Source organism: Pelomonas sp. CA6, assembly GCF_022549225.1.
In the GTDB taxonomy this organism is placed as follows: domain Bacteria; phylum Pseudomonadota; class Gammaproteobacteria; order Burkholderiales; family Burkholderiaceae_C; genus Roseateles.
The window spans coordinates 1-55,273 of record NZ_JAKZFD010000005.1; the positions used below are offsets into that span (position 1 = coordinate 1).

General features: G+C 71.0%; 49 protein-coding genes (1 of these 49 cut by a window edge). 27 read left to right on the forward strand and 22 right to left on the reverse strand.

Going from position 1 to position 55,273, the window contains the following annotated elements; all coding sequences use genetic code 11:
- Nucleotides 1–81: 81 nt before the first annotated feature.
- The gene (locus LZ017_RS09770) at nt 82–441 is read right to left on the reverse strand and encodes a hypothetical protein (RefSeq protein WP_241396631.1); all 360 of its coding nucleotides are present in this window, start codon (nt 439–441) and stop codon (nt 82–84) included.
- A gap of 127 nt (nt 442–568) precedes the next feature.
- Here LZ017_RS09770 and LZ017_RS09775 point away from each other — a divergent pair, with 127 nt between their 5' ends.
- Nucleotides 569–1,585: an IS110 family transposase gene (locus LZ017_RS09775; protein WP_241396632.1), complete on the forward strand. Its 1,017-nt coding sequence runs from the start codon at nt 569–571 to the stop codon at nt 1,583–1,585.
- 416 nt (nt 1,586–2,001) lie between these two features.
- Here LZ017_RS09775 and LZ017_RS09780 read toward each other — a convergent pair whose 3' ends face one another.
- A complete protein-coding gene (locus LZ017_RS09780) occupies nt 2,002–2,283 on the reverse strand; it encodes a hypothetical protein (protein ID WP_241396633.1) in 282 nt (93 codons plus the stop codon).
- A 234-nt stretch (nt 2,284–2,517) separates the two neighbouring features.
- Between LZ017_RS09780 and LZ017_RS09785 the strand changes: the two genes are divergently transcribed.
- Together LZ017_RS09785 and LZ017_RS09790 are read left to right on the forward strand one after the other, a co-directional pair.
- Complete coding sequence (locus LZ017_RS09785) at nt 2,518–3,588, forward strand: integron integrase (protein ID WP_374109906.1); 1,071 nt, start codon at nt 2,518–2,520, stop codon at nt 3,586–3,588.
- A 323-nt stretch (nt 3,589–3,911) separates the two neighbouring features.
- Complete coding sequence (locus LZ017_RS09790; protein ID WP_241396635.1) at nt 3,912–4,280, forward strand: DUF1428 domain-containing protein; 369 nt, start codon at nt 3,912–3,914, stop codon at nt 4,278–4,280.
- Nucleotides 4,281–4,354: 74 nt separating this feature from the next.
- Here the strand turns inward: LZ017_RS09790 and LZ017_RS09795 are convergent, their stop codons facing one another.
- The 8 genes from LZ017_RS09795 to hemP all read right to left on the reverse strand — a co-directional run bounded on the left by LZ017_RS09795 (nt 4,355) and on the right by hemP (nt 13,011).
- Entirely contained in the window at nt 4,355–5,722 is a 1,368-nt protein-coding gene (locus LZ017_RS09795; protein WP_241396636.1) for a DUF2325 domain-containing protein, read from the reverse strand.
- Between the two features lie 12 nt (nt 5,723–5,734).
- A complete protein-coding gene (locus tag LZ017_RS09800; protein WP_241396637.1) occupies nt 5,735–6,442 on the reverse strand; it encodes an energy transducer TonB in 708 nt (235 codons plus the stop codon).
- The gene (locus LZ017_RS09805) at nt 6,439–7,311 is read right to left on the reverse strand and encodes an ATP-binding cassette domain-containing protein (protein WP_241396638.1); all 873 of its coding nucleotides are present in this window, start codon (nt 7,309–7,311) and stop codon (nt 6,439–6,441) included. The genes LZ017_RS09800 and LZ017_RS09805 overlap by 4 nt, the downstream gene beginning before the upstream one ends.
- Nucleotides 7,311–8,429, reverse strand: coding sequence for an iron ABC transporter permease (locus LZ017_RS09810; RefSeq protein ID WP_241396639.1), 1,119 nt, complete (start codon nt 8,427–8,429; stop codon nt 7,311–7,313). The genes LZ017_RS09805 and LZ017_RS09810 overlap by 1 nt, the downstream gene beginning before the upstream one ends.
- The gene (locus LZ017_RS09815) at nt 8,422–9,294 is read right to left on the reverse strand and encodes a hemin ABC transporter substrate-binding protein (protein ID WP_241396640.1); all 873 of its coding nucleotides are present in this window, start codon (nt 9,292–9,294) and stop codon (nt 8,422–8,424) included. The genes LZ017_RS09810 and LZ017_RS09815 overlap by 8 nt, the downstream gene beginning before the upstream one ends.
- A complete protein-coding gene (locus LZ017_RS09820; protein ID WP_241396641.1) occupies nt 9,288–10,391 on the reverse strand; it encodes a hemin-degrading factor in 1,104 nt (367 codons plus the stop codon). The genes LZ017_RS09815 and LZ017_RS09820 overlap by 7 nt, the downstream gene beginning before the upstream one ends.
- Nucleotides 10,392–10,410: 19 nt before the next feature.
- Entirely contained in the window at nt 10,411–12,627 is a 2,217-nt protein-coding gene (locus LZ017_RS09825) for a TonB-dependent hemoglobin/transferrin/lactoferrin family receptor (protein ID WP_241396642.1), read from the reverse strand.
- 159 nt (nt 12,628–12,786) lie between these two features.
- Nucleotides 12,787–13,011 (reverse strand): hemin uptake protein HemP, encoded by a 225-nt coding sequence (gene hemP / locus LZ017_RS09830; RefSeq protein WP_241396643.1) that lies wholly within the window; start codon nt 13,009–13,011, stop codon nt 12,787–12,789.
- 213 nt (nt 13,012–13,224) lie between these two features.
- Between hemP and bfr the strand changes: the two genes are divergently transcribed.
- Entirely contained in the window at nt 13,225–13,701 is a 477-nt protein-coding gene (bfr, locus tag LZ017_RS09835) for a bacterioferritin (RefSeq protein ID WP_241396644.1), read from the forward strand.
- Nucleotides 13,702–13,900: 199 nt separating this feature from the next.
- Nucleotides 13,901–14,116 (forward strand): bacterioferritin-associated ferredoxin, encoded by a 216-nt coding sequence (locus LZ017_RS09840; RefSeq protein ID WP_241396645.1) that lies wholly within the window; start codon nt 13,901–13,903, stop codon nt 14,114–14,116.
- 186 nt (nt 14,117–14,302) lie between these two features.
- Here the strand turns inward: LZ017_RS09840 and LZ017_RS09845 are convergent, their stop codons facing one another.
- Nucleotides 14,303–14,653, reverse strand: coding sequence for a hypothetical protein (locus LZ017_RS09845; RefSeq protein ID WP_241396646.1), 351 nt, complete (start codon nt 14,651–14,653; stop codon nt 14,303–14,305).
- Between the two features lie 231 nt (nt 14,654–14,884).
- On the opposite strand from LZ017_RS09845, the gene LZ017_RS09850 reads away from it, so the two are divergent.
- The 3 genes from LZ017_RS09850 to LZ017_RS09860 all read left to right on the forward strand — a co-directional run bounded on the left by LZ017_RS09850 (nt 14,885) and on the right by LZ017_RS09860 (nt 18,856).
- Nucleotides 14,885–16,552 (forward strand): gamma-glutamyltransferase family protein, encoded by a 1,668-nt coding sequence (locus tag LZ017_RS09850; protein ID WP_277604632.1) that lies wholly within the window; start codon nt 14,885–14,887, stop codon nt 16,550–16,552.
- Nucleotides 16,553–16,878: 326 nt separating this feature from the next.
- A complete protein-coding gene (locus LZ017_RS09855; protein WP_241396647.1) occupies nt 16,879–18,246 on the forward strand; it encodes an MFS transporter in 1,368 nt (455 codons plus the stop codon).
- A gap of 22 nt (nt 18,247–18,268) precedes the next feature.
- The gene (locus LZ017_RS09860; protein ID WP_241396648.1) at nt 18,269–18,856 is read left to right on the forward strand and encodes a GNAT family N-acetyltransferase; all 588 of its coding nucleotides are present in this window, start codon (nt 18,269–18,271) and stop codon (nt 18,854–18,856) included.
- Here the strand turns inward: LZ017_RS09860 and ugpQ are convergent.
- The 5 genes from ugpQ to ugpB are packed head-to-tail and all read right to left on the reverse strand — an operon-like array spanning nt 18,835 to nt 23,806.
- Nucleotides 18,835–19,593, reverse strand: a complete 759-nt coding sequence (ugpQ, locus tag LZ017_RS09865) for a glycerophosphodiester phosphodiesterase (RefSeq protein ID WP_241396649.1) — start codon at nt 19,591–19,593, stop codon at nt 18,835–18,837. The two genes, LZ017_RS09860 and ugpQ, sit on opposite strands and share 22 nt — an antisense overlap.
- A gap of 17 nt (nt 19,594–19,610) precedes the next feature.
- Entirely contained in the window at nt 19,611–20,705 is a 1,095-nt protein-coding gene (locus LZ017_RS09870; protein ID WP_241396650.1) for a sn-glycerol-3-phosphate import ATP-binding protein UgpC, read from the reverse strand.
- Nucleotides 20,706–20,712: 7 nt separating this feature from the next.
- Nucleotides 20,713–21,564, reverse strand: coding sequence for a sn-glycerol-3-phosphate ABC transporter permease UgpE (gene ugpE / locus LZ017_RS09875; protein WP_241396651.1), 852 nt, complete (start codon nt 21,562–21,564; stop codon nt 20,713–20,715).
- A gap of 1 nt (nt 21,565) precedes the next feature.
- Complete coding sequence (gene ugpA / locus LZ017_RS09880; RefSeq protein ID WP_241396653.1) at nt 21,566–22,453, reverse strand: sn-glycerol-3-phosphate ABC transporter permease UgpA; 888 nt, start codon at nt 22,451–22,453, stop codon at nt 21,566–21,568.
- A gap of 48 nt (nt 22,454–22,501) precedes the next feature.
- Nucleotides 22,502–23,806 (reverse strand): sn-glycerol-3-phosphate ABC transporter substrate-binding protein UgpB, encoded by a 1,305-nt coding sequence (ugpB, locus tag LZ017_RS09885; protein ID WP_241396655.1) that lies wholly within the window; start codon nt 23,804–23,806, stop codon nt 22,502–22,504.
- Nucleotides 23,807–24,229: 423 nt separating this feature from the next.
- Here ugpB and LZ017_RS09890 point away from each other — a divergent pair, with 423 nt between their 5' ends.
- Together LZ017_RS09890 and LZ017_RS09895 are read left to right on the forward strand one after the other, a co-directional pair.
- Nucleotides 24,230–28,123 (forward strand): FAD/FMN-binding oxidoreductase, encoded by a 3,894-nt coding sequence (locus LZ017_RS09890; protein ID WP_241396656.1) that lies wholly within the window; start codon nt 24,230–24,232, stop codon nt 28,121–28,123.
- Nucleotides 28,124–28,580: 457 nt separating this feature from the next.
- On the forward strand, nt 28,581–30,395 hold the full coding sequence (locus LZ017_RS09895; RefSeq protein ID WP_241396657.1) for a S8 family peptidase: 1,815 nt from the start codon (nt 28,581–28,583) through the stop codon (nt 30,393–30,395).
- A gap of 56 nt (nt 30,396–30,451) precedes the next feature.
- On the opposite strand, the gene LZ017_RS09900 is transcribed toward LZ017_RS09895, so the two are convergent.
- Complete coding sequence (locus tag LZ017_RS09900) at nt 30,452–31,423, reverse strand: tripartite tricarboxylate transporter substrate binding protein (RefSeq protein ID WP_241396658.1); 972 nt, start codon at nt 31,421–31,423, stop codon at nt 30,452–30,454.
- 51 nt (nt 31,424–31,474) lie between these two features.
- Between LZ017_RS09900 and LZ017_RS09905 the strand changes: the two genes are divergently transcribed.
- The gene (locus LZ017_RS09905; protein WP_241396659.1) at nt 31,475–31,963 is read left to right on the forward strand and encodes an HIT family protein; all 489 of its coding nucleotides are present in this window, start codon (nt 31,475–31,477) and stop codon (nt 31,961–31,963) included.
- On the opposite strand, the gene LZ017_RS09910 is transcribed toward LZ017_RS09905, so the two are convergent.
- On the reverse strand, nt 31,956–32,369 hold the full coding sequence (locus LZ017_RS09910) for a hypothetical protein (protein WP_241396660.1): 414 nt from the start codon (nt 32,367–32,369) through the stop codon (nt 31,956–31,958). The genes LZ017_RS09905 and LZ017_RS09910 overlap by 8 nt on opposite strands.
- A gap of 180 nt (nt 32,370–32,549) precedes the next feature.
- Here LZ017_RS09910 and LZ017_RS09915 point away from each other — a divergent pair, with 180 nt between their 5' ends.
- The 16 genes from LZ017_RS09915 to asnB all read left to right on the forward strand — a co-directional run bounded on the left by LZ017_RS09915 (nt 32,550) and on the right by asnB (nt 50,818).
- Nucleotides 32,550–32,978, forward strand: coding sequence for a gamma-butyrobetaine hydroxylase-like domain-containing protein (locus tag LZ017_RS09915; protein ID WP_241396661.1), 429 nt, complete (start codon nt 32,550–32,552; stop codon nt 32,976–32,978).
- Nucleotides 32,979–32,995: 17 nt separating this feature from the next.
- Complete coding sequence (gene ubiE / locus LZ017_RS09920; protein WP_241396662.1) at nt 32,996–33,727, forward strand: bifunctional demethylmenaquinone methyltransferase/2-methoxy-6-polyprenyl-1,4-benzoquinol methylase UbiE; 732 nt, start codon at nt 32,996–32,998, stop codon at nt 33,725–33,727.
- Nucleotides 33,728–33,992: 265 nt separating this feature from the next.
- Nucleotides 33,993–34,979 carry an EpsD family peptidyl-prolyl cis-trans isomerase gene (locus LZ017_RS09925; protein WP_241396663.1) on the forward strand — a complete coding sequence of 329 codons (987 nt, stop codon included), beginning with the start codon at nt 33,993–33,995 and terminating at the stop codon, nt 34,977–34,979.
- Entirely contained in the window at nt 34,976–35,845 is an 870-nt protein-coding gene (epsE, locus tag LZ017_RS09930; protein WP_241396664.1) for a polysaccharide export protein EpsE, read from the forward strand. The genes LZ017_RS09925 and epsE overlap by 4 nt, the downstream gene beginning before the upstream one ends.
- A 13-nt stretch (nt 35,846–35,858) precedes the next feature.
- Nucleotides 35,859–37,289, forward strand: a complete 1,431-nt coding sequence (gene epsF, locus LZ017_RS09935; RefSeq protein WP_241396665.1) for a chain length determinant protein EpsF — start codon at nt 35,859–35,861, stop codon at nt 37,287–37,289.
- Nucleotides 37,290–37,294: 5 nt separating this feature from the next.
- On the forward strand, nt 37,295–38,179 hold the full coding sequence (locus LZ017_RS09940; protein ID WP_241396666.1) for a tyrosine protein kinase: 885 nt from the start codon (nt 37,295–37,297) through the stop codon (nt 38,177–38,179).
- Between the two features lie 15 nt (nt 38,180–38,194).
- On the forward strand, nt 38,195–39,142 hold the full coding sequence (gene xrtB / locus LZ017_RS09945; RefSeq protein WP_241396667.1) for an exosortase B: 948 nt from the start codon (nt 38,195–38,197) through the stop codon (nt 39,140–39,142).
- A complete protein-coding gene (epsI, locus tag LZ017_RS09950; RefSeq protein WP_241396668.1) occupies nt 39,139–39,840 on the forward strand; it encodes an exosortase-associated protein EpsI, B-type in 702 nt (233 codons plus the stop codon). The genes xrtB and epsI overlap by 4 nt, the downstream gene beginning before the upstream one ends.
- Complete coding sequence (locus LZ017_RS09955) at nt 39,837–41,408, forward strand: hypothetical protein (RefSeq protein WP_241396669.1); 1,572 nt, start codon at nt 39,837–39,839, stop codon at nt 41,406–41,408. Before epsI ends, LZ017_RS09955 begins: the two co-directional genes overlap by 4 nt.
- Complete coding sequence (locus tag LZ017_RS09960; RefSeq protein WP_241396670.1) at nt 41,405–42,073, forward strand: glycosyltransferase family 32 protein; 669 nt, start codon at nt 41,405–41,407, stop codon at nt 42,071–42,073. Before LZ017_RS09955 ends, LZ017_RS09960 begins: the two co-directional genes overlap by 4 nt.
- On the forward strand, nt 42,070–43,137 hold the full coding sequence (locus LZ017_RS09965) for a glycosyltransferase family A protein (RefSeq protein ID WP_241396671.1): 1,068 nt from the start codon (nt 42,070–42,072) through the stop codon (nt 43,135–43,137). The genes LZ017_RS09960 and LZ017_RS09965 overlap by 4 nt, the downstream gene beginning before the upstream one ends.
- Nucleotides 43,134–44,474, forward strand: coding sequence for a flippase (locus LZ017_RS09970; protein ID WP_241396672.1), 1,341 nt, complete (start codon nt 43,134–43,136; stop codon nt 44,472–44,474). Before LZ017_RS09965 ends, LZ017_RS09970 begins: the two co-directional genes overlap by 4 nt.
- The gene (locus tag LZ017_RS09975; RefSeq protein WP_241396673.1) at nt 44,471–45,706 is read left to right on the forward strand and encodes a glycosyltransferase; all 1,236 of its coding nucleotides are present in this window, start codon (nt 44,471–44,473) and stop codon (nt 45,704–45,706) included. The genes LZ017_RS09970 and LZ017_RS09975 overlap by 4 nt, the downstream gene beginning before the upstream one ends.
- Nucleotides 45,699–47,825, forward strand: coding sequence for an alginate lyase family protein (locus LZ017_RS09980; protein WP_241396674.1), 2,127 nt, complete (start codon nt 45,699–45,701; stop codon nt 47,823–47,825). Before LZ017_RS09975 ends, LZ017_RS09980 begins: the two co-directional genes overlap by 8 nt.
- Entirely contained in the window at nt 47,822–48,928 is a 1,107-nt protein-coding gene (locus tag LZ017_RS09985) for a glycosyltransferase family 4 protein (RefSeq protein ID WP_241396675.1), read from the forward strand. Before LZ017_RS09980 ends, LZ017_RS09985 begins: the two co-directional genes overlap by 4 nt.
- 3 nt (nt 48,929–48,931) lie before the next feature.
- Nucleotides 48,932–50,818, forward strand: a complete 1,887-nt coding sequence (asnB, locus tag LZ017_RS09990; protein ID WP_241396676.1) for an asparagine synthase (glutamine-hydrolyzing) — start codon at nt 48,932–48,934, stop codon at nt 50,816–50,818.
- A gap of 40 nt (nt 50,819–50,858) precedes the next feature.
- Here the strand turns inward: asnB and LZ017_RS09995 are convergent, their stop codons facing one another.
- The 4 genes from LZ017_RS09995 to wecB all read right to left on the reverse strand — a co-directional run.
- Nucleotides 50,859–51,242: a hypothetical protein gene (locus tag LZ017_RS09995; RefSeq protein WP_241396677.1), complete on the reverse strand. Its 384-nt coding sequence runs from the start codon at nt 51,240–51,242 to the stop codon at nt 50,859–50,861.
- Between the two features lie 92 nt (nt 51,243–51,334).
- A complete protein-coding gene (locus tag LZ017_RS10000; RefSeq protein WP_241396678.1) occupies nt 51,335–53,821 on the reverse strand; it encodes a heparinase II/III family protein in 2,487 nt (828 codons plus the stop codon).
- Between the two features lie 108 nt (nt 53,822–53,929).
- The gene (locus tag LZ017_RS10005) at nt 53,930–54,688 is read right to left on the reverse strand and encodes a WecB/TagA/CpsF family glycosyltransferase (protein ID WP_241396679.1); all 759 of its coding nucleotides are present in this window, start codon (nt 54,686–54,688) and stop codon (nt 53,930–53,932) included.
- Nucleotides 54,685–55,273, reverse strand: partial view of a non-hydrolyzing UDP-N-acetylglucosamine 2-epimerase gene (gene wecB / locus LZ017_RS10010; RefSeq protein ID WP_241396680.1) — the 3' portion only. 527 nt of this gene lie beyond the right edge of the window; only the last 589 of its 1,116 coding nucleotides appear in the window; its start codon lies off the right edge, out of view — the gene reads right to left on this strand; its stop codon occupies nt 54,685–54,687. The genes LZ017_RS10005 and wecB overlap by 4 nt, the downstream gene beginning before the upstream one ends.

Sequence of the window (55,273 nt, forward strand, 5' to 3'; positions counted from 1 at the left end):
CAATCCGGATCAATCGGGGTCAGGTCTTGCGGGGGACTTCAATGAGACGGTGTTGACGCGGTGGGAAGTCCCTGTAAAGGGTTAGGCGGCGGCATTTGCGGCGACGGCGTTAGCGAAGGCATTTGCCGACGCAATTTCATAGCTGATTTCATTTGAGTCGGTTGGATGGAAGGTGCCGCCAACGACACGCACTAGCAGACTGCCTGGAGTGAACTCAGCAAGCTTTCCATCGGGCTCAAACAGTCGACACACGCCTCTGGCTACTGAGGCCTGAAACATTGCGGGGATAGATGACTCTGGTACTTGCCAGGAGAACTCAATTTTCGGGCTTGCTACCTGCTCGACAACGAGGACGACATGACCGAAGCGACCAATGGGGCCGCTTTGCTTGATAAAGCGACCCTCGGCCTTGACTGGTATCGGAAAGCGCAGTGTGGGCATGACTTTGTGGACGCCTAACGAATGAAAGGGACTTCCCTGTCCCGAACCAGCCGCGTTGCGGCAAACGGCAACCAGGTGTCACGATGGGAAGTGCGGTTTCTCATCTACTCATTCGGAAGGGGAAGTTATGGCCATTCTCTACGCAGGTATCGACCTCGCCAAGAACGTATTTGCCCTGCATGGGGTGAATGAGGCCGGCAAGGCCGAATTGATTCGGCCGGCTGTGCCGCGCGAGAAGCTCCATGCGCTGCTTGCCAGCCTACCGCCTTGCGTGATTGGCATGGAGGCCTGCTCCGGGGCTCACCACTGGGCGCGGCTGTTCCAGTCCTCGGGTCACACCGTTCGGCTGATTGCCCCGAAGTTCGTCACGCCGTATCGCATGACGGGCAGGCGCGGCAAGAACGATGCGGCTGACGCACAGGCCATCTGCGAGGCCATTCAGCGCCCGCACATGCGTTTCGTGCCGATCAAGAACCAGGATCAGCAGTCGCGCCTGATGGTGCACCGCGCTCGCCAGGGATTTGTCGAGCAGCGCACCGCCACGCTCAATCGCATTCGCGGTCTGCTCAGCGAGTTCGGCGTCGTGCTGCCGCTCAAGGCGGCCACCGTGCGCCGCCGCGCTTGCGAGTGCCTGGAGGATCTCCCCGGCTACGCCAACACCGTGATTGGCGACCTGCTCAGCGAAGTCACACGGCTGGACGAACGTGTGGCGCAGTACGACGCCCACATCCAGACCATGGCCAAGGATGACGAGCGTGCCCAGCGGCTGATGCAGTTGGGCGGCGTGGGCCCCACCACCGCCACTTGCCTGCTGGCCATGATCGGCAATGGACACGAGTTCGATTGCGGCCGGCAGTTCGCGGCCTGGCTGGGCCTCACACCGGGCCAATACAGCTCGGGCGGCAAGACGCGGCTGGGGCGCATCACCAAGGCGGGCGACGCCTATCTGCGCAGCCTGCTCGTGCTGGGCGCCAAGGCGTTGCTGGCAGCTGCCAAGAACAAGACGGACGCCACCAGTCGATGGGCGCTGGCCCTGGTCGAGCGGCGTGGCTACTGGCGGGCCGTGGTGGCGATTGCGGCCAAGAACGCACGCATGGCTTGGGCGGTGCTCAGACGCGGTGAGGCATTCACGCTGCCAGCGTGAAGGTGCCGAGTCCGCCAGTTCGCCGAACAGCTACAGGAGTACAGAACCCACCGCCGTGTGACGGCAAGCGTTGATGACAACAGGTTTGGACCTGCGCGGGGCGTAACCGATTAACTCAAGGGCGGCGCAAGACTTGCCGGCTAACGAATGGGTCCCTCGCGTGCGTCCTTCATCAGGGTCCGTGGCATTGAGCGCCACACCAATGACCGTTTGTAGTTTGGCCAGTCCGCACCTTGTTGTTCCCGCCACTACGCGCCGACATCACGGCTGAAGGTCTTGAAGGGAATGCAGATGAACAAATGGCCCGCAAGGCGGGCCATTAGGGATTCGTTTGGCTTGACGGACGGGGAAGCCCTTGTAGTTCGCGGTAAGCGGACAAGCCAGCATAGCTGGCGCAGGTCCGCTTGACCAAAAGGTTATGCATCTGGTGCTGCTCCCTTGAGGATTTCAAAAACCACATCGCCCTCTGGTGCAAAACAGATGAGCTCTCCTTGGTGGTCATCAATGAACAGCCTTGCGCATGCATGACACTGGTACATGACCCGCTTTACCTTGCGAAGCGCGTTCCAAGGGGACTCGCCAGATTCAATTTTCTCCAGCGCTGATTCGTAGGTCTCATCTGGAATCAGATAGGCCTTGTGGCTTTGGTAGTCGGTGTTGTCGTGAATCACTTCACCACAGTGGCAACTGAATTTCATCGGTTGATCTCGGGAGATGCATAACTAGTTATATACCGACAGAAAGTGTCGGATAACACCGGAGGCCGTGCGGTAACGGCTGCGCCATGGCGTGCGTAAGCCGCTGTCCCATCTGTTCTTTCTCCCTGTTGACTGTACTTTCATACAGCACTATTTTTAACGGCAAATGCCGCGCCTGTTACATGTGTCCTGAAGGGTTCGCGCGGCGCCCCCTCAGGAGGAAGGCTGGCCGCAATGTTGCCATCTCTTTCGGGTCCAACCGTCCCCCGGGGAACCCTACGTCCTGCGCCGGTCGTAGACCTTCCACCGCTTCGTTCGGTACGTCTGCTCGATCAGATGCGTGAGCGTTGCCGGCTCGTGCACTACAGCCTGCGCACGGAGCGGGCCTATGTTCACTGGGCTCGTGCGTTCATCCGCTTTCATCAGCTCAAGCATCCCGCCGAGATGGGTGGGCCCGAGGTCGAAGCGTTCTTGACCCACCTGGCGTCTGAGCGCCAGCTGTCGCCGTCCAGTCACCGCCAGGCGCTGTCGGCCCTGCTCTTCCTGTACGGCAAGGTGCTGGGTCATCAGCTGCCTTGGATGAAGGACATTGGTCGGCCGGTGCCGAAGCCGCGCCTGCCGGTGGTGCTGAGCCGTGATGAGGTCCAGGCAATCTTGGCGGCGATGTCTGGCGTCCATCGGCTATTGGTCGAGTTGCTGTATGGCACGGGCATGCGCATCTCGGAAGCGCTGGGTCTGCGAGTGAAGGACGTGGATTTCGGCCACCGGGCCATCTATGTCCGCAAGGGTAAGGGCGGCAAGGACCGGGTGGTGATGTTGCCGCAGTCTTTGCTCCCTGCCCTGAGGGGGCAGTTGGGCGAATGCCGGCAGGTCTGGGCCGCCGCTGTTGCGCAAGGCCAAGCCGGCGTGGAGATGCCGTATGCCTTGGAGCGGAAGTACCCGCGCGCCGGCGTCAGCTGGGCTTGGTTCTGGGTCTTTCCGCAGGATCACCACTCCACCGACCCGCGCAGCGGCGTCGTGCGCCGGCATCCTCTCTATGATGAGACGTTTCAGCGAGCATTCAAGCGGGCCGTGCAGACTGCCGGCATCACCAAGCCTGCCACGCCGCATACCCTGCGGCACAGTTTCGCGACGCACCTGCTTCAGGCCGGCAGCGACATCCGCACGGTGCAAGAACTTCTGGGCCATGCCGATGTGGCGACGACCATGATCTATACCCCTGTACTCAGGGCGGGAGGTAGCGCCGTGCGCAGCCCTTTGGACTCATTGGCCGGCAGTGAGACACCCCAAAGCGGCCGTTGGTGAACTTCCGCAACCAGCCTCAACCCGCCACCGGCCCCCGGCCGACGATGCCGCATCGAAGGCGGCCGCTCTTGGGCTGGCCCGCAGGCGCCGGCGAAGAACCCGTTTGATCTGCCGGGCGCCATGGGCCTGATCTGATGTCCTATCCAGTTGTTGTTGATCGGCAAATCAATGGGCATTCGTGGCGGCGTTACTCCCGTACCGCCGCAGAGCACAGCTCTCCGGTCATGGACGCGATGTCGATTGGGCACCCCGCCGTTCGTCGATGAAGCACGAGGCGCCCTCCGGCGGGCGCGTCGGTTGGTCAACTGACGAGGAGTGAAGACATGTCCTACATCGATGGTTTCGTGATCCCGGTTCCCACCGCCAACAAGCAGAAATTTATCGAGCATGCGCGGCAGTTCGATGCGATGTTCATCGAGCTGGGCGCCTTGCGTGTGATCGAAGGCTGGGGCGACGACGTGCCCGACGGCAAGCTCACCGATTTCCGCCGAGCGGTTCAGGCGACGGCCGAGGAGACGGTGGCTTTTTCGTGGGTCGAATGGCCGGACAAGGCCACGCGCGACGCCGCCATGAAGAAGATGATGGAAGACCCGCGCATGGATCCGTCCACCCCCGGCAACCTGCCGATGCCGTTCGACGGCAAACGCATGATCTTCGGCGGGTTCGAACCGGTGGTCGAAGTGAAGGCTTGAGCGGCGTAGGCCTGACCGCCCCGCCCAAGGCGCGCCACGCGTCGCGCGGGGCGGCGCGTGGCCGCCGCCGTGGCTCAGGCTTGCTGCCCTTGCCGAAGGCCTGAGATCTCCACGTCTTCCCCCTGGCCCAGGGCCCCGAGCGCGCGCCGCAGGCCGCTGGCGCTGGGCGACTCCAGGTACAGGCATTTCTTGCCGTGGCGCTTGCAGTGGTCCTTCACGCGCCAGTAGGCGTCGTGGCTGATGCAGCCGGTCTGGCAGATCACCAGGTCGGCGGCGGCCAGGCTGGCGTCGAGCTTGGCCACGGCGTCTTCCTCGCCGCCGTCGTGGTGCAGGAAGCGCCCGCCGGTGCGTTCGATCAGCTGGCGGTAGATGGGCACGACGGCCGGGCGGCCGCCGACGCAGAGCACGGCGCGCTCGTCCAGCGAGGGCAGCGGGGCCGATTCGGCGCCGGCGCCCTCGGCGGCGGGCAGCCTGGCGGCGAGCTGCGCGCGCAGGGCCTGGGCCTCGTCGGCCAGGCGTTGCTCGGCCAGGCGGGCGCGTTCGGCCTGCTGCTGCGCGGCGAGCAGAGATCGTTCCAGTTGGTGGATGCGCTGCTGCTGCGACTGCAGCTCGCGCGCCTGCTCGTGGCGATGGCGCAGGCCCGGCAGGCTGGTCTCCAGCTGCTGCAGCTCGTCGCGCAGGCCGGCGATCAGGGTGTCGCGGCCCATCAGCTCGCCGCGCAGGCGCAGGGTCTCGGCCTGGGCGCGCTCCAGTTCGCGGGCGCGCTGGGCCAGCAGCTGGGTGCTGCGCGCCTGCGCCTGGGCCAGTTCGCGGCCCAGCACGGCGTTCTCGTCCTGCAGTGCGTCCAGGCGCTGCAGGTCGGCGCGGTTGGCGGCGCCGACCTGGTGCTGCAGCATGTGGATGTCGCGCAGCACGCGCTCCTGCAGCGCGGCGTCGCAGCGCGCATGGGTCAGCGTGCCCCACAGCGCGCCGGCGACGTCGTTGCCCTGCAGCGCGGCGTTCCACCAGCGCGTCAGGGCCTCGGCGGTCTTGTGCTGGCCGGACTGGCGCAGCGCCATCGCGTAGCGCTGGTCCAGCTCGCGCTGCAGCAGCTCGGCGATGCTGCCGCGGCGGCCGCATTCGTTGATCGCGCCGCAGTGCAGTTCGTAGTCGTTGGCCAGTGCCTCGCCGCCCAGGGCCTTGCCCAGACGCCTGCGCAGCACCGGCATGGGCAGGCAGACCCCGATCACCGGGCACAGGGCCTGGGCCGGCAGCTCCCACAACCGGCGCCGGCGCGAGCCGCGCGAGGCCGGCCGCTCGGGCGGGGTGGCCTGCGGCACGGCGGGCGCGGCTTCGGCGGCGGGCTCCAGCAGCGGCGAGAACAGCGGGCGGGGCGCGGCGTACGCCGCGGAGGCGCCGGGGAGGGCGAGGCCGTCACCCGAGAGCTTGGGTTGATCGCACATTGGGGGGGCTCCTCAGTGAAGGGCGGGGGAGTTCATCGCGGAAGAAGGCGTGCGCTGCAGCGCGAAGCGCACCGGGATCTCGACCCAGCTGGCCAGGCGTTGCTCGCCGCGCCGCGCGGGGAGGTAGGGGCAGGCGCGGGCCACTTCGCGCGCCGCTTCGTCCAGCAGCCGCCAGCCGCTGCCGCCGAGCACCAGGACTTCGGCGGCCTGGCCCAGCTCGTCGACCTTGACGCGCAGCAGTACGCGGCCCTCGATGCCGCGTTCGCGCAGCAGCGCGGGGTAGTGGCGGGCGGTCTGGCGTTCGCTGCACAGACGATGTTCGGGCGGAAGCAGGACCGGTTCCTCGGCCGCTGCGGCGGTGGCGGCTTGGACGGCCTGGGCGATCGGGCTGGCGCGCGGCGCGGCGGCGACGGGCGCTGGCGCGGTCAGCGCGATGGTCGGCGCGGCGGCGGCGGCAAGGGCGGGCGGCGCCATGGCGTCGGCCCATGTGGGCAGCGGCAGCGGCTCGGGGTGGGGCGGCCGCGGGGGCGGGCTCCGGTCCGCCACGGCGGGTTCCGGCCGCGGGCGCAACAGCGGCTGGGCGGGCTTCTCGGCCTGCAGCAGGCGCAGCGCGACGCCCTGGCGCAAGGGTTCGCGCGAGGGCATGGCGTGCCGCTGCCAGGCCAGGGCCAGCAGCAGGCCGTGCAGCAGGGCCACCAGGGCCAGCACGCCGGGTTTCATGCGTCGTCTCGCTGTAGAGGCGGGGCCAGCGGGCGGCCCCTGGGGCCGGACGCCGGGCCGTTCCAGGCCGGTCCGCGCGCCGGCTCGCGGGCGAGGCCGGCCTGGGTCGGGGCCCGCCCCCGCGGCAGCACCGCGAAGCCTTGCTCGTCGTGCAGCAGGCGCAGTGGCAGCTCGTACAGCTGTTCCAGCAGCGGCAGCACCGCGGGCAGCGGCGCGCAATCGGCGAGCAGCCGGCCTTCGCGCAGCAGCCACAGGCGGTCGAAGCCATTCAGCGCGGCATTGAGGTCGTGCAGCACGGCGATCAGCGCATGCCCGCGTTCCTGCGCGAAGGCGCTCATCGCGTCCATCAGTGCCAGGCTCAGGCCCGGGTCCAGCGCCGCCAACGGCTCGTCGACCAGCAGCAGCCCGTCACGCGTGTCCCAGGCCTGCGCAAACACGCGCGCCAGCTGCACGCGCGCCTGTTCGCCGCCGGACAGGGTGTCGAAGCGCCGGCCCAGCAGATGCTCGGCATGCGCCTGGGCCAGGGCCTGGCGCACGATGCGCGACTGGGGCTCGTCGTCGGCTCGCGCGACCCGGCCCAGCGCGACCACCAGTTCCACTGGCAGGCCGAAGGCCACGCCATGCTGCTGCGGCAGTACCGCGCGCCGGCGCGCCAGCGCCGCGCTGGTCCAGCGCCGCAGCGGCAGTTCGTCCAGCAAGACCTGACCCTGCTGCGGCGCCAGTTCGCCGCTGAGCAGGCGCAGCAGCGTGGACTTGCCGGCACCGCTGGGGCCCAGGATGGCGACGCGTTCCCCGGCCCGCACCGTCAGGCTCAGGGGGCCCAGGTGCAGCCGCCCCTGGGTCTGGCGGATCTGTTCCAGCGTCAGCATCAGGCACTCCCCAGGCGGCGCACCGCGCCGCGCAGCAGCACGAGGAACCAGGGTGCCCCGATCAGCGCGCTGAACACGCCCACCGGGATCTCGGCCGGCGCGGCGAGCGTGCGCGCCAGCGTGTCGGCCAGCACCAGCAGCAGGGCTCCGGCCAGCATGGCCTGGGGCAGCAGCCGGCGCAGGTCGGCGCCGGCGAGCTGGCGGGCCAGATGCGGCGCCATCAGGCCGATGAAGCCGATGCTGCCGCACCAGGCCACCGCCAGTGCGCTGAGCGCGGCGACGATGGCCACCGCGCGCAGCCGCAGGCCCTGCACCGGCACGCCCACATGCGCGGCCACCGCCTCGCCCAGCGCCAGCGCATTGAGCTGCGGAGCCAGCCGCCAGGCCAGCGGGCCCGCCAGCAGCAGCGCCGCGCCCATGGTGAGCGCCATGGGCCAGCCAGCGCCGGCCAGCGAACCCAGGGTCCAGAAATTGATCGCGCGCAGTTGTTCGTCGTTGGCGAGGAAGCTGCACAGCCCGACGACCGCGAAGCTCAGCGCCTGCAGCGCCAGCCCGCACAGCAGCAGGGCGGCGATCGAGCCCGGCGCCAGCCAGCGCGACAGTCGCTCCAGCAGCGCGCACACCAGCAGCGCGCCGGCAAAGCCCACCAGCGGCAGCAGCCACAGGCGCAGCGGCGCGGGCAGGGCCAGCTGCACGCCGGCGAACAGGGTCAGGCACAGCGCCACCGCGGCGGCGGCGCCGCTGGTCACGCCCAGCAGCGCGGGCTCCGCCATGGGGTTGCGGAACAAGGCCTGCGACAGCGCCCCGGCCAGCCCCAGCGCCGCGCCCACGCAGGCGGCCAGCAGCACGCGCGGCAGGCGCAGCTGCCACAGTACATGGGCGCCGCCGCCCTTGGGCGCCTCGCTCCACGGCGGGTTCAGCCAGTCCGCGACGTCGATGGCCACCGGGCCCCACTGGACCACCAGCGCCATGGCCAGCAGCAGGGCCGGCAGCAGCCACCAGGCCTTGGCCGCGGTGAACGCGGCGGGCCCGCCGCGCGAGGCTTCGCGCGGCAGGGGGAGCCCGCTGGGCTCGCCCGACCAGGCCAGGCCGTGGCCGCGGGGCTTGACCTCAGCCATAGAGCTTCTCGGCCAGCCGGCCCAGGGCCTGCGGCAGACGCGGCCCGAAGCCCAGCAACTCCATGGCCTCCAGCGCGACGATGCGGCGCGCCTGTCCCGCGGGCGTCTGTGCCAGGCCGGGCAGGCGCAGCAGACCGGCCTCGCCGCCGGCGGCCTCCAACCCCTGCTGGGTGGCCAGGATCACGTCCGGCGCGGCGGCGATCGCGGCTTCGGGCGTCAGCGCCTTGTAGCCGCGCGTCTCGCCCAGCGCGTTCAGCGCGCCGGCGTAGCGGATCATCGCGTCGGCCGCCGTGTCCCCGCCGGCGATGCGCAGCTGGTTCATGCCATGGGCCATCACGAAGAGCACGCGCGGCGAGCCCTTCGCACCCCGGGCGCCCGCCGCGCCGCGCAGGGTGGCCACCTGCTGCTGCGCGGCCGTCCAGCGGCTCTGCAGGCGCTGCTCCAGGGCCTGGGCCGCGGCGCGGCGGTCCAGCAGCTCGCCCAGGCGGCGGTTGCGCTCCAGCAGGCCTTCGAAGCGATGCTCGGCGCGCAGCACATGCAGCGGTACGCGCGCCTGCTCCAGCTGGCGCAGCACCATGGGCGGGCCCGCTTCCTCGGTGGCGACGATCAGCGTGGGCGCGAGCGAGAGCAGGCCTTCGGCGGACAGTGTGCGCGCATAGCCGACGTTGGGCAGCTTCTGCGCCAGCGCGGGATGCAGCGAGGTGCTGTCCACGCCGACCAGCAGCGGTTCGGCCCCCAGTTCGTAGATCAGCTCGGTCAGCGCGCCGCCGATGCTGACGACGCGCGGCGCGGCGTTGGCGGCGCGGGCGCGGGTGCTCAGCAGCGGCAGCGCCAGCGCGGGGAGCAGCCGGCGGCGGCTCAGCATGGCAGGCCCCCGGCCGGTCGGGACTGGCCGTCCGCCAGGCTTTCCAGCAGCGTGCGCCAGTCGCAGCGCTCGGCCTGGCCGGGCTTGCGCTCGCCGAACATCATCGCGATGGTGCGGCCCTGGGCATCGAACAGCTCCAGCGAGCACACCAGGCCGTCCACCGTGGGCTTGCGCACCAGCCAGGCGCTGGCGATGTGGTCCTCGCGCAGGTGCAGGTTGAAGCCCGGGTCCAGCACATTGATCCACGGGCCGCTCACCGCCACCTTCTGCACCGGGCCGCTGTGGATCTGGATCATGCCGGGGTTGCCGACGAAGACCATGATGGACACGCGCTCCTGCGCCGCGCGGCTGAGCAGCTCGTGCGCGCTGGCCACCGGCAGCGGCTGCGCGAAGCTTGGGTCCGCCAGGCGCAGCGCCTGCGTGCGCGAAACGCCATGGCGCTTCAACAGGCCGAAGAAATCATGCGTGTCGCGCAGCGAGGCCCAGTCGCGGCGCAGCGCGGCGGCGTCGATGTCCGCGTCGGGCCGCTCGGCCGGCTCTTCCCAGGCGCGGCCGGGCTGCCAGTCCTGCAGCGCGTCGTCGTCCTGGAAGCGCTGCACCAGGGCCTCGTAGGCGTCGGCGTCGCTGCCCGGGCGCAGGAAGATCTTGTGGATGGCCTGGCCCGCGGCGTCGAAGAACTGCAGGCTGCGCTGCAGCGCGCCGTCGGCGAGTCGTTCGCTGACGGCGAAGCCCACCGACCAGTGGCTGTAGAACACGCGCAGGTCGATCTCGCCGGCCAGCACCAGGCCCACCAGGCGCTGCGGGCCCTGGGCGCTGACGTGGCGGTAGACGCCCACCTTCTCGTGCACGCAGGACTCGTTGCGGGTCAGCGCCATCAGCTCGCCCAGCGGTTCCAGTGCGGCGATCAGGTCCTGCCAGGCGGGCCGCAGCGGCCGCGCGCGCAGCGGCGACTCGGTTTCGCCGAAGGCGCCGACATGGGCGGCCAGCAGTTCGGCTTCAGACACGGCCAGGCTTTGCGCGATGTCGCGGTGGCGGGCCTTGCGTTCGCGGCGGGCCGTGCTGAAGGCCTGGCGCAGCTGGGTGTGGCGTGCTTGCATGGGGGCTCCTCCTCGGGGATCAGAATTCGGCGCGCAGGCTGACGCGCAGCGCGCGGCCGGGGGCGGTGAAGGCGGCGAGCACCGGGCTGTCGGCGCTCACGCCGCGCACGTCGCTCCAGCGCCAATAGGTCTTGTCGGTCAGGTTGGTGATCCAGGCGCTCAGGCTCAGCGACTGGCTCAGCTGCACACCGCCGCCGACGTCGATCACGTCATAGCCCGGCGGCGCGTAGTAGCTGGGGTCGCTGACCTGCGAGGCCTTCTTGGCCGCGCTGTGCTGCAGGCTGGCCTGCAGGTGCCAGTGGCTCTGCTCGTAGCGCGCGCTCAGGCTGGCGGTCAGCGGCTGCACGGTGTCCAGCGGGGTGTCGACACCGTTCTGGCGGCTGTGCCCGCGCGCGCTGGCCACCGCGGCACTGAGGCTGAGGCCCCGCGTGGCCTGCCACCAGGCGCGCGCTTCGACGCCGCGGATGCGCGCGTCGGTCAGGTTGATGTACTGGAACACCATGGGATCTTTGGGCCGGCCGCTGCCGCGGATCACCTGCTGCTTGATGAAGTCCTGGTAGCGGTTGTCGTAGGCGCTGAGCTGCCAGCGCAGCGTGTCGGCGATGCGCCCGCGCAGGCCCAGTTCCCAGCTGTTGGCGCGCTCGGGCTTCAGGTCGGGGTTGCCGATGCTGATGTAGCCGTGGGCCTCGTTGGAGAAGCCGTTGTTGACCTGGTCCGGCGTGGGCGCGCGGAAGCCGCGTGCCCATTGCAGGTAGGGCTGGAGGCTTTCGCTGGCGCGCCAGACCAGGCCCATGCGGGGCGTCACCGCCTGGTCGGACAGCGACACCACCGTGCCGTTGTAGCCCGCGCTGCTGGGCGAGAGCTTGTAGTGGTCGAAGCGCAGCGCCGGGATCAGGCTGAGGCTGCCGGTCTCGATCTCGCTCTGCACGAAGGCACCGGCCAGGGTGTAGCGGGTGTCGGGGAAGGGCTTGCTGGGGAAGGCCTCGCCGCCCGGCTCAAGGCTGCCGTCGCGCAGCGCGCGCAAGGTGTTGCGGCTCAGGTCCAGGCCGTAGCTGAGTCGCTGGCTGCTCAGCTGGGTCTGGCCCAGGCTGGACAGGCCCACCACGCGCTCGCGGTAGCGGCCATCGCGGACGCGGTCGGAGGCGGTGTTGCGGTCTTCGAAGGAGTGCTGGCGCGTCTCGCTGTCCTGCACGTAGAGCGTGGTCTGTGCCTTCTGCAGCCAGGTCGCGTTCAGGTCTTCGTAGTCGTGGCGCAGTGAGACGCGCCGGCGCTCCAGCTTGTCTCGCGCCTGCAGGGCCAGCACCGAGCTGGCCGTGCTTGCGGTGCGTGCGCGGGCGCTGAGCACGTCGGAGTCCGTCTTGCGCTCGTGCAGGTCCAGCGTGGCCTCCAATCGATGCGTGGCCAGCGGGCGCCAGCCCAGCTTGGCAAGCAGGCTGTGGCTGCGGATGTCGGCCGGATTGGGCGCCGTGCGGTCGCTGTTGGGGGCCTTGTTGTCGCCCTGGTTGCCCATCTCGTGGCCGCGCAGCACGGAGGCCTGCAGCAGCGCGTCCCAGCGGCCGGCGGCGCCGTCCGGCCCGTTGGCAAAGGCCAGCGCGGTGCTGGCCTGGCGCGAGTCGTCCACGCTCGCGGCGCTCAGCAGGCCGTAGCCGGCGAAGGTCTTGCCATTCTTCAGCAGGTCCTGGGCGGACAGGGTGCGCAGGCTCAGCGCGCCGGCGAGGCCGTCGCTGCCGTACTGGGCCGACGCGGGGCCGCGTAGCACCTCGGCGCTGGCCAGACCGTCCAGGCCCACGTGGTCGGCGCGGCCGCTTGCGAAGGGGCCGAAGGCGAAGCTTTGCGGCAGACGGATGCCGTCCACCATCATCAGCACCTGGTTGCCTTCCAGCCCGCGGATGTTGATGCCCTCATTGCCGGCGCGGCCCGATGAGCCCACCGTGGCGCCGAAGCGCGGCGTGCTGGCGCGCACGGCCAGGTCCACCTCGTCCTTCAGCAGCTCCTTCAGGTCGCGCGCATCGCGGCGCTCCAGCGCCTTGCGGCCGTAGACGCTGACGGTGTTGGGCACGGCGTCGGTGGCGCGCTCGGTGCGGGTGGCGGAAACGGTCAGCTCGGCGAGCTGGGGCGCGGCCGAGGCCGCGTTGGCCGGAGCCGCGGGGGCGGTGGGCGCGGTGGATGCGGTTTGGGCCTGGACGCCGAAGGCGAAGGCAAGGGCAAGCGCGACGGGTGTCTGGCGCAGCAGCATGGTGCAGAGGTCCTTGAGGGATCTGGCACGGGCTGGCGCGGCGGCTGGCTGGTGCGGTGGCGGGCCTGGTTCGTCAGGTCCCGGGATGACAGCGAAGGAATGGAGAAGCGGGGCCGGCGCCTGGGCAGTGCCCAGCGGGCCGTGGCCGAGGGCGGGCGTTTACTTGGTGAGGATCAGCTTGCCCAGCGAGGTCACGCGCAGGCGGTACAGCTGGCCGGCATGCTCGATTTCGATCTCGCGGTCCTGGCCGAGCAGGGTCTGGCTGTTCCAGCGGCGCCGCAGGCCGGGCGCGACATCCTTGCCCACGATGGGCCGGCAAGGGGCGGCATCCAGCGCGGGTGCGAGCGCGGCGCTGGACAGGGGTGGGGTGTGGGTGGCGTTCATGCCATCATCTTAAATGCGAACCATTCGCAATAGCAATAGGGCATGACGGGCATCAAGCCTTGGAGGAGGGAACCCGCGATGCGGGTCCTTCGGCCGGGAGGGCGAACGCGCCTGGGAATGCTTCGCATGCAGAGCGCTGCCATCGGGTCTTGCTCCAACTCAAGCGTGGGCGAAGACAATGGGCGCCTGTACCCAACCATCAGGAGAACAACAATGAAGGGCGACGCCAAGGTCATCGAGTACCTCAATGCGCAGTTGAAGAACGAGCTCACCGCGATCAACCAGTACTTCCTGCATTACCGCATGCTGAAGAACTGGGGCTTCGAGCGCCTGGCCAAGCACGAGTACGAGGAATCGATCGAAGAAATGAAGCACGCCGACAAGCTGATGGACCGCATCCTGATGCTGGAAGGCCTGCCCAACCTGCAGGACCTGGGCAAGCTCTACATCGGCGAGAACGCCGTCGAGGTGCTGCACTGCGACCTGAAGATCGAGATGGGCTCGCACCCGCTGCTGAAAGAAGCCATCGCCTACTGCGAGAGCGTGCGCGACTACGTTTCGCGCGAGGTGCTGGAGGACATCCTCTCCGACACCGAAGAGCACATCGACCACCTCGAAACGCAGATCGAGCTGGTGGCCCAGTTGGGCGAACAGAACTGGCTGCAGAGCCAGGTCGGCAGCGAGAGCTGACCTGTCCCGCCGGGGGCGGGCGGATGCCGGGCCTCTTGAGGCGCAGGGCCGGTCCTCGGGCCAAGAGGACCGCCGCCAGGCAGCCTCCAACAGCAATAGGCCTGGGGTTTGTGGGGTTGGGTTACGCAATTGCGATCTATTCGCGTTTGCGTTAGCATCCCGGTCATGCCGCATGGAACGCGGCGTGCAGCCCCTCGCCATGATTCTCTGTCTCTGCCATCGAGTTTCGGACCGCGACATCCGCCGGCATGTCGAGCAGGGCATTTCCAATTTCGACGTGCTGCAGGACGAGACCCGCGTGGCTTCGGCCTGCGGTGCCTGCCATGACTGCGCGCGCGAATGCTTCGAGGCCACCCTGCAGGCCTGCGAAAGCCAGGCCCGCACCGTGATCGCGATCGCGCCGGTCGCGGCCTGACGCGCCAGCGCCGGCGGCGTCTTGCAGACGCCTTTCTTTCTCTCTCCTCGATGTCTTGCCGCCAAAAAAAATACAGCCACCCAAGAGGTGGCTGCAGCCCTGTCGCATCACGCACTGGGTGATGCCCGCCGGGCCGGCGTACTGCCGGGGAGCCTCGCGGCCGTCGTGACCGCGAGGCTAAAGTCCTTACTGCTTGACCGGGGCGGCCTTTTCGGTGGCCTTGTCCGCGGTCTTCTCGGCCGCCTTCTCGGCGCCAGCCTTGGCCTCGTGCTTGGCATGCTTGGCGTGCTTGGTGTGGTGCTTGGCCTCGGTCTTGGCTTCCATCTTGGCCTCGGTCTTCATGGTGTCGGCCTTGGCTTCCGCCTTGACCGCCGGGGTGGCGGGCGTGGCGGCCACCGCGGGCGTGGCCGGCGTCGCGGGAGCGGCAGCGGTGGCCTTGGCCGGAGCCGCCGGGGTGGTGGCGGGCGCCTGTGCCATCACGGAGGCGCTCAGGGCCAGCATCAGGGCGGAAATGGCGGTGGTCTTCAGGGCTTTCATCTGGGTCACTCCAGGTTGATGAACAAGGTGCTTCCACAACGCCTTGGGCGGTGGGCTGTTGACCTCGACCGGCTGCTCTTGCAAAGCGTTACCCCTGCAGCACTTGGCGACCAAGAAGTGCCGTCGAGCATGCCGAGGCTGTCAACCGGACGAGCTCCTGCTGCGTACGCGCGCGATGCGCGGGCGGACACGGGTGAATGCCCAGCGACGTTTGCGCGGCGCTGAGGCAAGATGCCCGCCGCCGAGGCCCGTGCCTCGGGCTTCGAGGAGTCCTCCATGAGCCATGCCTTCGACTGGAACAGCCGCTACCCCAGCGAGCGCAGCCCGGTGTTCGCGCGCAACATCGTGTCGACCTCGCATCCGCTGGCGGCGCAGGCCGGGCTGCGCATCCTGGCCCAGGGCGGCAATGCGGTCGACGCGGCCATTGCCGCGGCGGCCTGCATGACCATCGTCGAGCCCTGCAGCAACGGCCTGGGCTCCGATGCCTTCGCGATCGTCTGGGACGGCAAGGCGCTGCAGGGCCTGAATGCCTCCGGCCCTTCGCCGCTGGCCTGGACACCGGCCTACATCGAACGACAACATGGCGCCGGCACGGCCATGCCGCGGCGCGGCTGGGGCGCGGTGACGGTGCCCGGTGCCGTGGCCGGCTGGGTGGCGCTGAGCGATCGCCTGGGCCGGCTGCCCTTCGCCGACCTGCTGGCGCCGGCCATCGAGATCGCCGAGCGCGGCTATGCGGTGCCGCTGCAGATGCAGGCCAAATGGGCGCTGGCGGCGGGGCAGCAGGATCTCGTGTCGCAGCCCGGCTTTGCCCAGGCCTTTCTGCCGCGCGGCCGGGCGCCCGAGGTGGGCGAGCTGTTCCGCTTCCCGGATGCGGCCCGTGCGCTGCGCCTGATCGCGCAGACGCGCGGCGAGGCCTTCTACCGCGGCGAGATCGCCGAGGCCATGGCCGCGTTCGCGCGCCAGACCGGCGGGGCACTGACGGTCGAGGACCTCGCCGCCTACCGTCCCGAGTGGGTCCAGACCCTGGCCCAGGTGCATGCCGGCCACCAGCTGCACGAGATCCCGCCCAATGGCCAGGGCATCGCCGCGCAGATCGCGCTGGGCATCCTCAACCATTTCGACCTCGCGGCGCTGCCGGTCGACGGGCTGGCGTCCACGCATCTGCAGATCGAGGCGATGAAGCTGGCCTTCGCCGACGTCTATCGCCATGTGGCCGATCCGCGCGCGATGCGCGTGCAGGCCGCCGAGTTGCTGGACCCGGACTACCTGGCGCGGCGCGCCCGCCTGATCGACATGAAGAAGGCGCAGGATTTCCAGGCCGGCAATCCCGTGCGCGGCGGCACCATCTACCTCAGCGCCGCCGACGAGGACGGCCTGATGGTCAGCTTCATCCAGAGCAACTACATGGGCTTCGGCTCCGGCCTGGTCGTGCCGGGCTATGGCGTGTCGCTGCAGAACCGGGGCCATGGCTTCAGCCGCGAGCACGGCCATGTCAACGAGGTGGGGCCGGGCAAGAAGCCCTTCCACACCATCATCCCGGCCTTCCTGATGAAGGACGGTGCCCCGCAGATGAGCTTTGGCGTGATGGGCGGGCATATGCAGCCCCAGGGCCATCTGCAGACCCTGGTGCGCATGCTGGACCATCGTCAGCAGCCGCAGGCCGCCTGCGACGCGCCGCGCTGGCGCTTCAACGAGGGGCTGTCGGTCAACGTCGAGCGCCACATGCCGGCCGCCACGGTGGCCGGGCTGGCCGAGCTGGGCCATCGCATCGTCGGGCAGGACGACCCCACGCTGGACTTCGGCGCCGGGCAGTTCATCTGGCGCCTGGGTGACCCTGGCGTGGAGGGCTATGTCGCGGCCAGCGACCCGCGCCGCGACGGATTGGCTGCGGGCTGGTAGCCGGCGTCTGCGCCGTGCGCTCGCGCCACAGCCAGGACGGATCGCACTTGTGGCGCCGGGGGGCAGGCTGCTAGCATGGTCCCACACCTTCAGCCGGAACCCGCCATGACCAAGCTGCTCGACCGCACCAGACCCAACGCCTTGGCGTGGGCTGGCGTGCGTCCGCAGCCGCATGGCCTCGCGCGACGACCCTAGGACCGTCGCCGGTCCTGCTGCGGCGGCTCCCTCCTCGCCGCCTTCGCGCCCCGCATGCCCGGTCTTCCGGGCTTCACAGGTCTTTCTGACGACATGCCTTCGCGGGCATGTCCTGGTTTCCGGAGTTCACCATGTTTGCCAGAACCTCGGGTCGGCCCCCGTCGCGTCCTCTTGCCGACCGTCTGCTGGATCTTCTCGGTCTGCCCGTCGGCGACCTGCTGCGCGATCTCGTCTATCGCCGGCTCTGGACCTCCATCCTGATCAGCTCGCTGGGCGGGCAGATCACCATGCTGGCGCTGCCGCTGACGGCGGCGGTGCTGCTGCACGCCAGCCCGACGCAGATGGGCTGGCTCACCGCGATGGAGATCCTGCCCTTCGTGCTGTTCTCGCTGCCGGGCGGCGTCTGGCTGGACCGCGTGCGCAAGCTGCCCGTCTATGTGGTCGGCGAGGCGACGCTGGCGCTGGCGGTGGCCAGCGTGCCGGTCGCGGCCTGGGCCGGCTGGCTGAGCATGGGATGGCTCTATGTCGTGGGCTTCGTGCTGGGCACGGTGTACACCATCTCGGGCAGCGCGGCGCAGATCGTGCTGACCCAGGTGGTCAGCCGCGACCGCCTGGTGGAGGCGCATGCGAAGAACGCGCTCGCATCCTCGGGCGCCGAGGTGGCCGGGCCAGGCGTGGCCGGCGCGTTGATCAAGGTGGTGGGCGCGCCGCTGGCGCTGGCGGTGGACGCGCTGCTGCTGCTGATTTCCGCGGCCATTCTGCGCGGCGTGAAGGTCAGCGAGGCCCTGCATGTCCACCCGGAGGCCGACTTCTGGCGCGACCTGAAGGCCGGCGTGGCCTTCGTGCGCGGCAAGAAGCTGTTGGTGAGCCTGGCCTGCGCGGTGGGCGGCTGGCAGATGTTCAACAACGCCGCGCAGGTGGTGCAGATCCTGTTCGCCACGCGGGTGCTGAAGCTGTCGGCGCAGAGCGTGGGGCTGTCCTATATCGCGCTGGGCGCGGGCACGGTGCTGGCCAGCATGCTGGGCCACCGCATCAGCCGCCGCATCGGGCCGGGGCCCGCGCTGGTGGCAGGTCTTGCCACCTGCGGCCTGGGCTGGAGCGTGCTGGCGCTGGCGCCGGCCAATGGCTGGGGCGTGGCCGCGTTCGCGTTCACGCTGTTCGCGTTCGGCGTCGGGGCGGTGTTCATCTTCATCAACTTCCTGGCGCTGCGCCAGGCGGTCACGCCGGTGCCGCTGCTGGGGCGCATGACCAGCACCATGCGCTGGCTGATCCTGATCCCCGCCGGCCCGGGAGCCCTGATCGGCGGCTGGCTGGGCGAGCATGTGAGCCTGCGCGCGGCGCTGGGCTTTGCCGGCGTGGGCGCGCTGTGCGTGGCGGCGCTGGCCTGGCAGCTGCGCACCCTGCGCCTGCTGCGCGAGCTGCCCAAGGTGGACGAGGAAGAGCCGGCGCTGGGCGCCGAGGCGCAACCGGGCGTGCCGCTGGGCGGCGCCGCGCCATGAACCGAGGAATGGGAAGCCTGCCATGAGCTTGAGCCAGATCGACCCCCTGCTGATCGAGGTGCCTGAGTGCCTGGAGGGCGAGCGGATCCTGCTGACCATGCCGCGCGCCGGCGATGGCCTGGCGCTGAATGCCGCGGTCTGCGAATCGCTGGACGAGCTGCGCCCCTGGATGCCCTGGGCCCAGGAGCGCCCCACGGTGGAGCAGTCCGAGGCGCATGTCCGGCGCATGCAGGGCCGCTTCATCCTGCGCGAGGACCTCTGCTATTCCATCTGGTCGCGCCGGGCGGATGGCGGTCGCGATCAGCTGCTGGGCGGCACCGGCCTGCACCGCTTCGACTGGGGCCTGCGGCGCTTCGAGATCGGCTACTGGATACGCCGCAGCGCCCAGGGGCGGGGCCATGTGCGCGAGGCGGTGGGGCTGCTCACCCGCCTGGCCTTCGGGCCGCTGCGCGCGCAGCGGGTGGAGATCCGCATGGAGGCCGGCAACGCGCGCAGCCGCGCGGTGGCCGAGGCCTGCGGCTTCGCGCTGGAGGGCGTGCTGCGCCACGCGGTGCCGGGCGTGGACGGCGCACCGCGCGATGCCTGCGTCTACGCGCGCGTGTCCGGCTGAGCCGCGGGGCTGAAGCGGTCCACCGCGTCGGTGATGATGCCGTCGACGCCGTTGCCGATCAGCCATTGCGCGCTGGCGGGGTCGTTCACTGTGTAGACCAGGGCCTTCAGGCCCTGCGCATGCAGCTGTTCGACGAGGTCACGCTCCATCAGCGCATAGTGGGTCACCACGGCCACGCAGCCCAGCGCCCGCGCCTCGGCCAGCCAGTCCGGGCGCAGTCGATCCAGCAGCAGCGCGCGCGGGATGTCCGGCGCGGCGTCGCGCGCGCCGGCCAGCGACGCGGGCTGGAAGGAGCTGAACAGCGGCCGCAAGCCGCTGTCCGCCCACAGCGCGCGGCTCGCGAGCGCCACCGCGGCGCCGGTGGTCTGCTCCTGGCCCGGCGTGGGCTTGAGCTCGATGTTCAGCGCGAAGCGGTTGGCGATGCAGTAGCGCGCGATCGCATCCAGGCTGGGCAGCGGTTCGCCGGCATAGGCGCGGCTGTGCCAGGCGCCCGCGTCCAGGCGGGAGAGCTCGTGCCAGTCGCGCTCGCCGGCCAGGCCGCGCTGCGGCGTCGTGCGCTCCAGCGTGCTGTCGTGCAGCAGGAAGGGCTGGCCGTCGGCGGACAGCTTCACATCGCACTCGAAGGCGCGGTAACCATGGCGGGCACCTTCGCGAAAGGCCGCCAGCGTGTTCTCCGGCGCCAGCTTGCCGGCGCCGCGGTGGGCGATCCAGAAGGGCAGGGGCCAGGGCTGCGTCATGGCTATCTCCGTTGGCGTCAGGCCAGGCGCAGGCCGGTCTGCGCGTCGAACCAGTGCAGATGCCCGGGCCGCGGCTGCAGGCGCAGCACGTCGCCCGCGACCGGCGCGGCCAGCGTGGCGTCGATGCGCAGCGTGAAGGCGCCGCCGCCGATGCGGCCATAGACCAGGCGTTCGGCGCCCAGCATCTCCACCACCTCCACCGTCAGCGCCCAGTCGCCATCGGCCTGCGCGCCGCTGCTCAGGTCGTGGCCCAGATGCTCGGGCCGCAGGCCCAGAATCACCGGCACCCCCTGGGGCACGGCGGCCGGCGGTGGCGCAGGCAGGTCCAGCGGGATGCCGTCGACCTCGAACCGCGCTCCCCGCACTTGACCCTTGACCAGGTTCATTGCCGGCGAGCCGATGAAACTCGCGACAAAGGTGGTGGCCGGGCGGCCATAGACCTCGTCGGGCGTGCCCATCTGTTCGATGCGGCCGCCGTTCATCACGATGATGCGCTGGGCCAGGGTCATGGCCTCGACCTGGTCGTGGGTGACGAACAGCGAGGTCACGCCCAGCTCGCGGTGCAGCTTCTGGATCTCCAGGCGCGTCTGCACGCGCAGCTTGGCGTCCAGGTTGGACAACGGCTCGTCGAACAGGAAGACCTGCGGGTCGCGCACGATGGCGCGGCCCATCGCGACGCGCTGGCGCTGGCCGCCGGAGAGTTCGCGCGGCTTGCGCTGCAGCAGCTGGCCCAGCTCCAGGATGCGCGCCGCCTTGTCCACGCGCGCGCGGATCTGTTCGGGCGGCAGCTTGCGCAGCTTGAGGCCGTAGGCCATGTTCTCGAACACGCTCATGTGCGGGTAGAGCGCGTAGTTCTGGAAGACCATCGCGATGTCGCGGTCGGCCGGTTCCACGTCGTTCACCACGCGGTCGCCGATCGCGATCTCTCCGCCGCTGATCTCTTCCAGCCCCGCGACCATGCGCAGCAGCGTGGACTTGCCGCAGCCCGAGGGGCCGACGATGACGACGAACTCGCCATCGCGGATCTCGGCGTCGACGCCGTGGATCACGAGGTTGGACTTGGCCCCTTGGCCATAGCGCTTGACGACCTTGCGTAGGGAAATGCTTGCCATGGCTTGTCTATTTTTCGGAGTCGACCAGGCCCTTGACGAACCAGCGCTGCATCAGGATCACGACCAGCGCCGGCGGGATCATCGCCAGCAGCGCGGTGGCCATGACGATGTTCCATTCGTTGGCGGCATCGCCGCCGCTGATCATGCGCTTGATGCCGATGACCACCGGGTACATGCGCTCGTCGGTCGTGACCAGCAGCGGCCAGAGGTACTGGTTCCAGCCGTAGATGAACTGGATCACGAAGAGCGCCGCGATCGAGGTGCTGGACAGCGGCAGCAGCACGTCCTTGAAGAAGCGCATGGGCCCGGCGCCGTCGATGCGCGCGGCCTCCACCAACTCGTCGGGCACGGTGAGGAAGAACTGGCGGAATAGAAAGGTCGCGGTGGCCGACGCGATCAGCGGCACGGTGAGCCCGGCATAGCTGTTGAGCAGGTGCAGGTCCGCCACCACCTGGTAGGTCGGGCCGATGCGCACCTCCACTGGCAGCATCAGCGTGATGAAGATGGCCCAGAAGAAGGCCTGGCGCAGCGGAAAGCGGAAGTACACGATCGCGAAGGCCGACAGCAGCGAGATCGCGATCTTGCCCACCGCGATGGCCAGCGCGCAGACCAGGCTGACCCACATCATCTGCCCCACCGGCGCCTTGGAGCCGGCGCTGCCCTCGTGGCCCAGCAGCGCGCCGCGCAGGTTGTCCAGCAGATGCGAGCCCGGGGTCAGCGGCATCGGCGCCTGCACGATGGCGTCCGCCGTGTGCGTGGACGCCACGAAGGTGATGTACAGCGGGAACGCGACGATCAGCACGCCCAGCACCAGGATCAGGTGCGACAGCAGCGTCAGCGCCGGACGACGTTCAACCATCTCAGTAATTGACCTTTTTCTCGACGAAGCGGAACTGCAGCACCGTGAGCGCGACCACGATGACCATCAGCACCACGCTCTGCGCCGCCGAGCCGCCCAGGTCCATGGCCTTGAAGCCGTCGTAGTAGACCTTGTAGACCAGGATGGCGGTGTCCTTGCCCGGACCGCCCTGGGTGGCCGCGTCGATGATGCCGAAGGTGTCGAAGAAGGCGTAGACGATGTTGATCACCAGCAGGAAGAAGCTGGTCGGCGACAGCAGCGGGAAGGTGATGGTCCAGAAGCGCCGCCAGGGGCCGGCGCCGTCGATCGCGGCCGCCTCGATCAGCGACTTGGGGATGGACTGCAGCCCGGCGAGGAAGAACAGGAAGTTGTACGAAATCTGCTTCCACACCGCCGCCATCACCACCAGCGCCATCGCATGGTTGGCGTTGAGCAGGTGGTTCCAGTCGAAGCCCAGCGCCTGCAGGCCGTAGGCGACGATGCCGATGGACGGCGCGAACATGAACAGCCACAGCACGCCGGCGATCGCCGGCGCCACGGCATAGGGCCAGATCAGCAGGGTCTTGTAGACCGACGCGCCGCGCACGACGCGGTTGGCCAGCGTGGCCAGCAGCAGCGACAACGCCAGCCCCAGCACCGCCACCAGCAGCGAGAACACCGCGGTGGTCCGGAACGAGGCCAGGTAGCTGTCGTCGGCGAAGAGCTGGCGGAAGTTCTGCAGCCCCACCCATTCGGTGGACAGGCCGAACGCGTCCTGCTGCTGCATGGACTGCAGCAGCGCCTGGCCCGCCGGCCAGAAGAAGAACACGGCGATCACCAGCGCCTGCGGCGCCAGCAGCAGCCAGGGCAGCCCGCGCGAGCGGAACAGGACACGCTTTTGTTGGGACATGGGGCAGCAGAGGGATGGCTGCGCGCAGGGCCGGGGGCCCCGCGCGGATCAGAGCTTGGCTGACTTCTGGAAGCGCTCCAGCTGCTCGTTGCCGCGCTGGATCGCGCTGGCCAGCCCTTCCTTGGCCGACTTGCGGCCGGCCCAGACCTGCTCCATCTCCTCATCGACGATGGTGCGGATCTGCACGAAGTTGCCCAGGCGCACGCCGCGCGACTTGTCGGTGGTCTTGCGGATCATCTGCGTCACCGCGACGTCGGTGCCCGGGTTGCTCTTGTAGAAGCCGCTTTTCTCGGTCAGCTCATAGGCCGCCTTGGTCACCGGCAGGTAACCGGTGCGCTTGTGGCTTTCGGAGGCCACCTCGGGCCGCGACAGGTACTGCAGGAAGGCGGCCACGCCCTTGTACTCGGCCGGCTTCTTGCCCGCCATCACCCACAGGCTGGCGCCACCGATCACGGTGTTTTGCGGCGCGCCGGGCACGTCGGGGTAATAGGGCAGCGGCGCGATGCCGGAGGCGAACTTCGCGTTCTTCTTGATGTTGGCGTAGAGCCCGGAGGACCCGGTCAGCATCGCGCATTCACCGGAATAGAAGGTGGCGTCGGCGGTGTTGCCGCGGCCCTTGTAGACGAACAGGCCCTGCTTGGCCATGTTGGCCAGGTTCTCGATGTGGCGCACATGCAGCGGCGTGTTGAACGCCAGCCGGGTGTCCAGGCCGCCGAAGCCGTTGTTCTTCGTCGCGTACTCGACGTTGTGCCAGGCCGAGAAGCTCTCCAGCTGCGTCCAGCTGACCCAGGTGGTGGTGAACGGGCACTTGTGGCCGGCCGCCTTGAGCTTGGCCGCCGCCGCGGCCACCTCGGGCCAGGAGGCCGGCGGCTTGTTCGGGTCCAGCCCGGCGGCCTTGAACGCGTCCTTGTTGTAGTGGAAGACGGTGGTGGAGCTGTTGAACGGGAAGCTCAGCATCTGCCCGTTCGGCGCCGTGTAATAGCCGGCCACCGCGGGCACATAGGCCGACGGGTCGAAGGCCGCGCCGGCCTCCTTCATCACCTCGGCCACCGGCTTGACCGCGCCCTTGCTGGCCATCATGGTGGCGGTGCCGACCTCGAAGACCTGCAGCAGGTGTGGCGCGTTGCCGGCGCGGAAGGCGGCGATCGCCGCCGTCATCGACTCGTCGTAGCTGCCTTTGTAGGTCGGGACGATGCGGACGTCTTTCTGGCTGGCGTTGAAGTCCCGGGCCAGGTCGTTCACCCAGTCGCCCAGGGCGCCGCCCATGGAATGCCACCACTGGATCTCGGTCTGGGCCTGGACCTGGGAGCCGGCCATCAGCAGGGCCGTGGCGGCGAGGATACGCAGTTTCATGTTTGGGGTCTCCTGTCATGCACCGTCCGGCGACCCGCCACGCCATGCCGTCATGAGCAGGCGCGCGGCCCCGGGGCTGCGGGCAGCGTATCGATTCATTGTGACATCGGCCCTGGGCCGTGGGGCTTGCGCCAACTCAGGCTTATCCCCCATGGCCGGGGCGCGCGGATTCGTTGTGCGGGATGGATTCCGGCGCTGGGAAAAGGCCCCGGAGCGAAAGAGTGGGCGGCCCCTGGGTTAGGATTCCCGCATTGCAGCATCGGGACCGGTCGCCATCGCGGCCCGACCGGGCGCCGCCGGTCCTTCGCGGCCGGGCGGACCACAAGTCCGGGCGCCGTTCCGCTGCTGCCCCTGATCGCCCCCTCTCGTCCTGGCGCCTGCCGAGGTGCCGCAACCCAGGGCGCCGCAGCGCGCCCGGCAGCCATGAATGCACCGCATCCGCTGATGCCCGCCGACGCCGACCTCGCCGGCGACCTGACCGACGCCGCGCCGCGACTGCGCGAGATTCCGTACAACTACACCTCCTTCTCCGATCGCGAAATCGTCCTTCGTCTGCTCGGGGGGCGGGCCTGGGCCCTGCTGAACCAGTTGCGCGGCGAGCGCCAGACCGGCCGCTCCGCGCGCATGCTCTATGAGGTGCTCGGCGACATCTGGGTGGTGCAGCGCAATCCCTATCTGCAGGACGACCTGCTGGACAACCCCAAGCGCCGCGAGGCGCTGATCGGCGCGCTGCGCCACCGACTGGCCGAGGTCGAACGACGTCGCAACCCCGAGGGCGACGCCGTGCGCGACGCCTCGGTGGGCGAGCTACTGAAGGCCGCCGAGGCGGCGGTGGGCGAATTCGCCGCCTCCTTCGAGCGCGTCGCCGAGCTGCGCCGGCGCACGCTGAAGGTGCTGGGCCGCCACACCGCCCGGGACAACATCAAGTTCGACGGCCTCTCGCGCGTGGCCCACGTGACCGACGCGACCGACTGGCGGGTGGAATACCCCTTCGTCGTTCTGACGCCAGACAGCGAGGCCGAAATGGCACAGCTGGTCAAGGGCTGCATCGAGCTGGGCCTGACCATCATCCCGCGCGGCGGCGGTACCGGCTACACCGGCGGCGCCGTGCCGCTGGTCTGGAACAGCGCGGTGATCAACACCGAGAAGCTGGAAGCGATGCGCGGCGTCGAGACGCTGCGCCTGCCGGGCCTGGACCATGAGGTCGCGACGATCTGGACCGAGGCCGGCGTCGTCACCCAGCGCGTCGCCGACCTGGCCGAGCAGCATGGCTTCGTGTTCGCGGTGGACCCCACCAGCGCCGAGGCCAGCTGCGTGGGCGGCAACATCGCGATGAACGCGGGCGGCAAGAAGGCCGTGCTGTGGGGCACGGCGCTGGACAACCTGGCGTCCTGGCGCATGGTCACGCCCGAGGCCAAGTGGCTGGAGGTGGTGCGCCTGAACCACAACCTGGGCAAGATCCACGACGTGGACGTGGCCAGCTTCGAACTGCGCTACTTCGACGCCAGCGGCAAGACGCTGGAGCGCACCGAGCGGCTGGACATCCCCGGTCGCCTGTTCCGCAAGGAAGGCCTGGGCAAGGACGTCACCGACAAATTCCTCGCCGGCCTGCCTGGCGTGCAAAAAGAAGGCTGCGACGGCCTGATCACCAGCAGCCGCTGGGTGGTGCACCGCATGCCGGCCCATGTGCGCACGGTGTGCCTGGAGTTCTTTGGCAATCCCAAGGACTGTGTGCCCTCCATCGTCGACATCAAGGACTTCATGTTCGCCGAGGCGAAGAAGCCCGACGGCGCCATCCTCGCGGGCCTGGAGCACCTGGACGACCGCTACCTCAAGGCGGTGGGCTATGCCACCAAGAGCAAGCGCGGCGGGCTGCCCAAGATGGTGCTGATCGGCGACATCGTCGGCGACGATGCCGATGCCGTGGCCCGCGCCACCAGCGAGGTGGTGCGCCTGGCCAACGGCCGCTCGGGCGAGGGCTTTGTCGCGGTGAGCGCCGATGCGCGCAAGAAGTTCTGGCTGGACCGCAAGCGCACCGCGGCGATCTCCAAGCACACCAACGCGTTCAAGGTGAACGAGGACGTGGTGATCCCGCTGCCGCGCATGGGCGAGTACACGCTGGGCATCGAGCGCATCAACATCGAGCTGTCGCTGCGCAACAAGCTGGCGCTGGCGGAGCGGCTCAAGGCCTTCTTCGCCACCGGCAACCTGCCGCTGGGCAAAACCGACGACGCCGGCGAGATCCCCAGCAGCGAACTGCTGGAGGACCGTGTGCAGCAGGCGCTGGCGCTGCTGGACGAGGTGGCCACGCTGTGGCAGCGCTGGAAGGACGAGCTGGACCTGCCGCGCGACGGCGAGGCCAGCTTCTTCGAGCAGCTTCAGGACCACAGCCTGCGCGCGAGCTGGAAGCGCCAGATCCTGAAGCCGCTGCAGGCCCTCTTCGCCGGCGCGGCCTTCGCGCCCGTCCTGGACCAGTGCCGCGCCATCCACAAGGAGGTGCTGCGCGGCCGCGTCTGGGTGGCGCTGCACATGCATGCCGGCGACGGCAATGTGCACACCAACATCCCGGTGAACTCGGACAACTACGAGATGCTGCAGACCGCGCACGAGGCGGTGGGCCGCATCATGGCGTTGGCGCGTTCGCTGGACGGCGTGATCTCCGGCGAGCACGGCATCGGGATCACCAAGCTGGAGTTCCTCTCCGACGACGAGCTGGCCGGCTTCGCGCGCTACAAGGCGCGGGTGGACCCCGAGGGGCGCTTCAACAAGGGCAAGCTGCTGCGCGGCCAGACCACCTTCGCCGACCTGACCAATGCCTACACGCCCAGCTTCGGGCTGATGGGGCATGAGTCGCTGATCATGCAGCAGAGCGACATCGGCGCGATCAGCGACAGCGTCAAGGACTGCCTGCGCTGCGGCAAGTGCAAGCCGGTCTGCGCCACCCATGTGCCGCGCGCCAACCTGCTCTACAGCCCTCGCAACAAGATCCTCGCCACCTCGCTGCTGATCGAGGCCTTCCTCTATGAGGAGCAGACCCGGCGCGGCGTGTCCATCAAGCACTGGGAGGAGTTCGAGGATGTGGCCGACCACTGCACGGTCTGCCACAAGTGCGCCAATCCCTGCCCGGTCAAGATCGACTTCGGCGACGTGACCATGAACATGCGCAACCTGTTGCGCAAGATGGGCAAGAAGAGTTTCCGCCCCGGCAATGCCGCGGCGATGTTGATGCTCAACGCCACCAACCCCGAGACCATCAAGGCCGCGCGCGCCGCGATGGTGGGTGTGGGCTTCAAGGCGCAGCGCGTCGCACACGACCTGCTCAAGGGCCTGGCCCGCAAGCAGACCGCCGCGCCGCGCGCGACGGTGGGCCCCGCGCCGATCAAGGAGCAGGTGATCCACTTCGTCAACAAGAAGCTGCCCGGTGGTCTGCCCAAGAAGACCGCGCGCGCGCTGCTGGACATCGAGGACAAGAACTACGTGCCCATCATCCGCGACCCGGCGCGCACCGCTGCCGACGCGCAGGCCGTGTTCTATTTCCCCGGCTGCGGCTCGGAGCGCCTGTTCAGCCAGGTGGGCCTGGCCACCCAGGCCATGCTGTGGCATGCGGGCGTGCAGACCGTGCTGCCACCGGGCTATCTGTGCTGCGGCTATCCGCAGCGCGGCTCGGGCCAGTTCGACAAGGCCGAGAAGATCATCACCGACAACCGGGTGCTGTTCCACCGCGTCGCCAACACGCTGAACTACCTGGACATCAAGACCGTGGTCGTCTCCTGTGGCACCTGCTATGACCAGCTGCAGGGCTACAAGTTCGAGGACATCTTCCCCGGCTGCCGCATCGTCGACATCCACGAGTTCCTGCTCGAGAAGGGCATCAAGCTCGAGAGCTCGCAGGCCTATCTGTACCACGACCCCTGCCACAGCCCGATGAAGCAACAGGAGCCGCTGAAGACGGTGAAGGCGCTGCTCGGGCCCGAGGTGGTGCAGAACCCGCGCTGCTGCGGCGAAAGCGGCACGCTGGGCGTGACGCGGCCAGACATCTCCACGCAGATCCGCTTCCGCAAGGAAGAAGAGCTGCGCAAGACCGAGGCGCAACTGCGCGAGTCCGGCAAAGTAGGCGCGCAGGAGAACCTGAAGATCCTGACCAGCTGCCCCAGCTGCCTGCAGGGCCTCACGCGCTACGGCAACGACCTGCAGAACGGTCTGCTGGAAGCGGACTACATCGTCATCGAGATGGCGAGAAAGATCCTTGGCGAGAACTGGCTGCCCGAGTACGTGGCGCGCGCCAACGCCGGCGGGATCGAGCGGGTTCTGGTCTGAGCCGCGGCTGCGTGGCCCCTTAGCGCAATCGCGCGGGGCCTGCAGTAACTCCCCGTATCTCCCGTGGTCTTGGCCGCTGCCGCGGCCCGCCATCCGGGGTGATCGCCCTCCGGGTCTTCCCGGAGGCGCCCGGCGGGCCGCCATCGCCGCGACCCGCGTTCGCCTCGGAGCGCCGCCCCGGGCGCCGCTGCGCGCCAGGGCACTTGCGGGTTATCCCATCCTGCCAAGTTTTGCAGGGTGACGTTCGCGTTGCGCCCACGATTTCTAGACTGCGCCCATCTCCTCTCGGGGTCAGGTCTTGATGGGCCGGCCTCGGGTGCGCGCCAGCGACGGCCGGCACGCGCCTGAAAGGGGAGGGCGGCGGCAGCCTGATGCGCCGCCAGAGGCCCTACGGCGTCCACCCCAGTCGCGGGGCAATCGCCGCGCTTTGCGGCAGTCCATGACAGGAGAGAAGCTCATGATCCGTATCCCACGATCCCCTCTCTGGCTGGCCACTGCGCTGGCCCTGGGCGCCCCGGCGGCGCTGGCCGGCGGCCCGGTGACCGACCCCGGGCCTCTGGCGAACACGCCCGCCGACGTCCGCACCGACCAGCTGATCATCAAGTACCGCGACGCCAGCGAGCTGCAGAGCCTGCCCGGCGGCGCGTCGGTGCAGCGCGCCCGTGCGCTGCCCGAGCAGACCCTGGCCGAGCGTGTCGCGCAGGTGCAGGCGGTGGTGCGCGGTTCCGGCCGCGGGCTCAAGCTGCTGCGCCAGACCGGGCAAGGGGCCCATGTGTTCAAGCTGGACCGCGCGCAGGGGAGTCGCGAGCTGGCCGCGCTGGCCGACGCGATACGCGCCGCCGACCCGTCCATCGAATACGTGGAGCCGGACCGGCTGCTGCAGGCGATGCTGACGCCCAACGACACCGACTACAGCAAGCAGTGGGACCTGTCCGAACCCACCGGTGGCATACGCGCACCGCAGGCCTGGGACCTGGCCACCGGCAGCGGCGTCGTGGTCGCGGTGATTGACACCGGCTACCGGCCCCATGCCGACCTGTCCGGCCAGATCGTCGCGGGTTACGACATGATCACCAACGCCACCACGGCGCGCGACGGCAACGGCCGCGATGGCGATGCCGCGGACGAGGGGGACTGGCAGGCGTCCGGCGACTGCCCGTCCGACCCGTCGCCGTCCAACTCCAGCTGGCACGGCACGCATGTGGCCGGGACCATCGCGGCCAAGACCAACAACGCGCTGGGCGTGGCCGGCATCGCCTTCAATGCCAAGGTGCAGCCGGTGCGCGTGCTGGGGCGCTGCGGCGGCTATATGTCGGACATCTCCGACGCCGTGGTCTGGGCCTCGGGCGGCACGGTGTCCGGTGTGCCGGCCAATGCGACGCCGGCCAAGGTGCTCAACCTGTCGCTGGGCGGCGGCGGCAGCTGCGGCAGCACCATGCAGGCGGCGGTCAGCGGCGCGCGCTCACGCGGCGCGGTGGTCGTGGTGGCGGCGGGCAATTCCAACACCAACGCGTCCAACTTCACGCCGGCCAACTGCACGGGTGTGATCACCGTCGCGGCGACCGACCGCTATGGCGCCCGCGCCCCGTACTCCAACTATGGCAACGTGGTGGCGCTGGCCGCGCCCGGCGGCGCGATGGGCAGCACCGCCAGCAACGGCATCTACTCCACGCTGAACGCCGGCACCACCACGCCGGGGGCCGACAGCTATGCCTACTACCAGGGCACGTCCATGGCGGCACCGCATGTCGCGGGCGTGGCGGCGCTGATGTTCAGCGTCAAGCCGACGGCCACGCCGGACGAGATCGCGCAGGCGCTGACGAGTTCCGCGCGCACCTTCCCCGGCAGCTGCACCGGCTGCGGGGCCGGCATCGTCGACGCCTATGCGGCGGTGCAGGCGATCCAGGGCGGCCCGAGCACGCCGGACGAGGTGGAGCCCAACGACAGCCTGGCGACGGCCAACCTGGTCGCCGCGCCCAAGGCGCTGAAGGCCCAGCTGGGCAGCAGCTCCGACACCGACTACTTCCGCGTCAACCTGCCCGCCGGCAAGACGCTGAGCGCGGTGCTGAGCATGCCCAATGGCACGACCGACTATGACCTGACGCTGCGCAACAGCGCGGGCACGGCGATCAAGGTGTCGGAAAAGCCGGCCGGGCAGACCGACAGCGTGAGCCAGGCCAACAGCAGCGGCGCCACACAGACCTACTACGTCCAGGTGCGCTACTACAGCGGCAGCACGGGCCAGAACTACACGCTGAACCTCAGCTGGTAAGGGCCGGGCCCCGGGGGCGCGCTGGATGGGATCCGGCGCCGCGTCCGGGGCGTTTCTCAGTCGGCGCTGATGCCGCGCGTCTTGATCAGCGCATGCCAGGCCTGGGTTTCCTGCGCGACGAAGCGCGCCAGCCCGGCCGGGTCGCCGGGCACCAGCTCCAGGCCGAAGTCCTCCAGCCGGGCTTTCAGCTCCGGCTGGGCCAGGGCCTTGCGCACTTCGCCGGACAACCGGGTGATGATGGGCTCGGGCGTGCCGCGCGGCACGAACAGGCCCTGCCAGGCCGTCACCTCCACGCCCTTGATGCCCAGCTCCTCGAAGGTGGGCACGTCGGGCAGCGCGGCGATGCGCCGCGAGGACAGCACGGCCAGCGCCTTGAGCTTGCCCGCGCGCAGATGGGGCAGGCCGGCGGCGGTGTCCAGAATGCCCATGGGCAGCATGCCGGCGATCAGGTCCTGGGTGCTGAACGCGGTGCCGCGGTAGGGCACGTGGACGATGAAGCTGCCGGTGCGCTCCTTCAGCAGCTCCATCGCCAGATGATGCGGGCTGCCGATGCCCGGCGATGCATAGCTGTAGAAGCCGGGCTTGGCCTTGACCGCCTCCAGCCACTGGCGCGCGCTGCTGAAGCCCGCGTGGGGGTTGACCACCAGCAGCAGCGGGAAGCGCGCCATCAGCCCCACCGGCGCGAAGTCCGAGGGCGCATAGGGCAGCTTCTTGTAGAGCGCGCTGTTGAAGACCATCACGCCGTTGTCGCCGGTCAGCAGGGTGTAGCCGTCGGCCGGCGACTTGGCCGCGTTGTCGCTGCCGATGATGCCGGCGGCGCCGGGGCGGTTGTCGATCACCAGGGTCTGGCCCAGCGCCCGGCCCAGCGCCGGCGCGAGCTGGCGCGCGAGGAAGTCCGAACCGCCCCCGGCCGGATAGGCCACGACCCAGCGTATGGGCTTGGACGGCCAGGCGTCGGCGGCGCCGGCGGGCCGCACGGCGGCCAGCAGCGGCAGGGCGGAGACGAGGGTGCGGCGGCTCAGGGTCATGGCATGGCGGGCTTGCTAGAGTCGCGCCATCTTAGCCATGCCCCTGCCGCCATGAATGCCCAGCCTGTCGCCCCCTCCTGTCCGCTGTGCCAGGGGCAGCCAGCGTCCGCGCCACCGTCCGGCCCCGACCTCGAGAACGGCAACCTCGTCATCCACCGCGGTCCGCGCTGGCGCGTGCTGCGCGCGCTGGACACGCCGGCCTTCCCGGCCTTCTACCGGCTGGTCTGGACCGAACACCGCGCGGAGTTCAGCGAGCTGTCGCACGAGGAGCGGCGCGACTGCATGGAGGCCGTGGCCGCGATCGAGGCGGCCATGCGCAGCGAGCTGCACCCCGACAAGATCAACCTCGCCAGCCTGGGCAACATGGTGCCGCACCTGCACTGGCACCTGATCGCGCGTTTCCGCACGGACAGCCATTTTCCCAACCCCATCTGGGGCGAGCGCCAGCGCGAGGCCGACCCGGCGCTGGCGCAGCAGCTGGCCGCGAGCCTGCCGCGGCTGGACGAGCGCCTCCGCGCGGCGCTGGCGGCGCTCACCTGAGCCCGGCTGCCCGCGGCGGCGTACCGTCGTCCGGCATTCGGAAGCTCAGCTCCATCAGGTAGAGCCTGCCGCCGCTCGGGCCCTGGCATTGCAGTCCTCGCACGGCGCGGTGGATCGCGGCGCGGTAGTGGCGCAACGGGCCCTGTATGCGGATCTCGCTGATGCGATCGCCGTCCAGCCGGAAGAACACCTGCACCACGCCGGCGGCCGGATGGCGGTCATGGAAGGGGCCCAGCTGGTCCTGCAGCGCGCGGTCCAGCCCGGGGCAGGTCGCACGCACGTCCAGCGCGGGCGGATCCGCGCCGTCGGACCGGTCATCGGGTGCGGCGGTGGACAGGCCGGCGAGCAGGGGCAGGGTCAGGCCCAGCGCTGCGGCCCGCACCAGGGTTGGATGGGGACGGTTCATCGGGGCCTCCCGGATCGCATGCTCCGCCGGCCGCCCCCGTGGCGACCGGTCCGGGATTCACCTTAGGCGCGGCGGCGCGGCCAACCCCGTGCCATGCGACTGGACGCCGGTCCGCGCGACGAAGTGCGTGTCGCCGCGACGGCGCCCGGCGCACCGGGGCGGGGATACACTGTGCACCCTATGGCCGGCCTGACTCCCGACACCCCCCATCCCACCGAGATCACCGTGCACCAGCAGTCGCGGCAGCTGGAGATCGCGTTCAGCGACGGTGCGCGCTTTCGCATCCCCTTCGAGCTGATGCGGGTGCTGAGCCCGTCGGCCGAGGTGCAGGGCCATGGCCCGGGGCAGGAGGTGCTGCAGACCGGCAAGCGGACCGTGCAGATCGTCGCCGTCCAGCAGGTCGGGCACTATGCGCTGCAGCCGCTGTTCTCCGATGGCCACGAAAGCGGCCTGTTCACCTGGGAATACCTTTACCGCCTGGGCCGCGACCAGGACCCGCTGATGCGCGACTACGAGGCGCGGCTGGCCGCGGCCGGCCTGGACCGCGACGCGCCCATGCCGGAGAAGGCGGGCGGCGACCAGGGCGGCTCCTGCGGCCATCACCACTGATTCACAAGCGAGCAGCGATGAGCAGTACCCATTTCGGATTCGAGACCGTCGACGAACAGGACAAGGCGCGCCGCGTGCGCGGGGTGTTCGACTCCGTGGCCTCGCGCTACGACCTGATGAACGACCTGATGTCCATGGGCATGCACCGGGCCTGGAAGGCCTACACGCTGGCCGTGGCCAACCTCAAGCCCGGGCAGCGCGTGCTGGACATCGCCGGCGGCACCGGCGACATGGCGCGCGCCTTCGCGCGCAAGGTGGGCCCGACCGGCATGGTGGTGCACACCGACATCAACGAGGCCATGCTCAGCACCGGCCGCGACCGGCTGCTGGACGAGGGCCTGGTGCTGCCCACCAACCTCTGCGACGCCGAGGCGCTGCCCTACAAGGACGGCAGCTTCGACCTGGTCTGCGTGGCCTTCGGCCTGCGCAACATGACGCACAAGGACCGCGCGCTGGCCGAGATGCAGCGCGTGCTCAAGCCGGGCGGCCGGCTGCTGGTGCTGGAGTTCTCGCGCGTTGCCGAGCCGCTGAAGAAGCCCTACGACTGGTACTCCTTCAACATCCTGCCCAAGCTGGGCCAGCTCTTCGCCGGCGATGCCGACAGCTACCGCTACCTGGCGGAGTCCATCCGCATGCACCCGTCGCAGCCCGAGCTGAAGGCCATGATGAAGACGGCCGGCTTCGGCCACGTGGACGTGCACAACCTCAGCGCCGGCATCGTCGCGCTGCACGTCGGCATCCGCTGCTGAACCCGCACGGGGCGGGTGGGCGCAGCCCGCCCGCGGCGGCCGTGCCGGCTCGGTTTGCCATGGGCGTCCTGGGTGTTTCTGCCTCCCGCGAATGCGGGGGGTGAGGCGCCTTGGGGCGCTTTTTCGCGTTGGATATGTCACTGCGCGCGCGCCGACGGCCGTCAAGCCCCTCCGAGCCAGGACAGGGCGCCGCTACACTCGAACGCGCCTGCAGAGAGGGCAGGTCCGCGCCACGTGGCGCGACCCCGAACAGAAAGTCATCGCCATGAACGAGAAGACGACAGCCCGGTCCATTCCGCCTTCCCTTGAACCGGTCCGCCGCGGCGCGTGGCGCCCCGCCGGCGCGGCCGTCGCGCTGCTGGCCCTGGCGCTGGCCGGCTGCGGCGGTGGCAAGGAAGGCGCGGCCTCGCAGACCGCGGCGCGGGTGAACAAGGAAGAGGTCACCGTCCACCAGATCAACTTCCTGCTGCAGCGCCAGCCGGGCCTGAAGCCGGAGCAGACCGAGGCCGCCGCCCGCCAGGCGCTGGAGCGCCTGATCGACCAGGAGCTGGCGGTGCAGAAGGCGCAGGACCTGAAGCTGGATCGCGATCCGCAGACCCTGGAGCAGATCGAGGTCGCCAAGCGCGAGATCCTGGCCCGCGCGCTGGCCGAGAAGCTGGGGCAGGCCGCCGCCAAGCCCAGCGCCGACGAGGTCCAGCGCTACTACAACGACAAGCCGGCGCTGTTCAGCGAGCGCCGCATCTACAGCCTGCAGGAGCTGCAGATCGAGGCCAAGCCCGAGCAGGTGGAGATGCTGCGCGGCCGCCTGAAAGAGTTCAAGAACCCGGTCGAGCTGGCCGAGTTCCTGAAGGCCAGCGAGATCCGTTTCGGCGCCAGCCAGGCGCTGCGCGCGGCGGAGCAGGTGCCCATGGCCAACCTGGACATGCTGGCCCGACTGAAGGATGGCGACTGGGTGATCAACCCCATGCCCAACGGCATGCAGGTCATTTACCTCGCCGGTTCGCGCCAGCAGCCGGTGACGCTGGAGCAGGCCCGGCCGGCGATCGAGCAATACCTCTTCAACCAGGCGCGCGCCGAGCTGCTGAAGAAGGAAATGAAGGCCCTGCGCGACGCCGCCAAGATCGAATACATCGGCAAGTACGCACAGCCCGCGCCGGGTGCGGCCTCCGCGCCGGCCGCCGATGCGGCGGCGGCCTCGGCGGCCAGCGGGCTGGACGCTTCGGCGATCTCCAAGGGGCTGGGCGCGAAATGAGCAAGCTCGCCAATCCTTCGCGCCGCGTCTTCGGTCGTGCCAGCCATGCGTTGATCGCGGCGGCGCTGCTGGTCGGCGCCGTGTCCGGCTTCGCGCAACAGCGCGCGGCGACCCCGGTCGGGGCCGCCAGCGGCGCCGCGGCGGAGTACCGGCTGGGCGCCGGCGACGTGATCCGCATCAGCGTCTACCAGAACCCCGACCTGCTGCTGGAGACCCGTGTCTCCGAAACCGGCGTCATCTCCTTTCCGCTGCTGGGCAGCATTCGCATTGGCGGCCTGGGCGTGGGGCAGGCAGAGACGCTGATCGCCGACGGGCTGCGCAACGGCAACTTCGTCAAGCAGCCCCAGGTCACCATCGTGGTGCTGCAGGTGCGTGGCAACCAGGCCAGCGTGCTGGGCCAGGTCAACCGGCCCGGCCGCTATCCGCTGGAGGTGGCCGACACGCGGCTGTCCGACCTGCTGGCCACGGCCGGCGGCGTGGCGCCCACCGGCGGCGACCTGCTGGTGCTGACCGGCACCCGCAACGGCCAGCCTTTCCGCACCGAGATCGACCTGCCGGCCATGTTCGCGCCCGGCGCGCGCACCCAGGACGTCGTGGTGCAGAACGGCGACGTGCTGTGGGTGGACCGCTTCCCTATGATCTACATCTATGGCGAGGTGCAAAAGCCCGGCGCGATGCGCCTGGAGCGCGGCATGACCCTGCTGCAGGGATTGGCCTCGGGCGGCGGGCTGAACCAGCGCGGCACCGAGCGCGGCATCCGCGTGCACCGCAAGACCGCCGAAGGCAAGGTGCAGGTGCTGCAGCCGGCGATGGACGAGTTGCTGAAGGACGGCGACGTGGTCTACGTCAAGGAAAGCCTGTTCTGACCGGGACCCCCTCATGAGCTTCGCGCAATTCCTGGCCATCCTCTTCGCGCGGCGCTGGCTGTTCCTGGCCGTGCTGCTGGCCGTGCTGCTGCCGGCGCTGGCGGTCACGCTGTGGCTGCCCAAGCGCTACGCGGCATCGGCCAGCGTGGTGGTGGACGTCAAGCCCGATCCGCTGTCGGCCTTTCCCACGCTGGCCAATCCCACGGTGATGGCGACGCAGATCGACATCGTGCAGAGCGAGCGCGTTGCGCGCCGCGTGGTGCGCAACCTGAAGCTGCTGGAGGCGCCGCAGGTGCGCCAGCAGTGGATGGCCGACACCGGCGGGCGCGGCGACCTGGAAACCTGGCTGGTGGAGCGCTTCCAGAAGGAACTCAGCGTCAAGCCCTCGCGCGAGTCCAGCGTGATCGAGATCGCCTACACGGCGGCCGACCCGCAGTTCGCCGCCGGGTTGGCGAACGCCTTCGCGCAGGCCTACATCGACACGGTGCTGGAGCTGCGCGTGGAGCCGGCCAAGCAGTACAGCAGCTTCTTCGAGGCGCGCGCCCGCGATGCGCGTGCCGCGCTGGGCGCGGCGCAGAGCAAGCTCAGCGCCTTCCAGCAGCACAGCGGCGTGGTGATGACGGACGAACGCATGGACGTCGAGACCCAGCGCCTCAACGACCTCAGCTCGCAGCTGGTGGCCATCCAGGCCGCCGCGGCGGATGCCAGCAGCCGCCAGGCCCAGGCCTCGGCCGGCTCGGCCGACAAGCTGCAGGAGATCAGCAACCACCCGGTGGTGGCGGGCCTGCGCGGCGACCTGTCGCGGATGGAGGCCAAGCTGCAGGAGCTCAACTCGCGCCTGGGCGACGGGCACCCGCAGGTCATCGAGCTGAAGGCCAACATCGCCGAGCTGCGCCGTCGCCTGGACGTCGAGGTGCGCCAGCTGTCCGCCGGCGTGGGCATCAGCAACAGCATCAGCCGCCAGCGCGAGGCCCAGATCCGCGCCGAGCTGGAGGCGCAGCGCGCCAAGGTGTTGAAGATGAAGCAGGTGCGCGACGAGGGCATGATGATTCTGCGCGACGTCGAGACCGCGCAGCGCGCCTACGACAACATCACCCAGCGTCTCAGCCAGAGCTCGCTGGAAAGCCAGGCCACGGCCACCAACGTCAGCCTGCTCAATTCCGCGGTGCCGCCGCTGCAGGCGGCCTTCCCGCGCGTCGGGCTGAACGCGTCGCTGGCGCTGTTCATGGGCCTGCTGCTGGCCACCGTGGCGACGCTGCTGATGGAGCTGCGCGACCGCCGCGTGCGCGCGCCGCAGGACATCGAGGCGCTGCTGGGCCTGCCGGTGCTGGGCCGTCTGCCCGCGCCTGGCGCCACCTCCCCGGCCTCGCCGCTGGCCCGCCTGGCCGGACGTGCCGCGCCGCGCCTGAACGCCGCGGCCTCCTCGGCCGGCAAGACCGTCTGAACCCGATGAGCAGCACCGAAGAGATCCAAACCCCGGAACGCGTCGGCGCCGAGCGCGGCAGCCAGTCCATCGGCCACATCATTGCGGAGGCGAACCAGCTCAAGCCGGACGACGTCGAACGTATCCTGGCGCACCAGCGCGCCACCGGGCTGCGCTTCGGCGAGGCCGCGGTCGCGCTGGGTCTGGTGCGCGACGAGGACGTGGTCTGGGCGCTGAGCCAGCAGTTCCACTTTCCCTATGCCGCCGGCAGCGAGGCGCGTAGCTCGGAAGAGCTGGTGCTGGCGCACAAGCCCTTCAGCGCCCAGGCCGAGGCCTTCCGTGTGCTGCGCAGCCAGCTGATGATGCGCGTCTTCGCCAGCGCCACGCCGCGGCCGGCGCTGGCCGTCATCAGCCCGGACAGCGGCGATGGCAAGAGCTTCTTCGCCGCCAACCTGGCCGCCGCGCTGAGCCAGCTGGGCGGGCGCACGCTGCTGGTGGATGCCGACATGCGCAACCCGCGCCAGCACGAGCTCTGCGGCGTGGACGGCGCCTCGGGGCTGTCGGGCGTGCTCGCCGGGCGGCCGGAGAGCGGCGTGATCCGCGCCGTGCCCGAGCTGCCCAGCCTCTTTGTGCTGCCGGTGGGCACGCGTCCGCCCAATCCCAGCGAGCTGGTGGAGCGGCCCGCGTTCGGGCTGCTGATGAACGAGCTGCGCGCCAAGTTCGACTATGTCGTGATCGACACGCCCGCCGCGAGCTATGGCGCCGACTATGCGGTGATCGCCGCGCGCGCCGGCGCCGCGCTGGCGCTGGCACGGCGCGACCGCAGCCGCGTGGCCGGCCTGCGCGCGATGACGGACAGCCTGAAGAACACGCCGGCCACGCTGCATGGCGTGGTGCTGAACGAGTTCTAGCCCCGGCCGTCGCCCATGCCACGCCCGTCCGCATCGCTGCCTCCGCAGGCCGGCGCCGGCTCCGAGCCGGGCCGTCCGGCGTTGGACCCGGGCGCCGCGCCCACGGCGCGCCAGGATCTGGTCTGGGCGGGCGGCCTGGCCCTCGCCGGGCTGGTGCTGATGTACGGGCCGCTGTTCTGGCAGCTGGCCGGCGGGTTGTGGCGTTCCGACGAGCAGGGGCACGGGCCCATCATCCTGGTGCTGGTGGGCTGGCTGTTCTACCGCCGCCGCGAGCTGCTGGCCGCGGCCTTCGCGCCCGATGCCGGCCGGTATGTCGGGTGGCTGCTGCTGGGGCTGGGCTGCCTGCTCTATGTGGCGGGGCGCTCGCAAAGCATCACCATCTTCGCGGTCGGCTCGCTGATGCCGGTGCTGGCCGCGTTGCTGCTGCTGCTCACCGGCCGCGCGGGGCTGAAGGCCTGCTGGTTTCCCATCCTGTTCGTGTTCTTCCTGGTGCCGCTGCCGGGGGCGGTGGTGGACGCGCTGACGCAGCCGATGAAGATGGCCGTTTCCGCGGTGGTGGAGGCGCTGCTGCATGCGCTGGGCTATCCGATCGCGCGCGTCGGCGTGATCCTGCACGTGGGCCGCTACCAGCTGCTGGTGGCCGATGCCTGCGCCGGGCTGCACACGCTGTTCACCGTCGAGGCGCTGGGGCTGCTCTATCTCAATGTGATGGGCCACACCGAGCGGCTGCGCAACGCGCTGATGGCGCTGCTCATCGTGCCGATCAGCTTCCTGTCCAACGTCGTGCGCGTGGTCATCCTGGTGCTGGTCACCTACCACCTGGGCGATGCCGCGGGCCAGGGCTTCGTGCATGACTTCGCGGGCCTGGTGCTGTTCATGGTGGCGCTGGCGCTGACCATCCTGGTCGACGGACTGCTGGGCCGCACGCTGTTCCGCCGCCGTGGCGCGGAGGCGGGCGCATGACGGCGCCGCGCAATCCCGGTCGCCGTGTCGCGCTGATCGCCGCCACGGCCATGGCCTCCAGCGCCGCGCTGGGTGTGGCGCTCAAGCCCACGCGGCTGCTGGCGCGCCAGCGTGCGCTGGGCATGCTGGAGACGCTGGTGCCGCGCCGTCTGGGCGACTGGCAGCCCGACCCGCACACGGTGCCGCTGCAGGTGAGTCCGGACCAGCTCGCGCTGCTGCAGACCCTGTACAGCCAGACCCTGTCGCGCAGCTATGTCAACGGGGACGGCGAGCGCATGATGCTGTCGCTGGCCTATGTCGAACAGCAGAGCGACGAATGGGGCGTGCACCTGCCCGAGGTCTGCTATCCGGCGCAGGGCTTTCGCATGAGCGGCGCGCACCAGGCCACGCTGGCCGTGGCCGGCCGCCAGTTGCCGGTGCGCCGCCTGGTGGCGCGCATGGGCGCGCGTGTCGAGCCCATCACCTACTGGGTGGTCGTCGGCGACCGTGTCGCAGCCACCGGCTCGCAGCGCAAGCTGCTGCAGATGCGCTATGCGCTGCAGGGGCTGATCCCGGACGGCATGCTGGTGCGCATCTCCAGCCTGGCGCCCGAGTCCGACGCGGCCTACGCGCGCCAGGCCGAGTTCGCCGCCGCGCTGCACGCCCATGTGCAGCCCGCCGTGCGCGAGCTGCTGTTCGGGCGCGCGGAGGGCGGATGAAGGGCGCGTCGGCCGCCGCGTCGCTTCGCGCGCTGTGGGCGAAGCAGGACGGCAGCGGGCTGCTGCTGGTCGGCGCCTGGCTGTTGCTGGCGCTGCTGTGCGGCGCCGCGCTGCCGCTGCTGGGCGTGCTGGTGCCGGCGGCGTTTCTGGCGCTGGGCGTGGTGCTGGCGGTGTTCCTGTTCAGCCCGCTGGCGCTGATTGGGTCGTTGCTGGGCCTGTCCTTCCTGGTCGTCGGTCAGCTGACCTTTTTTGCCGGCGTGTCGCAGGCGGTCTGGCTGCCCTATCTGTTGCTGGTGCTGATCTCGGTGAAGTGCCTGATGGAGGCCTTCCGGCCGCAGGCGGCACCGGTGCGCCTGCCCACCAGCGCGCCTGGGGCGCTGCTGCTGCTCTTCCTGCTCGTCTTCGCCGCGTCGGCTGTGGTCAACCGCGTCGGTCCGCTGCCGCTGCTGGTGGCGGCCAAGAACTACCTCTTCCCTTGGTTCCTGACCCTGCTGATGCTGCAGACCCTGGTGGCGCCCGAAGCGCTGCGCCGCGTCTGGCTCTTCTTCCTGTGGCTGGTGCCGCTGCAGCTGCCCTTCGCGCTGGTGCAGCACTTCGTCTTCGCGCGGCTGCCCGGCGCCAGCTGGGATGCGGTGGTCGGCACCTTTGGCGGTAACTTCCTGCGCGGCGGCGGCAGCGGCGGCATGGCGATCTGCGTGGGCTTCGGCCTGCTGCTGGCGCTGGCGCTGCGCCGCGCCGGCCAGATCGGGCGCGGGCTGCTGCTGACCGTCTGGCTCAGCGGACTGGCCACCATCGCGCTGGCCGAGGTGAAGATCTTCTTCCTGATGCTGCCGGTCGGGCTGGTGCTGCTGCTGCGCCGCGAGCTGTTGCGCCATCCGCTGCGAGCGCTGTCCGGGCTGCTGGGCGTGCTGCTGCTGCTGGGCGCCGTGGGCTGGGTCTACCAGCAGGTCTATTCCGAGACCCTGAACCGCACGCGCACGGTGGAAGGCTTGCTGGACTATGCCTTCCAGGCCGAGAGCGATCCCTATCTGTTCAACCCGGTCACGCGCGAGCTGTCGCGCTCGGGCGCGCTGCTGATGTGGGCGCGCTACAACGACCTGGACGACCACCGCGCCTGGCTGGGCCACGGGCCGGCCGCCAGCCGCGAAAGCGCGACCCTGGGGCAGGGCGGGCTGACGCGCAAATACCCGTTCACGCTGACCACCTCCACCGCGTCCACGCTGCTGTGGGACACCGGTCTGGCGGGGCTGGGCGCCTTATTGCTGGTCTGCGCCAGCGCGGGGCTGGTGGCGCTGCGCCTGGCGCGCCGGCGCGAGCGCGACGGGCAGGCCTGGCAGGCCGCGACGCTGGAAGCGGCGGGCGTGATGCTGCTGCTGGAGCTGCCGCTCGCCTTCTACAACCGCGACGCCATCGACGTGCCCGCGCGCCAGGTCTTGCTCGCCTTCCTGCTGGGGCATGTCTTGATGTGTCGTCGCGGGCCCCCCGGCCAAGGCGACGCTTGGCCGGCTCCTCGCGGAGGGGATGTCAAGCCGCCTGAGCCGCCTGTCTCGGCAGGAGCCCGCGCATGAGCCCCATTCCCAAGGTCTTCCACCAGATCTGGATCAATCGCGAGAGCCCCGCGCTGCCGCCGCAGTTCGCCGCCTACCGCGACGGCTGGCTGAAGCTGCACCCGGACTGGGACTACCGGCTCTGGAACCTGGACAACCTGGACTTCACGCCCACCCGCGCCGATCTGCTGTCGCAGGCGCGCAGCTATGCGCAGATGGCCGACATCCTGCGCTACGAGATTCTGCTGCGCCACGGCGGCGTCTACCTGGACACCGATTTCGAATGCCGGCGCAGCATCGCGCCCATCCTCCAGGGCGTGCGCCACTTCGCGTGCTCGGAGGACGGCCGCAGCATCTCCATCGGCATCCTGGGCTGTGAGCCCGGATCGCCCTACATGGCGCGCTGCCTGGCCGCGATGCCGCGTCGCGTGGGACTGACCTTGCCGACGCTGGAGACCGGCCCGGGGCTGTTCACCCAGGTGCTGCTGGACCAGGGCCTGGCCGGCGATTTCACGCTGTTCCCGCGCGCCTGGTTCTACCCCTATGGCTGGGACGAACCGCAGCGCGCCGGCGAGGACTTCCCCGAGGCCTATGCGATCCACCGCTGGGCGCATTCCTGGGTCGAATCGGAAAGCGGGCTGTGGCTGCGCCTGCGGCGGCGGCTGGCGAGGATGCGGCGCCCATGACGGCGGCGACGGAACGCCCCGCGCCGCGCGTCAGCGTCGTGATGCCGGTGTTCGACGGCGCGGCCTATCTGGCCGCGGCCATCGACAGTCTGCGCGCCCAGGACTTCCCGGACTGGGAGCTGCTGGTGATCGACGACGGCAGCCGCGACGACTCGCGCGCCATCGCGCAGGCGGTGGACGACGCGCGCGTGCGCGTGCTGGTCAATCCCGCCAACCTGGGCCTGCCGCTGAGCCGCAACCGCGGCATCGACGCGGCGCGCGCGCCCTTCATCGCCTTCCTGGACAGCGACGACCTGGCGCTGCCCCAGCGCCTGGGCGTGCAGTGGCGCTATCTGCAGCGGCATGCCGAGGTGGCCGGTGTTGGCGCCGACGTGCAGCCCATCGCCGCGGACGGCCGGGTCAGCGGCGCGGACTGGCGCTGCCCCGGCGACGCGCAGGACTGCCGCGCCCAGCTGCTGCTGCATGCCTACGTCAACACCTCGGCCTTCATGGCACGCGCCGAGCCGCTGCGCGCGCTGCGCTTCGACCCCGAGCAGCCGCTGGCCGAGGACTACGACCTCTATGTGCGCATGAGCGCCCGCCACGCCCTGCTCAACCTGCCGCAGCGCCTGATCCAGTGCCGGGTGCATGCCGCCAGCGTCACGCGCCGCCACCGCGAGGCGCTGGCCCAGGCGCTGGGCCGCATCAACCGCCGCCAGCTCGCCGAGCTGGGGCTGGCGGTGGACGAGGCGTCGCTGGCGCTGCATCGGCATGTCGAATGGCTGCACCTGCCGCCGCGGCCGGGGCTGCTGGCCGAGCTGGAGCAGTGGCTCTTGATGCTGCTGCGGCACAACGCGCAGCGCGGCCTTTATGCGCCGCAGGCGCTGGCGCGCGCGGTGGGCCAGCGCTGGGAGGCCATCTGCGACCATGCGCTGCGCCAGGGCGAGTGCGCGGCCTGGCGCGCCTTCTACGCCAGCCCGCTGCGGCGCGCCGCCGCGCCGGGGCCGCGCGCGCACCTGCGCCTGGCGGCCCGGCGTCTGGGGCTGGGGCTGGGGCTGGGGCGCGGGCCGGAGGGCCGCCGGTGAGCGAGACCGCGACCCCGGACCGGGCGCAGATCCTGCGCAACCTGGGCTGGCATGCCAGCGAGAAGCTGCTGCGTCTGTTCACCGGCTTCTTCGTGGGACTGTGGCTGGCGCGCGTGCTGGGGCCGGAAGACTTCGGCCGCTTCAACTACCTGCTGGCGTGGCTGGGGCTGTTCAACGCGATCGCGTGGCTGGGCGTGGGCGACACCGTGGTGCGCGACCTGGTGCGCGAGCGTGGGGACGAGGCGCGCATCCTCGGCAGCGCCTTCGGGCTGCGCCTGCTGGGCTCGCTGCTGGCGGTGGCGCTGGCGCTGGGCGTGGGCTGGGCCAGCGGCGCGCTGCGTGGCGAGATGCTGCTGCTGCTCGCGCTGCTGGCGCTGGGCGTGCCGTTCGCGGAGGTGCCGGCCGGGATCTGGATGTGGTTCGCGTCGCACACCCGCATCGGGCCGGTGGCGCTGGGCAAGAACCTGTCGATGGCGCTGGGCGCGCTGCTGCGCGTCGCCGTCGTGCTGCTGGGGCTGGGGCTGGCGGGGCTGGTGGCGGCGGTGGCGGCCGAGTCGGTGCTGCTGTGCCTGTTCATCCTCACCGCCTATCGCCTCGCGGGGCAGCGCTGGCGCGACTGGCGCTGGGATGCGCGGCATGCGCGCGGCATGCTGCTCACCGGGCTGCCGCTGCTGCTCAGCGCGCTGGCGGTGTCGCTGAACGCGCGCGTGGACCAGCTGGTGCTGGGGCAGCTGGCCGGCATGGACGCGCTCGGCCAGTACAGCGCGGCGCTGCGCTTCTCGGAGATCTGGTGGGTGCTGCCGCCCATCATCCTGCAGACCCTGGCGCCGCGCTTCATCTACGCCCCGGACCTGCGCGAGCGCCTGCGCCCCAACGTGGCGCGCATCCTGGCCGGCATGCTGGCGCTGGCGCTGCTGCCCTGCGTGGCGCTGAGCCTGGTCGGGCCGCAGCTGCTGGGCGCCGTGCTGGGCCCACGCTATGGCGGCGCGGCGCCGGTGCTGGTGCTGCATGTCTGGACCGCGGTCGCGGTGTTCGCCGACGCGCCGGTCAGCCAGTATCTGCTGGCCACCGGGCGGCAGCGCGCGCTGCTGATGAAGTCGCTGCTGGTGCTGGCGCTGAACCTGGCTGGCGCGCTGTGGCTGGTGCCGCGCTGGGGCGGCGAGGGCGCGGCGCTGGCCCTGCTGGCCGCGCAGCTGCTGGGTTTGCTGCTGCTGCCGCTGTGGCCTTCGCTGCGCGATCTGGGCGCGCTGTACCGCGACGCGCTGCTGCTGCCGCTGCGATGGCTGCGCAAGGGGCGCGGCGGCCGGCCGCCCGTCGACGGCGGGGCGCGGCCATGAAGCTGCTCTTCCTGATGTACGACCCGCTGCCACCGCAGCGCCCCGACGTGCGGGTGCTGTTCGGCCAGGAGCTGCCGCGCCTGGGGGTGCACAGCGATCTGGTGGGCCAGATCTCGCCGCAGGCGGCGCCGCCCTGGGCCTGGCCCGCGGGCGAGCTGCAACCGGCCGGGCGCGAGCGCAAGGGTCTGTGGGGCGAGCTGCTGCGCCCGCTGCAGGACCTGGCCGGGATGCGGCGCGCGCTGCGCCGCGAACACCGCGTGATCCAGGTGCGCGACAAGATCCGCACCGGGCTGCTGGCGCTGTGCGTGGCGCGGCTGACCGGGCGGCGCCTGGCCTACTGGATGTCCTTTCCGTTCGCCGCCGGCTACCGGGTGCGCGCGCGCCAGCTGCGCGCCGCCCGCGGGCCCTGGCGCGCGGCGCCGCATGCGCTGCGCGCGCTGCTGGCCGGCTGGGCCTGCGAACGCCTGCTGCTGCCGCGCGCCGACCATGTCTTCGTGCAGAGCGAGGCCATGCTGGAGGCCGTCGCGCAGCTGGGCGTGGCGCGCGAGCGCCTGACCGCCGTGCCCATGGGCGTGGACCTCGCGCTGCTGCGGGCCAGCCCGCGTGGCGCGGGCGAGCGTCCGGCGCGGCTGCAGGGCCGGCGCGTGCTGGCCTATCTGGGCGTGATGGGCCCGGCGCGACAGAGCGACTTCCTGCTGGAGGTGCTGCGCGAACTGAATGGCCTGCTGCCGCCCTCCGAGCCGCCGCCGCTGCTGCTGCTGATCGGCGATGCGCCCAGCCCCGACGAACAGGACTGGCTGCGCCGCTGCATCGCCGACAGCGGGCTGGCCCAGCAGGTCTGGCTCACCGGCTGGCTGCCGCAGGCCGAGGCGCTGGCGCTGCTGCGCGAGGCCGAGCTGGGGTTGTCGCCGGTGCCGCGCGGCGAGCTCTACGACGTTTCGTCGCCGACCAAGGCGGTGGAGTACCTGGCGCTGGGCCTGCCCTGCGTGGGCAATGACATCCCCGACCAGCGCCTGGTGCTGGAGCGCAGCGGCGCGGGGCTGTGCGTGCCCATGCAGGCCCGGCCGTTCGCTCAGGCCTGCGCGTGCATCCTGAACGATCCGGCGCTGGCCGCGGAGCTGGCCGCCAAGGGACCGCCCTGGGTGGCCGCGCACCGCGGCTACGAGCGCCTGGCCGCGCTGGTGGCGCCGGTCTATCGGCGCCTGGCGGGGGAGGGCGACGGCGATGTCTGAGCGCATCCAGACCCGCCGCGTGGCGTCCCGCCCCACAGCGGAGAGCGGCGATGCCGGCCGCGGCCTTTCGCGTGCGCGGGCACCCGCCATGGCGCGCTGGCGCTGGGCCTGGGCGCGGCTGCGCCGCATGGGGCCGGCCGAATGGGGCTTTCGCGCCTGGCGGCTGCTGGTGGGGCGGCTGCGGCCCGATCCGGCGCCGCAGGCCCCGGACCGCGCGCCGGCGGCGACGCGCTGGGTGGTCGAGCCGCCTGCGTCGGCGCTGAGCGCGCCGGCCGTGCTGGCCGCGGCGCAGGCCATCGCCGAGGGTCAGGTCTTGCTGTTCGGCGTGCTGCCGGTGCAGCTGGCGCAGCCGATGCAATGGCTGCGCTGCCCGCGCACGGGGCGGCGGGCCGATGGCCCCGATGCCGACGGCGTGGACCTGAAATGGCTGTGGGAGCTGAACCGCCACACCCACTGGGTGCGCCTGGCCCAGGCCTGGCGCGTCAGCGGCGATGCCGCGTGGCTGGAGCGGCTGCGCGAGCAGATCCTGTCCTGGCTGGACCAGGGACTGCCGCTGCGGCGGCGTGGCGCGGCGGGCGTGCTGCACAGCCCCTTCGAGTGCGCGCTGAGGCTGATCCAGTGGGCCCAGGTCTGGCAGCTGGTCGATGGCGAACGCGGCCCGCTCTTCGGCGCCGGGCCCGAGGGCGCGGAGAACCCGCTGCGGGCGCGCTGGCTGCAGGCCGTGCGGCGGCAGGCGCTGGGCACGGCGCGTGCCACCTCGCGCCATTCCTCGGCCAACAACCATCTGCTGGCCGAGCTGGCCGGGATCTTCATCGCGGCGCAGACCTGGCCCTGCTGGCCGGAACTGCGCCGCGCGGGCGAACGCGCGCGCGCCGAACTGGAGCGTGAACTGCCCCGCCAGGTCGGTGCGGACGGCTTTGGCCGCGAGCAGGCGCTGGCGTACGCGGCCTATGTGGCCGACCTGATGCTGGCGGTGGAGCGCTGCGCGCAGGCGCAGCAAGCGCCCATGTCCGCCGCCTTCGTGCAGCGCCTGCGGGCCATGGGCGAGGCGCTGGCGGCCTTCGCCGACCGCAGCGGGTGGCTGCCGCAGCTGGGCGATGGTGACGGCACCCAGATCCTGGCGCTGGACCCCGGTGAGGCGGCGCGGCCGCAACCGGCGTTCGGCGGCGCGCTGGCGCGCAGCGGCTGGCGCTTCGGATGCGCCGATGCGCGCTGGCCCGGCGACGGCGGCGGCGCCTGGCTGATCGCCGAGGGCCTGCCGACGCACCCGTCGCAGCCGCCCGCGCCTCGCCTGTCCTTTCCCGACGGCGGGCACGAGCTGTTCGCGGCCCGCCGCGGACAGCCGGACGAGATCCTGGGCGGCATGGACGTCGGGCCGCTGGGCTATCTGAGCATTGCCGCGCACGGCCATGCGGATGCGCTGGCGCTGTGGCTGTCCGTCGGCGGCGAGCCGCTGCTGATCGACCCGGGCTGCGACAGCTATGGCGACGGCGCGTCCTGGCGGCGCGCCTTCCGCGGCACCGCGGCGCACAACACCGTGCAGGTGGACGGGCGCGACCAGGTGCCCTCGGGCGGGCCGTTCCTGTGGCTGCGCGAGTTGCCGGTGCAGCGGCTGGCCTGCACGCGCGATGCCGCGGGCGGCCTGACCCTGCGCGCCCGCCATCACGGCTATGCGGCGCAGCCGGGCGGCTTCGTGCACGAGCGCTGCCTGAGTTTCGACCCTGCGGCCCGGCGCCTCGTGGTGCAGGACCTGCTGCAGGGGCGCGATGCGCGCGAGCTGGCGCTGCACTGGCAGGTTTCGCCGCGCTGGCGGGTGACCGAGCGGCCGCGGCCGTCCGGGGCGTTGGACGGCGCGCAATGGCGGCTGCAGCGCGATGGCCTGCGTGTCGAGCTGCGCATCACGGCCGAGCAGGCGCAGGATGCCGACGCGCCGCGCATCGACCGTGTCAGCGGCCGCGACGCCCAGGGCGACGAGCCGCCGCTGGGCTGGTGCTCGCCGCACTATGGCCGGCGCGAGCCCTGCACCGTGCTGCGCTGGCGCCAGCGCGCGCGCGCGCTGCAGCTGCGCACCGAGCTGCAGGTGTTTGTTGACCCTGACGATCGAAACCTGAAGCCATGACCCAGCGCATCGTGATGATCGGCACCGGCGGCCGCGAGCAGGGCGGCGTGGCCTCGGTCGTGCGCTTCTTCTGGCACAGCGGCTTTGCCCGCGAGCAGGGGCTGGAGATGGTGCAGACGCACACCCGCGACCGCTGGCTCCGGCTGCCGCTGTTCGCCTGGGCGCTGGCGCGCCTGCTTGGCGGGCTGCTGGGCCGGCGCTGGGTCGGCGCCCATGTCCATCTGTCCGTCCGCGGCAGCTGCCTGCGCAAGCGCGTGGTGTGCCGGCTGCTGCGGGTCTTCGGGCTGCCCTATCTGCTGCATCTGCACAGCGGCGAGTTCGCCGACTACGTCGCCGCGCAGCCGCCGCGCCGCCAGGCGGCGATACGCCGCCTGCTGGGCGGCGCATGCGCGGTGGTGGTGGTGGCCGAGAGCTGGAAGGACTGGCGGCACAGCGCCGGCCTGCCCATGCCCGGTGTCTGCCTCATCCCCAACACGGTCGAGCCATCGCCGCCGCTGGCGCAGCCGGTGGCGCGGCGCCAGGACCGGCTGCTCTTCCTGGGGCAGCTGAGCGAAGGCAAGGGCCTGCCCGAGCTGCTGTCGGCGCTGGCCCTGCTGGCGCCTGCGCATCCACGGCTGCGCCTGTGGCTGGCCGGCGACGGCGACCCGGCGCCCTGGCGCGAGCTGGCGGCCCGCCTGGGCGTGTTGGATCGCCTGGACGTCCTGGGCTGGGTGGCGGGCGCGGACAAGACCCGGCTGCTCGCCGAGGCGGCGGCCCTGGTGCTGCCCAGCCGCGCCGAAGGCCAGCCGATCAGCGTGCTGGAGGCGCTGGCCCAGGGCACGCCGGTGGTGGCCAGCGCGGTGGGCGGCATTCCGGAGCTGATCACCGACGGCGAACAGGGCCTGCTGGTGCCGCCGCGTGATGCGCGGGCGCTGGCAGGCGCGCTGGACGCCCTGCTGCGCGATCCGGCCGCCGCCGAGCGCCGGGCGCGCCAGGGACGCCAGCGCTTCGAGCAGGTCTACGCGCCGGCGGCGGTGCTGGCGCGGTGGCGTGCGCTCTATGTGCGCCTGGGCTGGCGCGCGCCGACCGCGGGCGAGTCGGCCCCGACGCAGGAAGGACATTGAGCGATGTGCGGCATTCTGGGAGCCGTGGGGCCGGCGCTGCCGGCGATGGACGAGACGGTGCTGCAATCGCTGGCCCACCGCGGTCCAGACGGGCGCGGGCTGGTGCGACTGCAGGGACCGGACGGGCGCCCCGCGCTGCTGGGCCACACGCGGCTGGCGATCCAGGACTTGAGCCCTGCCGGCGCGCAGCCCATGGCCTCGCGCGACGGCCACTGGTGGCTGGTGTTCAACGGCGAGATCTACAACCACCTGGACCTGCGCCGCGAGCTGCAGGCCCAGGGTGTGACCGACTGGCGCGGGCATTCCGACACCGAAACCCTGGTCGAGGCCATCGCCCACTGGGGGCTGGCCGCGACGCTGCCGCGGCTCAACGGCATGTTCGCGTTCGCCGCCTGGCATGGGCCCAGCGGCGACCTGCACCTGGCGCGCGACCGCCATGGCATCAAGCCGCTGTACCTGGCGCAGCGGGACGGCGGGCTGGTTTTCGGTTCCGAGTTGCGCGCGCTGAAGGCGCTCGGCGCGCTCGCGCCGCACCCGGGCGCGCCCGACGCGCAGGCCCTGGCCGCCTATCTGACGCTGCTCTTCGTGCCCGCGCCGCTGTGCCTGCATGCGGGCGTGCGCCGCGTCGGGCCGGGCGAATGGTTGAGCCTGCCGGGGCAGGGTGGGCCGGCGCTGAGCTCGCGCTTCGTGCTGGGCGACGCGGCGCCGCCCTTTGCCGGCACGCGCGAGGAGGCGCTGGCGCGCTACGAGACCCTGCTGCGCCAGGCCGTGAAGCGCCAGCTGCTGGCGGACACGCCGGTGGCGCTGCTGCTATCCGGCGGCATCGACTCGGCGCTGCTGGCGGCGATGGCGCGCGACGAAGGCCACCCGCTGCCCTGTCTCAGCATCGGCTTTGGCGCCGAATTTCCGGAGTGCGAGCTGGCCGATGCGCGCCACACCGCGGCGACGCTGGGGCTGCCGATCGAGGAGCTGCGCACCAGCGCGGCCGAGCTGCTGGCGCTGCTGCCGCGCGTCTGCGCCGACGTGGAAGAGCCGCTCGGAACGCCCTCGGTGCTGCCGATGAGCCTGCTGATGCAGGCGGCGCGTCGCCGGGCGCCGGTGGTGCTGACCGGCCAGGGCAGCGACGAGCCCTGGGGCGGCTACCGCAAGTTCCAGGCCGAACTGATGTTTGGCGTGGCGCCCTGGCCCGCGCTGTGGGGCGCGGCCGCCGCGCTGGCGGTGCCGCTGGGCGGGCGCGGGCGCGCCGGCGGCCTGGCGCGGGCGCTGCGCGGGCTCTCGCATAGCGAGGTCGCGCGGCGCTGGCTGGAGGCCAGTGCGCCGATCGCGGCGGCACAGCGGCAGCGCCTCGGTGGCGCAACGCAGGCCGGCGCCGAGGCGCAGCTGCTGGCGCTGGCCCAGGCCTGGCTGGCGCGCGATGACGCCCGCGCGCGTGGCGACGTGGAACGCTGGCTGCAGCTGGACCTGCGCCTGAACCTGGCCGACAACCTGCTGCTGTACGGCGACAAGATCTCCATGGCGCATTCGGTCGAGGCGCGCGTGCCCATGCTGGACCACGCGCTGATGGACTTCGTCGAAAGCCTGCCGCGCGACTGGCGCCTGGGCTGGCGGCGCGGCAAGATCCTGCACAAGGCGCTGGCGGAGCGCTATCTGCCGGCGGCCATCGTGCACCGGCCCAAGAAGGGGTTCCGCATCCCCTTCGGCCGCTGGATACGCGAGGACTGGCGCCCCCATGTGGAGGCGGTGCTGCTGGACGCGGGAGCGCCGCACTTCCAGGTGCTGGAGCGCGCCACCGTGCAGCAGCTGTGGCGGCAGCACCTGGCGGGCCAGGACCGCGAGCGCGAACTGTTCGCGCTGCTGAGCCTGGCGCACTGGTGGGCGGCGGCGTCCTGAGCGCTCGCGCGGGAGCGCGCGGTGTTTTTCTACCGGCGGCTCAGCGCCAGGTGCCGCCCTGGGCTTTGCAACTGGCCTGGGTTTCGGCCAGGGTCTTGGGGTCGCGCTTGTAGTAGTAGCTGTCCAGCGGCTGGCCGAAGAAGCCGGTGCAGACGCCCTGCGGCTGCGCGGGGCAGGCGGGCAGGTAGCTGAGCTTGGGCTTGGAGCCCAGCGCCGTGCTCATATCGGACAGACCTTTGCAGGTCTGGCGGAATTGCGCGTCGGGGATGCCGCGGTTTTGCAGGCAGTCCTTGATCTCGGTGCGCTGGCCGGCGAGCTCCATGCTGCCCTCCATCAGACAGGCCTTGTCCTGGGCCAGCGCGGCCAGGGGCAGGAGCAGCAGCGCGGCAGCAGCGGCGGCGCGCGGGACTCGGACGATTCGCATGTTCTTCACTCCCTGTGCATGACTCTGTGCCTGGGCGCGCGGACCGCCGCGCCCGGGGCGCATTGTGCATGGGACGCTGGGCCGTGGTGATGTCAGCGCGCGGTGCCCGATCGGGCCGCCGTCGCGGCTGCGCCCAAGGGATCGGGCGTCAGCACCAGGGTCAGGGCGGCGCCGCCATTGGCGCTGAGCACGGCGCGCCCGGTCGCCGGGTCCAGGCTGGCCTGCACCGGTACTGGGCGGCAGCCTTCGCGGATCACCGTCACCGCGGCGAGCTGGGTGGCGGAGGCGGTGCTGAAGCGCGCATGGTGGTGGTCCGCCGCGCCGTTCTCCGGCGCGATGGGAAAGCCGCTGCTGGTGGCGACGGTGGTGGCAGGGCCCAGCACTTCCAGGCAGGCGCTGGCTCCGCCATTGCTCGCCTTGAGGACCCCGGCGTTGACGACGAAGGGCTCCAGCGCGTGGTAGTTCAGCTCCCAGCGCCGCGGCACCGGGCTGGCCGCCCAGTCCAGCACCACGGCGACGCGTTCCTTGGCGTTGTAGGCCACCCCGCGCAGCGCCCGGGTGAGCAGCGGGCGCCAGCGTTCGCCGTCGCTCTCCCGGCCGCGGTAAGCCAGCGTGGCATCGCCCATCGCGTACTGCCAGTCGCCACTGCTGCCCCAGCCGGTCAGCGCACCGCGGCTGTCGGCGCTGAACACCGGCGCGCCAGGCTGGGTCGGCGCGGGCAGGGGTTCGGACTGGCCGATGCCGCCGTCGAAGCTCAGCGCGTTCTTGAAGCGCGTGGCGCGCGTCACGGCCAGATGGTGGGGCGACGCGAAATAGGGGTAGTGGCCGGCGCTGATCAGCAGGTCACGCCCGCCAGAGACCAGCAGCAGGCTGTTCTGGTCGGCATGCGAGTGGTTCAGCGCGCCCAGCCGGCTGGAGCGGAAGTAGAGGCTGGAGCGCGCCGGATCGGTGGCGGACGAATGCATCGCCACCAGGCCGGCGTCGGGGAAGGCGGCCAGCGTGGCCGTCGGCGCGCGCGGGCCGGCGCGCAGCGGCACCAGGCCCAGCAGATAAAAGTGCAGCGGGCTCATCACCGACGAGAGCCGGACATTGCTCGCCTTGGCGCGCCAGTACCACTCGTGCGCTGGGTCGCGCACCAGCGCGGCATACAGACGCAGGTCGTCGAAGCTGTAGGCGTCGTACAGCGTGCTGTTCTCGGCGTCGTCGCCGAAGGGGCTGCGCAGCCGCGTGTCGGCGGGCGTGAAGGCCATCAGGTAGGCGCCGGCGCGGCGCACCGGTTCCCAGGCGGAGAGGTCGACGCCGGCGACCAGCCGCGCGGTGGCCAGCATGCGTATCCACTGCAGGTTGTACCAGGCGTAGGCGTTGCTGTTGCCGAAGCCGCCGTCGCGGCCGCCCCAGCTGCCGAAGGTGCCGATCGCCAGCTCCCAGGTCTGCGCCAGCTGGGCCTGGGCCTGCGGGAAGTCGGGCGTGCCGGCCAGGTGCAGCAGGGCCTCGGTGAGCACGGGTACGGCGGCCAGCTTGTGCGAGTCGTAGGGCATGCCGTCCAGCGTGGCGAAGCTGGCGAGGATGGCATTCAGCCGCTCGCCGGCCGCAGCCACCAGCTGGCGCCGCTGCGTGGCGTCCAGGCTGCCGCCCAGCAGGCTGTAGCCCTTGGCCAGGGCCAGCAGCACCTGGCGGTTGGTCTGGTCGTCGCGGGCCTCGCCGGTCTCACCATTGGGCGGCAGCGCGACCAGCGCCATCAGCCGCTCCAGTGCGAGCTCGCGGTAGGCCGGGCTGCCGACGAACAGCGCCTGCGTGGCGAGCACCTCCATGGCCTGCGCGTCCTCGCTGACCGCGGGGGCCAGCGGTCGGCCGGCCGCCTGGGCGCTGCGCAGCGCGCTGGCGCGGCGCGCGTCGCGGTCGGCCTGGGCGCCGTACTCGGCCCAGGCGATGTTGTATTCGCCGCTGCTCATCTGGCGCAGCAGGCTGGACAGCGTCGCGCCCGCGGGCAGCAGTCGCGGCGCCGCTTTGGCCGCCGCCTGCGCCGCCACCGCCGAGGCGGCGGGCAGGCGGATCGCGCCGCTGGCCACGCTGAAGCGGCGCCAGGCGCTGGTCTGCGCGCGGCCGGCGCGGTCGCGGTAGGCGACCTGCCATTCGTAGCTGCCCGGGGCCAGCGCGATGTCGGTGAGCAGCAGGCGCGGTCGCGCGCTGCTGCGCGTCAAGAGCACCGCGCCGCCGGGTCGGCGCAGGCTGAAGCTCCAGGGCAGCGCGGTGTTGCGGTCGACCGGCTGCGGCCAGACGAACACCGGCGTGGCGACGCCCAGGGTCTGGCAGTCGGCGGGCTCCACGCGGCGATAGGTCCAAGAGAGGGTGTCGACGAAATCGGCCTGCGCCGTGGGTTGGCAGGTGTCGGTCGCGGCGGAAGCCGTGGTGCGTGCCGCGCCGCCGGAGGCGGCCGCGAGCCGCAGCGGCGCGGCCTCGTCGTCGGACGCGAGGGCGGAGGCGACCGCGGACGGCGGGTCCTCGGCATTGGCGGGCGCGCCGCCGCCGCAGGCGGACAGCACGAGGCAGAGGCTGGCGAAACGCAGGGCGGGGGACATGGACGCGGGCATGGGCAAAAGGGCGAGCTGAGGCCTGCCGCCATTCTGCGCAGGCCGGCGCCGGGGCAGGCGCGGATATCAGCGGCCAAGAGCGGCCAGATCCGCGCCTCAGCCGCGCCGGCCGCCGCGCCATTCGCGCCACAGCAGGCCGAAGAAGGCCATGTCCTCGATGAAGTAGCGGCGGAACATGCGCCGCGGCTCCTGCAGAAAGCGGTAGAACCATTCCAGCCCGCAGCGCTGCATCCAGCGTGGCGCCCGGCTCACCTGGCCGGCCGCGACGTCAAAGCTGCCGCCCACGCCCATCGCAAAAGGGATGCGCATCTGCGCCTGGTGGGCGCCCAGGAACTGCTCTTTCTTCGGCGAGCTGATCGCGACGAAGAGCAGGTCGGCGCGCGCCTCGGTGATGTGGCGCACGACTTCGGGCTCCTGCTCGGGCGTCCAGTAGCCGTTGCGCCAGCCGGCGAAGACCAGGTGCGGGAAGCGTTGCTGGTAGAGCTGCTGCACGCGCGAGACCACCTCCTCGCGCGCGCCCAGCAGGTAGACGCGCCAGCCCTTGTGCGCCGCGCGCACCATCAGCGCGTCGAACAGGTCGACGCCAGCGACGCGCTCCTTCAGCGGCCGGCCCAGCAGGCGCGAGGCCCAGACCACCGGCATGCCGTCGGCATTGATCAGCGCGCAGTCGTTGATGATGCGGCGCAGCTCGGGGTCCTGCTGCGCCTTGACCAGCTTGTCGACATTGACCACCACATGCTGGTGCGGGCGGCCGCTGGCGATGAAGCCTTCGATGGTCTGCAGGGTCTCTTCCATCGACAGGTTGTCGATCTGGCAACCCATCAGCGTGATGCGCGCGGGCGCGTCGCCGCTCACCCCAGGCGCTCCGCGAGCACGGCGACGATGCGCTCGGCGGCGCGGCCATCCCACAGCGCCGGGCGCCGGCCCTTCTTGCCACCGGTGGCCAGGGTGTCCAGCGCCAGCGCGATGATGCGCTCGGGATCGGTACCGGCCAGCACGTTGGAGCCCTCGTCCACGGTGACGGGGCGCTCGGTGTTTTCGCGCATGGTGATGCAGGGCACGCCCAGCGCGGTGGTCTCCTCCTGCAGCCCGCCGCTGTCGGTGAGCACCACGGCGGCGTCCTTCCACAGGTGGAGGAAGGACATGTAGGCCTGCGGCCCGAGCAGGCTCACGCCGGGACCGAGGTCGATGCCGAACTTCTCGATGTTGGCGCGCGTGCGCGGGTGAACGGGGAAGATCAGCGGCAGCTCCCGGCCCACGCGGCGCAGCACCTGAGCGATGCGCTCCAGCGCCTCGGCGCTGTCGACGTTGGACGGGCGGTGCAGCGTGACGACGCCGTAGCGGCCGGCCTGGGCCAGCGCGGCCTTCTTCAGCGCGTCGGTCGGGAGCCCGGTGGTGTCCATCGTGGCCAGCTTGGCGGCCTGGTAGAGCACGTTGTCC

Excerpts from the sequence above, each read along its gene's own strand:
- LZ017_RS09770 (WP_241396631.1), bottom strand. The coding sequence starts at position 441 with ATGCCCACACTGCGCTTTCCGATACCAGTCAAGGCCGAGGGTCGCTTT.
- LZ017_RS09775 (WP_241396632.1), top strand. The coding sequence starts at position 569 with ATGGCCATTCTCTACGCAGGTATCGACCTCGCCAAGAACGTATTTGCC.
- LZ017_RS09780 (WP_241396633.1), bottom strand. The coding sequence starts at position 2,283 with ATGAAATTCAGTTGCCACTGTGGTGAAGTGATTCACGACAACACCGAC.
- LZ017_RS09785 (WP_374109906.1), top strand. The coding sequence starts at position 2,518 with ATGTTGCCATCTCTTTCGGGTCCAACCGTCCCCCGGGGAACCCTACGT.
- LZ017_RS09790 (WP_241396635.1), top strand. The coding sequence starts at position 3,912 with ATGTCCTACATCGATGGTTTCGTGATCCCGGTTCCCACCGCCAACAAG.
- LZ017_RS09795 (WP_241396636.1), bottom strand. The coding sequence starts at position 5,722 with ATGTGCGATCAACCCAAGCTCTCGGGTGACGGCCTCGCCCTCCCCGGC.
- LZ017_RS09800 (WP_241396637.1), bottom strand. The coding sequence starts at position 6,442 with ATGAAACCCGGCGTGCTGGCCCTGGTGGCCCTGCTGCACGGCCTGCTG.
- LZ017_RS09805 (WP_241396638.1), bottom strand. The coding sequence starts at position 7,311 with ATGCTGACGCTGGAACAGATCCGCCAGACCCAGGGGCGGCTGCACCTG.
- LZ017_RS09810 (WP_241396639.1), bottom strand. The coding sequence starts at position 8,429 with ATGGCTGAGGTCAAGCCCCGCGGCCACGGCCTGGCCTGGTCGGGCGAG.
- LZ017_RS09815 (WP_241396640.1), bottom strand. The coding sequence starts at position 9,294 with ATGCTGAGCCGCCGCCGGCTGCTCCCCGCGCTGGCGCTGCCGCTGCTG.
- LZ017_RS09820 (WP_241396641.1), bottom strand. The coding sequence starts at position 10,391 with ATGCAAGCACGCCACACCCAGCTGCGCCAGGCCTTCAGCACGGCCCGC.
- LZ017_RS09825 (WP_241396642.1), bottom strand. The coding sequence starts at position 12,627 with ATGCTGCTGCGCCAGACACCCGTCGCGCTTGCCCTTGCCTTCGCCTTC.
- hemP (WP_241396643.1), bottom strand. The coding sequence starts at position 13,011 with ATGAACGCCACCCACACCCCACCCCTGTCCAGCGCCGCGCTCGCACCC.
- bfr (WP_241396644.1), top strand. The coding sequence starts at position 13,225 with ATGAAGGGCGACGCCAAGGTCATCGAGTACCTCAATGCGCAGTTGAAG.
- LZ017_RS09840 (WP_241396645.1), top strand. The coding sequence starts at position 13,901 with ATGATTCTCTGTCTCTGCCATCGAGTTTCGGACCGCGACATCCGCCGG.
- LZ017_RS09845 (WP_241396646.1), bottom strand. The coding sequence starts at position 14,653 with ATGAAAGCCCTGAAGACCACCGCCATTTCCGCCCTGATGCTGGCCCTG.
- LZ017_RS09850 (WP_277604632.1), top strand. The coding sequence starts at position 14,885 with ATGCCCGCCGCCGAGGCCCGTGCCTCGGGCTTCGAGGAGTCCTCCATG.
- LZ017_RS09855 (WP_241396647.1), top strand. The coding sequence starts at position 16,879 with ATGTTTGCCAGAACCTCGGGTCGGCCCCCGTCGCGTCCTCTTGCCGAC.
- LZ017_RS09860 (WP_241396648.1), top strand. The coding sequence starts at position 18,269 with ATGAGCTTGAGCCAGATCGACCCCCTGCTGATCGAGGTGCCTGAGTGC.
- ugpQ (WP_241396649.1), bottom strand. The coding sequence starts at position 19,593 with ATGACGCAGCCCTGGCCCCTGCCCTTCTGGATCGCCCACCGCGGCGCC.
- LZ017_RS09870 (WP_241396650.1), bottom strand. The coding sequence starts at position 20,705 with ATGGCAAGCATTTCCCTACGCAAGGTCGTCAAGCGCTATGGCCAAGGG.
- ugpE (WP_241396651.1), bottom strand. The coding sequence starts at position 21,564 with ATGGTTGAACGTCGTCCGGCGCTGACGCTGCTGTCGCACCTGATCCTG.
- ugpA (WP_241396653.1), bottom strand. The coding sequence starts at position 22,453 with ATGTCCCAACAAAAGCGTGTCCTGTTCCGCTCGCGCGGGCTGCCCTGG.
- ugpB (WP_241396655.1), bottom strand. The coding sequence starts at position 23,806 with ATGAAACTGCGTATCCTCGCCGCCACGGCCCTGCTGATGGCCGGCTCC.
- LZ017_RS09890 (WP_241396656.1), top strand. The coding sequence starts at position 24,230 with ATGAATGCACCGCATCCGCTGATGCCCGCCGACGCCGACCTCGCCGGC.
- LZ017_RS09895 (WP_241396657.1), top strand. The coding sequence starts at position 28,581 with ATGATCCGTATCCCACGATCCCCTCTCTGGCTGGCCACTGCGCTGGCC.
- LZ017_RS09900 (WP_241396658.1), bottom strand. The coding sequence starts at position 31,423 with ATGACCCTGAGCCGCCGCACCCTCGTCTCCGCCCTGCCGCTGCTGGCC.
- LZ017_RS09905 (WP_241396659.1), top strand. The coding sequence starts at position 31,475 with ATGAATGCCCAGCCTGTCGCCCCCTCCTGTCCGCTGTGCCAGGGGCAG.
- LZ017_RS09910 (WP_241396660.1), bottom strand. The coding sequence starts at position 32,369 with ATGAACCGTCCCCATCCAACCCTGGTGCGGGCCGCAGCGCTGGGCCTG.
- LZ017_RS09915 (WP_241396661.1), top strand. The coding sequence starts at position 32,550 with ATGGCCGGCCTGACTCCCGACACCCCCCATCCCACCGAGATCACCGTG.
- ubiE (WP_241396662.1), top strand. The coding sequence starts at position 32,996 with ATGAGCAGTACCCATTTCGGATTCGAGACCGTCGACGAACAGGACAAG.
- LZ017_RS09925 (WP_241396663.1), top strand. The coding sequence starts at position 33,993 with ATGAACGAGAAGACGACAGCCCGGTCCATTCCGCCTTCCCTTGAACCG.
- epsE (WP_241396664.1), top strand. The coding sequence starts at position 34,976 with ATGAGCAAGCTCGCCAATCCTTCGCGCCGCGTCTTCGGTCGTGCCAGC.
- epsF (WP_241396665.1), top strand. The coding sequence starts at position 35,859 with ATGAGCTTCGCGCAATTCCTGGCCATCCTCTTCGCGCGGCGCTGGCTG.
- LZ017_RS09940 (WP_241396666.1), top strand. The coding sequence starts at position 37,295 with ATGAGCAGCACCGAAGAGATCCAAACCCCGGAACGCGTCGGCGCCGAG.
- xrtB (WP_241396667.1), top strand. The coding sequence starts at position 38,195 with ATGCCACGCCCGTCCGCATCGCTGCCTCCGCAGGCCGGCGCCGGCTCC.
- epsI (WP_241396668.1), top strand. The coding sequence starts at position 39,139 with ATGACGGCGCCGCGCAATCCCGGTCGCCGTGTCGCGCTGATCGCCGCC.
- LZ017_RS09955 (WP_241396669.1), top strand. The coding sequence starts at position 39,837 with ATGAAGGGCGCGTCGGCCGCCGCGTCGCTTCGCGCGCTGTGGGCGAAG.
- LZ017_RS09960 (WP_241396670.1), top strand. The coding sequence starts at position 41,405 with ATGAGCCCCATTCCCAAGGTCTTCCACCAGATCTGGATCAATCGCGAG.
- LZ017_RS09965 (WP_241396671.1), top strand. The coding sequence starts at position 42,070 with ATGACGGCGGCGACGGAACGCCCCGCGCCGCGCGTCAGCGTCGTGATG.
- LZ017_RS09975 (WP_241396673.1), top strand. The coding sequence starts at position 44,471 with ATGAAGCTGCTCTTCCTGATGTACGACCCGCTGCCACCGCAGCGCCCC.
- LZ017_RS09980 (WP_241396674.1), top strand. The coding sequence starts at position 45,699 with ATGTCTGAGCGCATCCAGACCCGCCGCGTGGCGTCCCGCCCCACAGCG.
- LZ017_RS09985 (WP_241396675.1), top strand. The coding sequence starts at position 47,822 with ATGACCCAGCGCATCGTGATGATCGGCACCGGCGGCCGCGAGCAGGGC.
- asnB (WP_241396676.1), top strand. The coding sequence starts at position 48,932 with ATGTGCGGCATTCTGGGAGCCGTGGGGCCGGCGCTGCCGGCGATGGAC.
- LZ017_RS09995 (WP_241396677.1), bottom strand. The coding sequence starts at position 51,242 with ATGCGAATCGTCCGAGTCCCGCGCGCCGCCGCTGCTGCCGCGCTGCTG.
- LZ017_RS10000 (WP_241396678.1), bottom strand. The coding sequence starts at position 53,821 with ATGTCCCCCGCCCTGCGTTTCGCCAGCCTCTGCCTCGTGCTGTCCGCC.